53 protein-coding genes, 2 pseudogenes and 2 riboswitches (1 of these 57 running past the window's edge) are annotated in these 56,213 nt (G+C 68.4%); of the genes and pseudogenes, 21 read left to right on the forward strand and 34 right to left on the reverse strand.

The window, feature by feature from the left end:
• Positions 1 to 213: 213 nt before the first annotated feature.
• From ACTWQN_RS30180 to ACTWQN_RS30195, 4 genes are all read right to left on the reverse strand, one after another.
• A complete protein-coding gene (locus tag ACTWQN_RS30180; protein WP_443207005.1) occupies positions 214 to 930 on the reverse strand; it encodes a M50 family metallopeptidase in 717 nt (238 codons plus the stop codon).
• A 162-nt stretch (positions 931 to 1,092) separates the two neighbouring features.
• Positions 1,093 to 2,391 carry a M20 family metallopeptidase gene (locus ACTWQN_RS30185; RefSeq protein ID WP_443207006.1) on the reverse strand — a complete coding sequence of 433 codons (1,299 nt, stop codon included), beginning with the start codon at positions 2,389 to 2,391 and terminating at the stop codon, positions 1,093 to 1,095.
• A 114-nt stretch (positions 2,392 to 2,505) separates the two neighbouring features.
• On the reverse strand, positions 2,506 to 3,270 hold the full coding sequence (locus ACTWQN_RS30190; RefSeq protein WP_443207007.1) for an EI24 domain-containing protein: 765 nt from the start codon (positions 3,268 to 3,270) through the stop codon (positions 2,506 to 2,508).
• 80 nt (positions 3,271 to 3,350) lie between these two features.
• On the reverse strand, positions 3,351 to 3,569 hold the full coding sequence (locus ACTWQN_RS30195) for a hypothetical protein (protein WP_443207008.1): 219 nt from the start codon (positions 3,567 to 3,569) through the stop codon (positions 3,351 to 3,353).
• 161 nt (positions 3,570 to 3,730) lie between these two features.
• Between ACTWQN_RS30195 and ACTWQN_RS30200 the strand changes: the two genes are divergently transcribed.
• On the forward strand, positions 3,731 to 4,753 hold the full coding sequence (locus tag ACTWQN_RS30200; protein WP_443207009.1) for an iron-siderophore ABC transporter substrate-binding protein: 1,023 nt from the start codon (positions 3,731 to 3,733) through the stop codon (positions 4,751 to 4,753).
• Between the two features lie 43 nt (positions 4,754 to 4,796).
• Positions 4,797 to 5,297 carry an Lrp/AsnC family transcriptional regulator gene (locus tag ACTWQN_RS30205; protein WP_443207010.1) on the forward strand — a complete coding sequence of 167 codons (501 nt, stop codon included), beginning with the start codon at positions 4,797 to 4,799 and terminating at the stop codon, positions 5,295 to 5,297.
• A gap of 148 nt (positions 5,298 to 5,445) precedes the next feature.
• On the opposite strand, the gene ACTWQN_RS30210 is transcribed toward ACTWQN_RS30205, so the two are convergent.
• Entirely contained in the window at positions 5,446 to 6,864 is a 1,419-nt protein-coding gene (locus ACTWQN_RS30210; RefSeq protein WP_443207106.1) for a gamma-aminobutyraldehyde dehydrogenase, read from the reverse strand.
• 211 nt (positions 6,865 to 7,075) lie between these two features.
• Between ACTWQN_RS30210 and ACTWQN_RS30215 the strand changes: the two genes are divergently transcribed.
• Both ACTWQN_RS30215 and ACTWQN_RS30220 read left to right on the forward strand, forming a co-directional pair.
• The gene (locus ACTWQN_RS30215) at positions 7,076 to 8,452 is read left to right on the forward strand and encodes an APC family permease (RefSeq protein ID WP_443207011.1); all 1,377 of its coding nucleotides are present in this window, start codon (positions 7,076 to 7,078) and stop codon (positions 8,450 to 8,452) included.
• Positions 8,453 to 8,547: 95 nt separating this feature from the next.
• On the forward strand, positions 8,548 to 9,939 hold the full coding sequence (locus tag ACTWQN_RS30220; protein WP_443207012.1) for an aspartate aminotransferase family protein: 1,392 nt from the start codon (positions 8,548 to 8,550) through the stop codon (positions 9,937 to 9,939).
• Between the two features lie 281 nt (positions 9,940 to 10,220).
• Here the strand turns inward: ACTWQN_RS30220 and ACTWQN_RS30225 are convergent, their stop codons facing one another.
• The 4 genes from ACTWQN_RS30225 to lpdA form a co-directional block, all read right to left on the reverse strand.
• Positions 10,221 to 11,474, reverse strand: coding sequence for a dihydrolipoamide acetyltransferase family protein (locus tag ACTWQN_RS30225; protein ID WP_443207013.1), 1,254 nt, complete (start codon positions 11,472 to 11,474; stop codon positions 10,221 to 10,223).
• Positions 11,475 to 11,499: 25 nt separating this feature from the next.
• Positions 11,500 to 12,492, reverse strand: coding sequence for an alpha-ketoacid dehydrogenase subunit beta (locus tag ACTWQN_RS30230; protein WP_443207014.1), 993 nt, complete (start codon positions 12,490 to 12,492; stop codon positions 11,500 to 11,502).
• A gap of 115 nt (positions 12,493 to 12,607) precedes the next feature.
• A complete protein-coding gene (gene pdhA, locus ACTWQN_RS30235; RefSeq protein WP_443207015.1) occupies positions 12,608 to 13,711 on the reverse strand; it encodes a pyruvate dehydrogenase (acetyl-transferring) E1 component subunit alpha in 1,104 nt (367 codons plus the stop codon).
• Positions 13,712 to 13,739: 28 nt separating this feature from the next.
• Positions 13,740 to 15,200 carry a dihydrolipoyl dehydrogenase gene (gene lpdA, locus ACTWQN_RS30240; protein WP_443207016.1) on the reverse strand — a complete coding sequence of 487 codons (1,461 nt, stop codon included), beginning with the start codon at positions 15,198 to 15,200 and terminating at the stop codon, positions 13,740 to 13,742.
• Between the two features lie 629 nt (positions 15,201 to 15,829).
• Here lpdA and ACTWQN_RS30245 point away from each other — a divergent pair.
• Positions 15,830 to 16,712 (forward strand): annotated as a pseudogene (locus ACTWQN_RS30245) (NAD(P)-dependent oxidoreductase).
• A 5-nt stretch (positions 16,713 to 16,717) separates the two neighbouring features.
• Here the strand turns inward: ACTWQN_RS30245 and ACTWQN_RS30250 are convergent.
• Positions 16,718 to 17,926 (reverse strand): PucR family transcriptional regulator, encoded by a 1,209-nt coding sequence (locus ACTWQN_RS30250; protein ID WP_443207017.1) that lies wholly within the window; start codon positions 17,924 to 17,926, stop codon positions 16,718 to 16,720.
• A gap of 173 nt (positions 17,927 to 18,099) precedes the next feature.
• Entirely contained in the window at positions 18,100 to 18,948 is an 849-nt protein-coding gene (locus ACTWQN_RS30255) for an acyl-CoA thioesterase (protein ID WP_443207018.1), read from the reverse strand.
• A 107-nt stretch (positions 18,949 to 19,055) separates the two neighbouring features.
• Between ACTWQN_RS30255 and ACTWQN_RS30260 the strand changes: the two genes are divergently transcribed.
• On the forward strand, positions 19,056 to 19,775 hold the full coding sequence (locus ACTWQN_RS30260; protein ID WP_443207019.1) for a GntR family transcriptional regulator: 720 nt from the start codon (positions 19,056 to 19,058) through the stop codon (positions 19,773 to 19,775).
• A 338-nt stretch (positions 19,776 to 20,113) separates the two neighbouring features.
• Here ACTWQN_RS30260 and ligD read toward each other — a convergent pair whose 3' ends face one another.
• Complete coding sequence (gene ligD, locus ACTWQN_RS30265; RefSeq protein ID WP_443207020.1) at positions 20,114 to 21,109, reverse strand: non-homologous end-joining DNA ligase; 996 nt, start codon at positions 21,107 to 21,109, stop codon at positions 20,114 to 20,116.
• Positions 21,110 to 21,283: 174 nt separating this feature from the next.
• Between ligD and ACTWQN_RS30270 the strand changes: the two genes are divergently transcribed.
• Together ACTWQN_RS30270 and ACTWQN_RS30275 are read left to right on the forward strand one after the other, a co-directional pair.
• Positions 21,284 to 22,027, forward strand: coding sequence for a DsbA family protein (locus ACTWQN_RS30270; RefSeq protein WP_443207021.1), 744 nt, complete (start codon positions 21,284 to 21,286; stop codon positions 22,025 to 22,027).
• Positions 22,024 to 22,617 (forward strand): vitamin K epoxide reductase family protein, encoded by a 594-nt coding sequence (locus tag ACTWQN_RS30275; RefSeq protein WP_443207022.1) that lies wholly within the window; start codon positions 22,024 to 22,026, stop codon positions 22,615 to 22,617. The genes ACTWQN_RS30270 and ACTWQN_RS30275 overlap by 4 nt, the downstream gene beginning before the upstream one ends.
• A gap of 35 nt (positions 22,618 to 22,652) precedes the next feature.
• On the opposite strand, the gene ACTWQN_RS30280 is transcribed toward ACTWQN_RS30275, so the two are convergent.
• Both ACTWQN_RS30280 and ACTWQN_RS30285 read right to left on the reverse strand, forming a co-directional pair.
• Positions 22,653 to 23,018, reverse strand: coding sequence for a tyrosine-type recombinase/integrase (locus ACTWQN_RS30280; protein ID WP_443207023.1), 366 nt, complete (start codon positions 23,016 to 23,018; stop codon positions 22,653 to 22,655).
• 124 nt (positions 23,019 to 23,142) lie between these two features.
• Positions 23,143 to 24,420, reverse strand: a complete 1,278-nt coding sequence (locus ACTWQN_RS30285) for an NUDIX hydrolase (protein ID WP_443207024.1) — start codon at positions 24,418 to 24,420, stop codon at positions 23,143 to 23,145.
• 142 nt (positions 24,421 to 24,562) lie between these two features.
• On the opposite strand from ACTWQN_RS30285, the gene ACTWQN_RS30290 reads away from it, so the two are divergent.
• The 3 genes from ACTWQN_RS30290 to ACTWQN_RS30300 all read left to right on the forward strand — a co-directional run bounded on the left by ACTWQN_RS30290 (position 24,563) and on the right by ACTWQN_RS30300 (position 26,274).
• Positions 24,563 to 24,739 carry a hypothetical protein gene (locus ACTWQN_RS30290; protein ID WP_443207025.1) on the forward strand — a complete coding sequence of 59 codons (177 nt, stop codon included), beginning with the start codon at positions 24,563 to 24,565 and terminating at the stop codon, positions 24,737 to 24,739.
• 276 nt (positions 24,740 to 25,015) lie between these two features.
• Positions 25,016 to 25,456, forward strand: a complete 441-nt coding sequence (locus tag ACTWQN_RS30295; protein ID WP_443207026.1) for an ATP-binding protein — start codon at positions 25,016 to 25,018, stop codon at positions 25,454 to 25,456.
• Complete coding sequence (locus tag ACTWQN_RS30300) at positions 25,453 to 26,274, forward strand: SigB/SigF/SigG family RNA polymerase sigma factor (protein WP_443207027.1); 822 nt, start codon at positions 25,453 to 25,455, stop codon at positions 26,272 to 26,274. The genes ACTWQN_RS30295 and ACTWQN_RS30300 overlap by 4 nt, the downstream gene beginning before the upstream one ends.
• Positions 26,275 to 26,355: 81 nt before the next feature.
• Here ACTWQN_RS30300 and ACTWQN_RS30305 read toward each other — a convergent pair whose 3' ends face one another.
• Positions 26,356 to 27,108, reverse strand: coding sequence for a M23 family metallopeptidase (locus tag ACTWQN_RS30305; RefSeq protein WP_443207028.1), 753 nt, complete (start codon positions 27,106 to 27,108; stop codon positions 26,356 to 26,358).
• 761 nt (positions 27,109 to 27,869) lie between these two features.
• Between ACTWQN_RS30305 and ACTWQN_RS30310 the strand changes: the two genes are divergently transcribed.
• Positions 27,870 to 28,772: a sulfite exporter TauE/SafE family protein gene (locus ACTWQN_RS30310; protein WP_443207029.1), complete on the forward strand. Its 903-nt coding sequence runs from the start codon at positions 27,870 to 27,872 to the stop codon at positions 28,770 to 28,772.
• 534 nt (positions 28,773 to 29,306) lie between these two features.
• On the opposite strand, the gene ACTWQN_RS30315 is transcribed toward ACTWQN_RS30310, so the two are convergent.
• The gene (locus tag ACTWQN_RS30315; RefSeq protein WP_443207030.1) at positions 29,307 to 30,476 is read right to left on the reverse strand and encodes an NAD-dependent epimerase/dehydratase family protein; all 1,170 of its coding nucleotides are present in this window, start codon (positions 30,474 to 30,476) and stop codon (positions 29,307 to 29,309) included.
• Between the two features lie 234 nt (positions 30,477 to 30,710).
• Between ACTWQN_RS30315 and ACTWQN_RS30320 the strand changes: the two genes are divergently transcribed.
• Entirely contained in the window at positions 30,711 to 31,181 is a 471-nt protein-coding gene (locus ACTWQN_RS30320; protein WP_443207031.1) for a GtrA family protein, read from the forward strand.
• Here ACTWQN_RS30320 and ACTWQN_RS30325 read toward each other — a convergent pair.
• The 8 genes from ACTWQN_RS30325 to ACTWQN_RS30360 form a co-directional block, all read right to left on the reverse strand.
• Positions 31,150 to 33,438, reverse strand: a complete 2,289-nt coding sequence (locus ACTWQN_RS30325; RefSeq protein ID WP_443207032.1) for a glycosyltransferase family 2 protein — start codon at positions 33,436 to 33,438, stop codon at positions 31,150 to 31,152. The genes ACTWQN_RS30320 and ACTWQN_RS30325 overlap by 32 nt on opposite strands.
• Positions 33,435 to 34,334 carry an NAD-dependent epimerase/dehydratase family protein gene (locus ACTWQN_RS30330; protein WP_443207033.1) on the reverse strand — a complete coding sequence of 300 codons (900 nt, stop codon included), beginning with the start codon at positions 34,332 to 34,334 and terminating at the stop codon, positions 33,435 to 33,437. The genes ACTWQN_RS30325 and ACTWQN_RS30330 overlap by 4 nt, the downstream gene beginning before the upstream one ends.
• A gap of 123 nt (positions 34,335 to 34,457) precedes the next feature.
• Positions 34,458 to 34,895 (reverse strand): SRPBCC family protein, encoded by a 438-nt coding sequence (locus ACTWQN_RS30335; protein ID WP_443207034.1) that lies wholly within the window; start codon positions 34,893 to 34,895, stop codon positions 34,458 to 34,460.
• Between the two features lie 42 nt (positions 34,896 to 34,937).
• Entirely contained in the window at positions 34,938 to 35,768 is an 831-nt protein-coding gene (locus ACTWQN_RS30340) for a phosphoenolpyruvate hydrolase family protein (protein ID WP_443207035.1), read from the reverse strand.
• A complete protein-coding gene (locus ACTWQN_RS30345; protein WP_443207036.1) occupies positions 35,765 to 36,961 on the reverse strand; it encodes a Tm-1-like ATP-binding domain-containing protein in 1,197 nt (398 codons plus the stop codon). The genes ACTWQN_RS30340 and ACTWQN_RS30345 overlap by 4 nt, the downstream gene beginning before the upstream one ends.
• Positions 36,962 to 37,050: 89 nt before the next feature.
• Entirely contained in the window at positions 37,051 to 37,617 is a 567-nt protein-coding gene (locus ACTWQN_RS30350) for a hypothetical protein (RefSeq protein ID WP_443207037.1), read from the reverse strand.
• Positions 37,618 to 37,819: 202 nt separating this feature from the next.
• Positions 37,820 to 37,975, reverse strand: a complete 156-nt coding sequence (locus ACTWQN_RS30355) for a hypothetical protein (protein ID WP_242187607.1) — start codon at positions 37,973 to 37,975, stop codon at positions 37,820 to 37,822.
• Positions 37,976 to 38,225: 250 nt separating this feature from the next.
• Positions 38,226 to 39,395 carry an acyl-CoA dehydrogenase family protein gene (locus tag ACTWQN_RS30360; RefSeq protein WP_443207038.1) on the reverse strand — a complete coding sequence of 390 codons (1,170 nt, stop codon included), beginning with the start codon at positions 39,393 to 39,395 and terminating at the stop codon, positions 38,226 to 38,228.
• A 103-nt stretch (positions 39,396 to 39,498) separates the two neighbouring features.
• On the opposite strand from ACTWQN_RS30360, the gene ACTWQN_RS30365 reads away from it, so the two are divergent.
• From ACTWQN_RS30365 to bioB, 5 genes are all read left to right on the forward strand, one after another.
• Positions 39,499 to 40,224, forward strand: a complete 726-nt coding sequence (locus ACTWQN_RS30365) for a TetR/AcrR family transcriptional regulator (RefSeq protein WP_443207039.1) — start codon at positions 39,499 to 39,501, stop codon at positions 40,222 to 40,224.
• 155 nt (positions 40,225 to 40,379) lie between these two features.
• Positions 40,380 to 40,474: riboswitch (glycine riboswitch) on the forward strand.
• A riboswitch (glycine riboswitch) is annotated at positions 40,475 to 40,573 on the forward strand.
• A gap of 133 nt (positions 40,574 to 40,706) precedes the next feature.
• Positions 40,707 to 41,810, forward strand: a complete 1,104-nt coding sequence (gcvT, locus tag ACTWQN_RS30370) for a glycine cleavage system aminomethyltransferase GcvT (RefSeq protein ID WP_443207040.1) — start codon at positions 40,707 to 40,709, stop codon at positions 41,808 to 41,810.
• A 99-nt stretch (positions 41,811 to 41,909) separates the two neighbouring features.
• Positions 41,910 to 43,190 carry a serine hydroxymethyltransferase gene (gene glyA, locus ACTWQN_RS30375; RefSeq protein WP_443207041.1) on the forward strand — a complete coding sequence of 427 codons (1,281 nt, stop codon included), beginning with the start codon at positions 41,910 to 41,912 and terminating at the stop codon, positions 43,188 to 43,190.
• Positions 43,191 to 43,495: 305 nt separating this feature from the next.
• A complete protein-coding gene (locus ACTWQN_RS30380; RefSeq protein ID WP_443207042.1) occupies positions 43,496 to 44,878 on the forward strand; it encodes an amino acid permease in 1,383 nt (460 codons plus the stop codon).
• A 101-nt stretch (positions 44,879 to 44,979) separates the two neighbouring features.
• Positions 44,980 to 46,041, forward strand: coding sequence for a biotin synthase BioB (gene bioB / locus ACTWQN_RS30385; protein WP_443207043.1), 1,062 nt, complete (start codon positions 44,980 to 44,982; stop codon positions 46,039 to 46,041).
• 68 nt (positions 46,042 to 46,109) lie between these two features.
• On the opposite strand, the gene ACTWQN_RS30390 is transcribed toward bioB, so the two are convergent.
• Complete coding sequence (locus ACTWQN_RS30390) at positions 46,110 to 46,313, reverse strand: DUF397 domain-containing protein (RefSeq protein ID WP_443207044.1); 204 nt, start codon at positions 46,311 to 46,313, stop codon at positions 46,110 to 46,112.
• A complete protein-coding gene (locus tag ACTWQN_RS30395) occupies positions 46,313 to 47,164 on the reverse strand; it encodes a helix-turn-helix domain-containing protein (protein ID WP_443207045.1) in 852 nt (283 codons plus the stop codon). The genes ACTWQN_RS30390 and ACTWQN_RS30395 overlap by 1 nt, the downstream gene beginning before the upstream one ends.
• A gap of 108 nt (positions 47,165 to 47,272) precedes the next feature.
• Here ACTWQN_RS30395 and ACTWQN_RS30400 point away from each other — a divergent pair, with 108 nt between their 5' ends.
• Entirely contained in the window at positions 47,273 to 47,494 is a 222-nt protein-coding gene (locus ACTWQN_RS30400; protein ID WP_443207046.1) for an HC3 family zinc finger protein, read from the forward strand.
• Between the two features lie 390 nt (positions 47,495 to 47,884).
• Here ACTWQN_RS30400 and ACTWQN_RS30405 read toward each other — a convergent pair.
• Positions 47,885 to 48,070: pseudogene (locus ACTWQN_RS30405) on the reverse strand (response regulator transcription factor); the annotation flags it as partial.
• A 270-nt stretch (positions 48,071 to 48,340) separates the two neighbouring features.
• Here ACTWQN_RS30405 and ACTWQN_RS30410 point away from each other — a divergent pair.
• Positions 48,341 to 49,492, forward strand: a complete 1,152-nt coding sequence (locus ACTWQN_RS30410) for an NAD(P)/FAD-dependent oxidoreductase (RefSeq protein ID WP_443207047.1) — start codon at positions 48,341 to 48,343, stop codon at positions 49,490 to 49,492.
• 23 nt (positions 49,493 to 49,515) lie between these two features.
• Here the strand turns inward: ACTWQN_RS30410 and ACTWQN_RS30415 are convergent, their stop codons facing one another.
• Together ACTWQN_RS30415 and ACTWQN_RS30420 are read right to left on the reverse strand one after the other, a co-directional pair.
• Positions 49,516 to 49,947: a hypothetical protein gene (locus ACTWQN_RS30415; RefSeq protein ID WP_443207048.1), complete on the reverse strand. Its 432-nt coding sequence runs from the start codon at positions 49,945 to 49,947 to the stop codon at positions 49,516 to 49,518.
• A 180-nt stretch (positions 49,948 to 50,127) separates the two neighbouring features.
• Positions 50,128 to 50,529, reverse strand: coding sequence for a helix-turn-helix domain-containing protein (locus ACTWQN_RS30420; RefSeq protein ID WP_443207049.1), 402 nt, complete (start codon positions 50,527 to 50,529; stop codon positions 50,128 to 50,130).
• A 196-nt stretch (positions 50,530 to 50,725) separates the two neighbouring features.
• Here ACTWQN_RS30420 and ACTWQN_RS30425 point away from each other — a divergent pair, with 196 nt between their 5' ends.
• Positions 50,726 to 51,016, forward strand: coding sequence for a helix-turn-helix domain-containing protein (locus tag ACTWQN_RS30425; protein ID WP_443207050.1), 291 nt, complete (start codon positions 50,726 to 50,728; stop codon positions 51,014 to 51,016).
• 68 nt (positions 51,017 to 51,084) lie between these two features.
• On the opposite strand, the gene ACTWQN_RS30430 is transcribed toward ACTWQN_RS30425, so the two are convergent.
• The 5 genes from ACTWQN_RS30430 to pyk form a co-directional block, all read right to left on the reverse strand.
• Positions 51,085 to 51,753 carry a DedA family protein gene (locus tag ACTWQN_RS30430; RefSeq protein ID WP_443207051.1) on the reverse strand — a complete coding sequence of 223 codons (669 nt, stop codon included), beginning with the start codon at positions 51,751 to 51,753 and terminating at the stop codon, positions 51,085 to 51,087.
• Between the two features lie 221 nt (positions 51,754 to 51,974).
• Entirely contained in the window at positions 51,975 to 53,555 is a 1,581-nt protein-coding gene (dacB, locus tag ACTWQN_RS30435; RefSeq protein ID WP_443207052.1) for a D-alanyl-D-alanine carboxypeptidase/D-alanyl-D-alanine endopeptidase, read from the reverse strand.
• Positions 53,556 to 53,605: 50 nt separating this feature from the next.
• The gene (locus ACTWQN_RS30440) at positions 53,606 to 53,899 is read right to left on the reverse strand and encodes a LysE family transporter (RefSeq protein WP_443207053.1); all 294 of its coding nucleotides are present in this window, start codon (positions 53,897 to 53,899) and stop codon (positions 53,606 to 53,608) included.
• A gap of 139 nt (positions 53,900 to 54,038) precedes the next feature.
• The gene (tesB, locus tag ACTWQN_RS30445; protein WP_443207054.1) at positions 54,039 to 54,977 is read right to left on the reverse strand and encodes an acyl-CoA thioesterase II; all 939 of its coding nucleotides are present in this window, start codon (positions 54,975 to 54,977) and stop codon (positions 54,039 to 54,041) included.
• A 76-nt stretch (positions 54,978 to 55,053) separates the two neighbouring features.
• On the reverse strand, positions 55,054 to 56,213 hold the 3' portion of the coding sequence (gene pyk / locus ACTWQN_RS30450) for a pyruvate kinase (RefSeq protein ID WP_443207055.1). It continues 262 nt past the right edge of the window; 1,160 of the gene's 1,422 nt are visible here — the last part of the coding sequence; its start codon lies beyond the right edge, outside the window; it ends in the stop codon at positions 55,054 to 55,056.

The following is a 56,213-nucleotide window of genomic DNA, read 5'->3' on the forward strand; positions in this document are numbered from 1 at the left end:
AGGTGGCGATTTCGCGCTAAATCGCCACCCGCCCCGCGTGGGAGACAGCGATTTCGCGCGAAATCGCCCACCTCACCCGAGGCAGACGGCCCGACACGACCACTTCAAAAACAGGCACTCAGAGGCCTTCTCGTCTCCGCCGATCCCCGACTCATGTATGTCCGGCTACGCCCAATCCGCGCGAGCTCCAAGATCATGTTTTCGAGGCGGCGGTCACATCTGCGGCATCAGCAGCAGCCAGCGGGCCCCGACCACGAGTGCGGCCAGCCCGATGAGGAACCAGCACGCCAGCCAAGCCACGGCTGGCAGCCCGGTCAGCCGGGCGAGCTGGTCGGCGTCGGAGTTCGCCGCGCCGCCCCTGGCCCGCTTGCGGCCCAGCTCGGCGATCGGCCGCAGGCCGCCGAAGAGCAGGAACCAGCTGAACAGCGCGCAGCACAACGCCTGCCAGGCCGGAGTCGCGAACCAGGACACCGCGAAGATCACGCCGCCGGTCGCCAAGAGCGACAGCACGCCGTAGGCGTTGCGGATGGCCAGCAGCATGGCGACCAGCAGCGCGATGCACGCCCACAGCATCACGCGGGCCTGGTCGGCGGTGACCAGCCACGCCCCGCCGAGCCCGAGCAGCGACACCGCCGGATACCCGGCCACCAGGGTGAACACCATGCCCGGCCCGGTCGGCTTGCCGGTCGACACGGTCAGCCCGGAGGTGTCGGAGTGCAGGCGGATGCCGTTGAGCTTTCGGCCGCTGAGCAACGCGACCACCGCGTGCCCGCCCTCGTGCGCGATCGTCACCACGTTGCGCAGCAGCAGCCAGGTGTTGCGGCTGAGCACCAGCACCAACGAGAGCAGGCCCGCGATCAGCGCGGCGAGGTTGCCCGAATCGAGCAGCTGCGCGGTCCACTCCCGCACTAAATCGTCCACAGTAGACATCCGAAGCTCGGCGACAGAGCGCGGCCCAGCCTAGCCCAGGGAGCACGCGGGTCGGTTTGCGCGGCACCGTCGTCCGCAGGGGTCGGCGGTGCGTGATCGGTTGACGCGGCCGCGCCTACCCCGTGCGGGACCACTCGTGGGTGCGAAGACGGACCGCCTAGCTCACGAGGCGCCAGCGGCCTCGAACTCGGTCCGCGCGGCCGCCCGGATGTCGGCGTCCGCGAGGTAGTCCACTGTGGTCAGCGCGAGTCCGACCGCGCCGTCCAGGACGGCCCGGTCCCCGGCCGGAGAACCTGCCGCGGCGGCGAATTCCTCGGTGTGCAGCGACAGGTTCGGGTCGCCGAGGCCGATCATCGGGTGGATCGCCGGGAGCTGGTAGCTGAGGTTGCCGAGGTCCGTCGAGCCGGTCAGGTACTCCGGCACCACGCCGCGCGGCAGGGCCGTCCGGCCGCGCCGGGCCTGGTGCCGCGCCCAGCGGGCCGCCAGCACGTCGTTGTGCCGGATCGGCAGGTAAGCGGGGTTCTGGTCCCAGGTCAGCTCCACCCCGCAGCCGGTCATCGACGCCGCACCGTGCGCGATCGCCTCGATCCGGTTCGACAGGTCCTGCAACGAGCCCGGATCGGCGGCGCGGACGTAGAACAGCGCCGCGGCGCGATCCGGCACGACGTTGGGCCGCTTGCCGCCGTCGGTGATGATCCCGTGCACCCGGTCCGTCGACGGCATGTGCTGCCGCATCGCCGCCACGCCCTGGTAGGTCGCCACGACCGCGTCGAGCGCGTTGCGGCCCATGAACGGCTGCGCGGCGGCGTGCGCGGCCACGCCGTGGAAGACCACCTCGACCTGCCGCCGCCCCAGGAACGGGTGGGTGGCGATGTCGTGGGAGAACGGGTGCAGCATCACGACCGCGTCCACGTCGTCGAACAGCCCTGCCCTGGCGAGGTGCACCTTGCCGCCGCCGCCCTCTTCGGCCGGGGTGCCCACCAGGCTCACCCGCCCGCCGGTCGCGGTCACCGCGGTGGCCGCGGCGAGGAACCCACCGACCGCCGCCGAACAGATGATGTTGTGCCCGCAGCCGTGCCCGATGCCCGGCAGCGCGTCGTACTCCGCCAGCACCGCGACGTGCGGACCACCGCCGCCGAATCCGGCGCGCAACGCCGTGTCCAGCCCGCCGACACCGACCTCGACGTCATATCCGTGGCCGCGCAGCACCTCGGCCGCCCGCGCGGCGGATCGGTGCTCGGCGAACGCCTCCTCGGGATGCGCGTGCAGATCCCGGCTCAGCGCGAGGAGGTCCTCGGCGTGCCCGTCCACCCACCGCTCGACCTCGGCGCGCAACGCCTCGTCGGCGCCCGCGAAATCGGAGCGGATCGGTTCGGCGGCGGCCACCGCCCGCTCGGTCGCCGCGGACACGGCGCGCAGGTAGGAGGCGTCCGGCTGTACTGGTTCAACGTGCTGCGTCACACCCCGAACTCTAGAGCCTGTTGTTCAACCTCGTTTTGCTTCTGAGGTGCGACTTCGGGGGCCGTCCGCCGCGCCGCTTCGCGGACGGACACGAGAGCGTTACGCCGACGATCTTCAGGACGTAACACCGGGCTGGCGGGGAACCGGCCCCAGGACGCGGTGTGCCAGCAGCGTGCCGCCGACCACCGCCGACGGGATCACCACCAGCTGCGCGATCGGGATCAGGCACAGCAGGTAGGTCGGCAGCCCGAAACCGAGGACCGCCGCCCGGTGCCGCCGCAGCGTCCGGTGCCGGTCGCCGAGCTTCAGGCCGCGCCGCTGGAACACCAGACCGACCATCTCCAGGCTGATCACCCACGCCCCGAACAACGCGCCCAGCACCAGCGCCGCGATCTGCCCGACCACCGGGATGAGCCCGATGCCGAACAGCACGATCGCGCCGATCAGCACGATGCCCACCAGCTTCAGCGAATCCCGCACGCCGCGGCCGACCTGCCGCAGCAACCCGGCGCCGTCGTCGGAGGCGTCCAACCCCAGCTGCTGCTCGGCTTTTTCGGCGATGTGCTCGTAGAACGGGCCGCCGATGAGCAGCGTGATGGCGATGAACGACACCGAGCAAAGCAGCGCGGCCGCGCCGACCAGCGCCACACCCAGCAGGATGCGCAGCGCCTGGCGGCCGAAGTCGCCCCAGCCGTCGGCGAACGGCGTCAGCCAGGTGACCAGGTCACCGCTGAAGTAGATCAACGTGCCGAGACCGCCCATCAGCAGCACGACGCTGATCAGCGCGGGCAGGGCGCCGAGCAGCAGCAGCTTCGGGTTGCGCAGCATGATGCCGAAACCGGTGCCGAGGGTGCGGATTCCGGAGAGGAACGAACTCATCAGGGTTGGTCTCCCGTGCGGTGGTGATCAACGCGCCCACCGTATCGGTCGCCGAGTCCGTTTTGCGGGGAACCGGGGGATCAGCGCACGACGCGATGCCGGTTGCGGCGTGGGTGCCGCGTCGACCGGGGCAGCCGCCCGCCGAACGGGCTGGGACCCCGCCGGTCCGCGCAGCGATTGGCGTGCAATTCCAACAACAGCACGTCCGGGCTCTCCCCTGCGTTGCAGCGCCAGAGCATCCGCAACAGCTCGTCTTCGGCGAGCACCCAACGACGGCCGAACACATCATCGTCACTCATCGCGACTCCAACTCCCGCACGCGCAGCGCATGGTAGGTGTGCGATCGCTCCGGTTCACCATACCTCGGAGATCAGTCCGAGTGATCCGATTCACCAGGCGGGCCGATGTAGTTAGGTTAGCCTTGCTTGCGCATACGAACCGGATGACTAAGGACGCGGTGATGACTTCTCCCCCAGCAGCTGCCGCCCGCAGCAGGTTAGGCCGTCGGGGCTTCCTGATCGGTGCGACCGGTGTGCTCGCCGCCGGGCTGGCGGCCTGCGGGACCGGTGGCGGATCGGGCGCGACCGGCACCGTCCAGGGCGGCCCGGGGTTCCCGGCGAGCATCCCGAACCGGTATGGCACCGCGGAGCTCAAGGCAGCGCCGCAGCGCGTCGTCACCCTCGGCATCACCGACCACGACGTGCTGCTGCCACTGGGCGTGATCCCGGTCGGGCTGACCCAGTGGGGTCCGTGGGACAGCGGCGTCGGACCGTGGGTCGAGCCGATGTTGGGCGGTCAGCGGCCCGAGGTGTTCGGCAGCGAAGTCGACGTGGAGGGCGTCATCGCGCTGGCCCCGGACGTCATGATCGCGTTGCAGAGCGCGCTGACCGTGGACCAGTACAACCGGCTCAGCGGCTTCAACCCGGTGGTGGCCCAGCCGCCGAACTCCATCGACTACGGAGTCAACTGGCGGGTGCAGGCCGAGACCATCGGTCAGGCGCTGGGCAAGCAGGCCGAGGTCGCGAAGCTGCTCGCGGACACCCAGGCGCGCATCGACCAGACCCGCCAGGCCAACCCGGCCTTCGAGGGCAAGACGCACGTCACGGTCCGCACCGACTCGGCGGGCACCTACGCCGCCTACACCAAGCAGGACGCCCGGACCGCGCTGCTGGAGCAACTCGGGCTGCGGCTGTCACCCGCCATCGAAAACCTGGACAGCGGCGGGAAGTTCAACGTCAAGGTCAGCAAGGAGCAGGTGGCGCTGCTGGATGCCGACGTGGTGATCGTCACCACCGCGAAACCCACCGATGTGGACGCGGTCCGCGGCGATCCGCTGCTGAACAACCTCCCGGCGGCCAAACGCGGTTCGCTGGTGCTGCTCGACGACTACGACCTGACCATGGCGTTGGGCTCGGCCACCGTCTCCAGCATCCCGTTCGCCCTGGACCGGCTGACCCCGAAGCTGGCCGATGCGTTGACCTGAGCCAGCTTGCAACCGCGACGTCCAGCGGCAACGATACGTCGCTGTGACGCGCAAGCCCCATGAGCAGGACACCCCGATCGGTGCGGCGAAACCGCCCGCGGCCGTGGACGAACTGTCCAAGCGGATCATCGAGCAGTTGCAGCAGGACGGGCGGCGCTCCTACGCCGCGATCGGCAAGGCCGTCGGGCTGTCCGAGGCCGCGGTGCGGCAGCGCGTGCAGCGGCTGTTGGATTCCGGGATGGTGCAGATCGTCGCGGTAACCGATCCGCTGCAGCTCGGCTTCCTGCGCCAGGCGATGATCGGCATCAAGGTCGCGGGCGATGTGCAGCGGGTCGCCGACCAGCTCGCGGAGCTCTCCGAGATCGAGTACGTGGTGATCACCGCGGGCTCGTTCGACCTGATCGTCGAGGTGGTGTGCCGCGACGACGAACAACTGCTGGAGGTCATCAACCAGCGCATCCGCAGCCTCGACGCGGTCACCGCCACCGAAACCTTCGTCTACCTCAAACTCCGCAAGCAAACCTACGCCTGGGGCACCCGCTAGCGGACCGTTCCGAGGCTCCTGTTGCGCAGCGGTGCGGGTGGCCCGACACGCGCCGGTGTGTTGGGAGGAGTGGACATGAGTGAGGGGCACCCGTGACCAAGTAACTGGGTCACGGGTGCCCCTCACCTGCATCGGATCCGCTCAGTTCTCAGCTGAGGGTGGTCATGACGTGTTTGATTCGGGTGTAGTCCTCCAGGCCGTACATGGACAGGTCCTTGCCGTAGCCGGAGTGCTTGAAGCCGCCGTGCGGCATTTCCGCGACCAGTGGGATGTGGGTGTTGATCCAGACCGTGCCGAAGTCCAGTTCGGTGCTCGCGCGCATGGCCCGGCCGTGGTCCGCGGTCCACACCGATGAGGCCAGGCCGTAGCTGACGTCGTTGGCCTTGGCGTAGGCGTCGTCCTCGTCGGTGAAGCGCTGCACCGTGATCACCGGCCCGAACACCTCCTGCTGCACGATCTCATCGTCCTGCCGCAGCCCGGAAACGACCGTGGGGGCGTAGAAGTAGCCAACCTCCCCGACCCGCGATCCACCACAGTGGACAGTTGCGTGATCGGGCAGCCGGTCGATGAAACCGGCCACCTTGGCCAGTTGTGCGGCGCTGTTCAGCGGCCCGTAGAGGACGTCGGGGTCGCTGGGCGGGCCGGTCCGGGTGCCGCGCGCCTGTTCGGTCAGCGCCGCCACGAACTCGTCGTGCAGCCCCTCCTGCACCAGCACGCGGGTGGCCGCCGTGCAGTCCTGCCCGGCGTTGAAGAAGCCCGCGGTGGCGATGCCCTCGGCCGCCGACGCCGGGTCGGCGTCGGCGAAGACCACGACCGGGGCCTTGCCGCCGAGTTCCAGGTGCACCCGCTTGAGGTCGCGCGCGGCCGATCCGGCGACCTCGACACCGGCGCGCACCGACCCGGTGATCGAAGCCATCCGCGGAACCGGGTGCTCGACGAGCAGGCGACCGGTGTCCCGATCGCCGGTCACCACGTTGAACACCCCGGCGGGCAGGTGCTCGGCGGCGATCTCGGCCAGCAGCAGGGTGCTCGCGGGCGTGGTCTCGGAGGGTTTGAGCACCACGGCGTTGCCCGCCGCGAGCGCGGGCGCGATCTTCCAGATCGCCATCAGCAGCGGGTAGTTCCACGGCGTCACCTGGGCGCAGACGCCGAGCGGCTCGCGGCGGATGAACGAGGTGTGCCCGGCCAGGTACTCGGCGGCGGCGCGACCCTCCAGCACGCGGGCCGCACCGGCGAAGAACCGCAGGTGGTCCAGCACCATCGTCATCTCTTCGGCGTGCGTCAGCGCGATCGGCTTGCCGGTGTTCTCGCACTCCACGCGCACCACCTCGTCGGCACGCGCCTCGACGGCATCGGCGATGCGCAGCAGCGCGGTCTGCCGCTGCGCCGGGGTGCTCCGCCGCCAGTCCCGGAAGGCCTTGCCCGCAGCCGACATCGCATTGTCCACATCGGACTTGCCGGACAGCGCCTGGGCGGCGTAGACCGCACCGGTCGTCGGATCGACGACCTCCAGCGTCCGGCCGTCGACAGCCGGTACCCGGCGTCCGTCGATGAAGTTGTCGAACACTCGCCCGGTCACGCGACACCTCTTCCACTGATCGCGACAACAGATTTCGTTGCAAACATGCTGACGGTCAACGCTTTCAATTGCAAGCGAGCTTGTTAAATGCACTTTTCGTCGCCGAGATGTCTTGACGGACCGCGGTGCGCTGCTTTCAATGGGACGCCACGCGCCACGGCGTGCCACACCGAATCCCTCTCCCCCAACGAGGCCCCTCATGTCCCGGACAAACGAGGCCGCGTCGCCTCCTGCCGCCAGAACCGAACCCGAGCGCCTGCCCCGAGTGCTGACGATCTTCGGCGGCGTGCTGCTGACCCTCTCGTGCGTGACCCCGGCATCCTCGCTGTTCATCGTGGTGCCGCCGCTGGTGCAGACCCAGGGCACCGGCGTGGTGCTGACCCTCACGCTGGCCGCCCTGGTGTCGCTCGGCGTCGCCTTCTGCTACAGCGAACTCGGCACCCGATTCCCGCACGCCGGGGGTGAGTACTCGATCGTCGCCCGCGTGCTCGGCCGCGGCGCCGGTTGGGTCACCTTCGTGATGAGCCTGGCGATGATCGTGGTGGTACCGCCGGTCATCGCGCTGGGCACCGCCGACTACCTGAGTTCACTGGTGGAGCTCAACACCCCGGCCACCGGCGCCGTCGTGATGCTGCTGGCCACCGTCACGGCGGTGCTGGACGTGCGCTCCAACGCGCTGGTGACCGGCATCTTCCTCGGCATCGAGATCCTGGCCGCCGCACTGGTGGCGGTGTTCGGTTTCGCCCACGTCAACCGCCCGCTGAGCACCCTGGTCGTGCCGACGATCCCGGACGGCGCCGGGGGTTCCGCGCCGTTCACGCTGGCCGTGCTGCTGACCGGACTGGCCGTCGGGATCTTCACCTTCCAGGGCTTCGGCAGCGCGGTGTACCTCTCGGAGGAGTTGCGCGATCCTCGGCGCAACGTCGCCCGCACGGTGTTGTGGTCGCTGCTGGCAGCGGTGGTGATCATCGTGCTGCCGACGGTGGCGATCGTGCTCGGCGCGCCGAGCAGCGCCGACCTGGCCGCCGCCGATTTCCCGGCGATCGTCGAATCCTGGGGCGGACCGGCGCTGTCGACGTTCGTCAGCCTGGCGGTCGCCGCCGCGATCCTCAACGCGGTGATCGTCATGGTCCTGCAGAACGCCCGGGTGATCTACGCGTCGGCCCGCGACCAGGCCTGGCCCGCCCCGGTGAACCGGGCGCTGGCCCGGCTGCACCCGCGCTGGAAGTCGCCGTGGGTGTCGACGCTGGTGGTGGGTGTTCCCGGTGCCGCGCTGGCCGGACTGGTCGACATCGAGTCGCTGATCGGCCTGACCGGCGTGGTCGTCGCGGTGCTGTACCTGCTGATCGCGATCGCCGCGCTGCGCGTCCGCCGATCGACCGGGCCGACGGCCTGGCGGATGCCGCTGTGGCCGGTGCCCGCGCTGGTGACCGCGGCGGCGATCGTCCTGGCGCTGGCGAACCAGAGCCTGGCGGACCTCCTGCTCACCGCGGCGGTGGCGGTGCTCGCCGCGGCGTACTACGCGGTGCACCTGCGCAGGCGCCGGGACACGCACTGGGTCATGACAGACAACTAGATCAATCGTCTCACTGGACATTTTCAACTGTTTCCGTTGTAGTAGATCTAATTTACAATGGATTCGGCACACAACCGATTGACGCGAGGTTGATCATGACCGCGACGGACAAGCCCGCCGCAAGCCACGCCCGCACGCTCGGCGACCGGGCCCGCGACCACCTCTGGCTGCACTTCGCCGAGCACGGCGGCTACGCCGACAGCGAGATCCCGGTGATCGTGCGCGGCGACGGCCCGTACGTCTACGACGAGCACGGCAAGCGCTACTTCGACGGCCTGGCCGGGCTGTTCGCCGTCCAGGTCGGACACGGCCGCGACGAACTCGCCGCCGCGGCGGCGCGCCAGACCAAGCAGCTCGGCTACTTCCCGCTGTGGTCGCACGCCCACCCCAGCGCCGTCGAACTCGCCGAGCGGATCGCCGCCCAAGCCCCCGGCGACCTCAACCGGGTGTTCTTCACCGGCGGCGGCGGCGAAGCCGTCGAAACCGCCTGGAAACTCGCCAAGCAGTACTTCAAGAAGACCGGAAAACCCAACAAGCACAAGGTGATCAGCCGCTCGCTGGCCTACCACGGCACCTCCCAGGGAGCGCTGTCCATCACCGGGATCCCGGGCGCCAAGCAGGACTTCGAACCGCTGGTGCCCAGCGCGATCAAGGTGCCCAACACCAACTTCTACCGAGCGCCGGTCTTCGCCGACGACTACGAGGCGTTCGGCGCCTGGGCGGCCGACGAGATCGCCCGCGCGATCGAACGGGAGGGCCCGGACACCGTGGCCGCGGTGTTCCTGGAGCCGTTGCAGAACACCGGCGGATGCTTCCCACCACCGCCCGGCTACTGGCAGCGGGTCCGGGAGATCTGCACCGCGCACGACGTGCTGCTGGTCTCCGATGAGGTGATCTGCGCCTTCGGTCGGCTCGGCCACGACTTCGGCGCCAACCGGTACGGCTACCAGCCCGACATCATCACCGTCGCGAAGGGACTGACCTCGGGTTATGCCCCGTTGGGCGCGATGATCGCCGACGAGCGGTTGATGCAGCCGTTCCTGGTCGACGGCAGCAGCTTCACGCACGGCTCGACCTACGGCGGGCATCCGGTGGCCTGCGCGGTCGCGATGGCCAACCTGGATCTGGTCGAGTCCGAGGACCTCTACGGCCAGGTCCGCGCCAACGAGGCGAACTTCCGGGCCACGCTGGAGAAACTGCTCGACCTGCCGATCGTCGGGGACGTCCGGGGGGCCGGGTACTTCTACGGGATCGAACTGGTCAAGGACAAGGCGACCAAGCAGACCTTCACCGCGGCCGACGCGGAACGGGTGCTGCGCGGGTACGTCTCGCCCGCCCTGTTCGAGGCCGGGCTGTACTGCCGGGCCGACGACCGCGCCGAACCGGTGATCCAACTGGCCCCGCCGCTGATCTGCACCCAAGAGCACTTCGACGAGGTCGAGCAGATCCTCCGCGCAGTCCTGACCGAAGCCTGGACGAAGCTCTAAAGTCTGGCCTTGAGGCGGCGACGCGGCGATTTCGCGGCGAAATCGCCAACTCCCGCGCGGTGGCTGCGCCCTCGGCGCTGTGGCTGGCCACCCCCAGCAGGCCAGCCACAGCGCCGAAGTCCGGTGGTGGCTCGAAAACTCCCACCTCACAGGTAGGACGTTGAGCGAGCCGGATTCGCTCCCACTTCCGCGATCTCTTCGCAGCCGCACACGCCCCGGCGTGAAAAAGGCCCCTCCCGCGAGAGTCGAGGTCGTCGCGGAAGGGGCCAAGCCGCTGTGCATCAGGCGATGATGCGGATCGGATCCTCCAAGAATCCGGTCAGCTGCTGCAGGAACGCCGCGCCGACCGCGCCGTCCACTGCCCGGTGATCCGCCGACAGCGTCACCCGCAGGATCTTGCGGGCCACGAACTCGCCGTCGCGCACCTGCACCTCGTCGCGGGCCGCACCGACGGCCAGGATCGCCGCCTCCGGCGGGTTGATCACCGCGCTGAACTGCTCGATGCCGAACATGCCGAGGTTCGAGATCGAGAAGGTGCCGCCGGACATCTCGTCCAGCTTGAGCTTGCCCTCGCGGGCCCGCCCGGCCTTCTCCCGGCTCTCGACGGCGATCTCCGAGACGCTCTTGCGGTCGGCGTCCTTGATCACCGGGACCACCAGGCCGTTGTCGATCGCCACCGCCACGCCGAGGTTGATGCGCTTGTGCTGCAACAGCTTGTCCCCGCCGAAGGAGACGTTGACGCTCGGGTTCGCCCGCAGCGCCGTGGCCACCGCCTTCACGACCAAGTCGTTGATGCTGACCTTGGGACCGCCCGCGGCCTGCAGGCGCTCGTTGAGGTTCGCCCGGAACGCCATCAGGTCCGTGACGTCGATGGCGCTGGTCAGGTAGAAGTGCGGGGCCTGCTGCTTGCTCTCCGTCAGGCGCTTCGCGGTCACCTTGCGGATGTTGCTGAGCGGGATCTCCTCGACATCCGCGTCGGCCACCACCGCCGGGGCCGCAGCGGGAGCCGGGGCCGCGGGCTGCGTGGCCGGAGCGCTCGGGGTGGCCGCGGCGGCGGCCTCGATGTCGGCGCGGATGATCCGGCCGCCGGGCCCGGTGCCCCGCACCGTCGCCAGGTCCACGCCCTTCTCCTTGGCAACCGCCTTCGCCAGCGGCGACGCCTTCGGCTTCGCACCCGGCTCGGCAGTCGCGACAGGAGCCGGAGCAGCAGCAGGTGCAGGAGCAGGTGCAGCAGCGGGAGCCGGTGCGGGAGCCGGAGCAGGCGCGGCCGGTGCTGGGGCGGACTGCGCCGCAGCGCCGGAACCGTCGCCGAGGATCGCGATCGGCGTGCCGATCGCCACCGTCGCACCCTCCTCGACGAGGATCTTCTCCAGCACCCCGTCGTCGTAGGCCTCCAACTCCATGAGGGCCTTGTCGGTCTCGATCTCGGCCAGCACATCACCGCGGCTGACCTGGTCGCCGACCTTCTTCTGCCACGTCGAGATGACGCCCTCCTCCATGGTGTCGGAGAGCCTCGGCATCTGAATCTCAGTCATCGTCTTCCTAGGGTGAGCGCAGGCCTCAGCGGCGGCGGCCGACCGCTTCCAACGTTTGTTGAACGGCAGTGGTCAGGGATTCGGCGGAGGGCAGCGCGGCGCGCTCCAGCGGTTTCGCGTAGGGCAGTGGCACCTCGGCGGCGGCGACCCGGCGCACCGGGGCGTCCAGGTAGTCGAACGCGCCGTCGGAGATCGACGCGGCGATCTCGGCGCCGATCCCGTAGGTCAGCCAGTCGTCCTCGGCGACCACGGCGCAACCGGTCTTGCGCACGGAGTCCACAATGGTCTGCCGGTCCAGCGGCCGCAAGCTGCGCAGGTCGATGACCTCGGCGTTGATGCCCTCGTCGGCCAGCTGCTCGGCGACCTGCTGGGCGACCACCGCCATCCGCGAGTAGCCGATGATGGTGATGTCGGTGCCCGGCCTGGTCACCTTCGCCTTGCCGATCTCGGCCGGTTCGACGACGTCGGGTACCTCGCCCTTGGTGTTGTACAGCGCGAGGTTCTCCAGGAACAGCACCGGGTCGTTGTCCCGGATGGACGCCAGCAGCAGGGCCTTGGCCTCGGCCGGGGTGCTCGGCGCGACGACCTTCAGCCCCGGCACGAACGCGTAGTACAGCTCGATGTTCTGGGAGTGGGTGGCCCCGAGCTGCTGCCCGCCGCCGCCCGGGGTGCGCATGACCATCGGCACGCTGGTCTGGCCGCCGAACATGCCGTAGATCTTGGCCGCGTGGTTGACGATCTGGTCCAGCGCGATCAGCGAGAAGTTGATCGTCATGAGTTCCACGACCGGCCGCAGCCCCAGCATGGCCGCACCGACCGCGGCGCCGACGAAGCCCTCTTCGGCGATCGGGGTGTCGCGCACCCGCTTCTCGCCGAACTCCTTCAGCAAGCCAGCGGTGATCTTGTAGGAGCCTTCGAAGACTCCGATCTCCTCGCCGATGAGGAAGACGTCCTCATCGCGCAGCATTTCCTCGCGAAGCGTGTCGTGCAACGCCTGGCGATAGGTGATGACGGCCAAGAGTGTTTCTCCTGCACAAAAGGCATTGGTGACCGGGCGCCCGGCCGGGTGCGATGGCGGCCCGGCGGACGCGCGGTTCAGGTGGCGGGGTGTCGCGGAAATCGCAGCGGGTGCCTCAGAAGACCGGGTCGGCGGGCAGCCGCCGCGAGTCGTTGGCAACCGGGGTGGCGTAGGTGTAGTCGAACAGCGTCGCGGGGTCGGGGTGCGGGCTGTCGTCGGCGAACGCCACGGCCGCGTCGGCCTCGGCCTGCGCCTTGTGCTCGATCTCGGTCGCGGTGTCCTCGTCGAGGATGCCCGCCTCGATCAGCTCGGCCCGGAAGTTCGCCACCGGGTCGGCCTGCTTGGCCTTCTCCACCGACTCCTCGCTGCGGTACTTCGCCGGGTCGACCACCGAGTGGCCCTTCAGCCGCTCGCTGACCGCCTCCAGCAGCGCCGGGCCACCGCCGGAGCGGGCCTGCGCGACCAGTCGGGTCGCCGCGTCGCGGACGGCCAGCACGTCGTTGCCGTCCACCCGCTCGCCGTGCATCCGGTAGGCCGCCGCGCGCTTGTACAGCTCCGACTCGGCGGAGGACTTGTCGACCGTGGTGCCCATCCCGAGCTGGTTGTTGACCACCACGAACACCACCGGCAGGTTCCACAGCGCGGCGATGTTCAGCGCCTCGTGGAACGCGCCGATGTTGGTGGTGCCATCGCCCATCTGGCACATCACCACCTGGTCGCCGCCGCGGTAATCGATGGCCAGCGCGGCACCGGTGGCCAGCGGGACCTGGCCGCCGACGATGCCGTAGCCGCCGAGCAGCCCGGCCGTCACGTCGAACATGTGCATCGAGCCGCCCCAGCCCTTGGAGGTGCCGGTGGTGCGGCCGTAGAGCTCGGCCATCACGCGGCCGGGCTCGATGCCCTTGGCGATCGCGTAGCCGTGCTCGCGGTAGTTGGTGTACAGCAGGTCGCTGGTGCGCAGCGACCGCATCAGACCGACGACGGTGGCTTCCTCACCGAGGTTGAGGTGGCAGTAGCCGCCGATCTTGGCCTGCGTGTAGCCCTGCGCCGCGCGCTCCTCGAAGCGGCGGATCAGGGTCATCTCGTGGAAGTAGTCCTGCAGGAGCTCCGGCGACTCACCGGCGAACCGTACGCCGCCGGAGCCGCGTACCGAACCACTCCGTCGCGACTTGGTTCCGCCGCGGCTGGCCGGTTTGCTGCGGGTAGCAGTCTGTGCCATCACAGATCCCCTTTCGGAAAAGCTCGGCTTAGCGCTTCTTCGGCGGTGCGATGTGGATCGGCAGACCCAGTGCGGCCATCGCCGCTTCCATGCCGACCTCACCCAGGGTCGGGTGCGCGTGGATGGTCTCGGCGAGCTCGTCGAGGGTGGCTTCCAGCGCCATGGCCAGCGCGCCCTCGGTGATCAGATCGCTGGCGGACGGGCCGATGATGTGCACGCCGAGCACCTCGCCGTACTTCTTGCCCGCGACGATCTTCAAGAAGCCCTCGGTGTCGCCGTAGCTCTGCGCCCGGCCGAGCGCGGCGAACGGGAACTTCGCGGTCACCACCTCGTGGCCCGCGTCGACCGCCTTGGCCTCGGTGAGTCCGACGCTGGCGATCTCCGGGTGCGTGAAGGTGGCGGCCGGGATCACGTTGTAGTCGATCGCGGCGTGGTGCCCGGCGATCGTCTCGGCGGCGACCACGCCCTGGTGCGATGCGACGTGCGCGAGCAGCGCCTTGCCGGTGACGTCGCCGATCGCGTAGACGTGCTCGACGTTGGTGCGCAGCTTGTCGTCCACGCCGATGAAGCCGCGCTCGTTGGTGGCCACCCCGGCCTTGTCCAGGTCGAGGTTGGCGGTGTTGGGCTTGCGGCCGACGCCGACGAGCACCACGTCTGTGTCGATCTGCTGCGGCTTGGCGCCGTCCACGCTGACCTGCAGGCCGTCGGCCGCCTGGTCGATCCGGGACACGGTCGCGGCGGTGAGCACCTTGATGCCGCGCTTGGTGAACGAACGTCCCAGCGCCTTGCCGACCTCGACGTCCTCGGCGGGCACCAGGGTCTGCTGCATCTCGATGATGCTGACCTCGCTGCCGAGGGTGGCGAACAGGGTCGCCCACTCCGCGCCGACCGCGCTGCCGCCGATGATCGCGATGCGCCCGGGGACCTCGGTGAGCCCGAAGGCACCGTCGGAGGTGATCACGCCGGGCAGCTCCGCACCGGGCAGCGGCAGCTGCACCGGGACCGAGCCGGTGGCGATGATGACGTCGCGGCCGGAGACCTGCTCGATCGGCTGCGCACCGGCCGGTTCGGCGGCGTAGCGCGGGCCGTCGGCGCCCAGCGGCGAGTCACCGGTGGCGTAGACGTCCACAGTGGTCGGTCCGGTGAACCGGGCGTGGCCGTTCACCACGGTGACGCCGTTGGTCTTCAGCAGACCCGCCACGCCGTCGGTGAGGCCCTTGACGACGCTGTTCTTGCGGCGGGTGATCGCGTCGTAGTCGAGGGTGACGTTCTCCACGTTCACCCCGAAGTCTGCCGCGTGCAGCACGGTTTCATACACGTCAGCGGAACGCAGCATCGCCTTGGTCGGGATGCAGCCCCAGTTCAGGCAGACCCCGCCGGGCCGCTCCTTCTCCACCAAGCCGACCGAAAGACCACGCTGTGCGGCGCGGATCGCGGCGACGTATCCGCCGGGACCGCCGCCCACCACGAGAACGTCGAACTCCTGCACTTCGCTGTGCTCCTTTGACTGCACGCGCCGGTAACCGAAAGCCCGGATCGAGCGGGCAATTCTCACTCTGAGTTTCGTGAGCGCGACCACTCCCGCGCTATGCCCACTCGCCCAGACTTCATTCAGCGCAAATGTGCAGACCGCACATTCCCAAGCGTGACGCACACAACATGTAACGCGACCATCACCCACCGTGCCCGAGACAGCCGTCACACACCGCCAACCAACGCCACGCCCAAAAACCGAGCAAAACCGCCTACCCCACCCCGCCGCCACCCCTGGCGGCCCGAAAAGCCTTATTCGCCCAACTGTCGCCACTGCACAGTCAACACCCGTTCAGGAACCCGCGCCCCGACAGTGCGACGGATTGGCCGACGGCCCGCCCAGCACGGCTTGGGGCTGGATCGACGCGGGTCGTGGTCGCAGCACCACGACCACCACGAAAGCCTTCAAAGATCCGCAGCCCGGCGTCCCTGACAGCGGGGTGTGGGCTATTTCGGTGTCGCCCGAGCGCTGCCGCGGCTGCCTGATCGGTTCTTGACTTCGAGTTAGCTGGAATTCCTAGCGTTGCCACGACCGCGATCCGGACGAACCGGATCACCGCGGCTCCCAAGAGGTGTGGAGGACTGATGACCGAAACAACTGGACGCGTTCCCGATCGCTCGGCTGTGACCGTGATCGGATTGGGGGAGATGGGGTCGGCGCTGGCGAAGGCATTCCTGCTCGGCGGGCACCCGACCACGGTGTGGAACCGGACCCGGCGGAAGGCCGACGGGCTGGTCGCCGAGGGGGCGCACCGGGCCGGGACCGTCCGGGACGCCGTGCTCGCCAGTCCGCTCGTGGTCGTCAACGTCAGGGGCAACGCCGCTGCCCGCGACGTCCTGGCATCGGCGGGTGACGCGCTCGCCGGGCGAGCCGTGGTCAACCTGACGGACGGCACGTCCGCGGAGGCGAGATCGATGGCGGAGTGGACCGCGAACCACGGCGCGGAGTACCTGCACGGGCAGATCATGACGATCGCCCCGGGCGTCGGGCACCCGGAGGCGGTGGTCTTCTTCGGTGGCGCCGAAGCCGTGTACGACCGGTACCGCTCGGCGCTCCAACTCCTGGGCGGCCGGGGAAACCTGATCGCGACCGATCCCGGTGTACCAGCGCTGTACGGGATGGCCGTGCACGGCACGATGTGGGGGACGCTCAACGGGTTCCTGCACGCGGCTGCGCTGCTGTCGAGCAGCGGCATCGAGGTGAAGCGGTTCTTGGACCATGCCGCTGCATCCGTTTCCGCACTGCTCTCGTTCTTGCCGTCGATCGCCGATCAGGTCGACCGGGGTGCGCACGCGGTGGAGTACGGGGCGCTCAAGCACCACCTGCCTTCGATCGAGGACCTCGTGCGAGCGAGGTATCGATGCCGGATTCCCCGGCTACACGCTGGGCTTGGTGACCAAGGCCATCGCCGAGGGGCACGCCGACGACGACTACTCGCGCCTGGTCGAGCATTTCAGGAAGCCGTGACGACCTCAGTCCCGCAGGCCGTCGCGCAGGCGCAGGGCGGACAGCGCCAGGGACAGCGAGACGTAGGCCGTGCGGCCGTAGAGGGGTTGGCCGATCAGGGATGTGATGCGGTGCAGGCGGTTGAGCACCGTGTTGCGGTGGCAGTGCAGGCGGACCGCCGCGTTGGCCGTGGAGCAGTTCTCCTCCAGCCAGGCCGTCAGCGTGTCCAGCAGCATGTCGCGTTCCCGGACCGGCAGCTCCAGCACCGGGCCCAGCTGGGTTTCCAGCAGCCGCTGCGCCAGATCCGGGGACTGCACCAGCAGCGCTTCCGGGTACCGCTCCTCCAAGGTCACCAGTTCCGCCGCCCCGTGCGAAGAAGTGCCCAGGGTGGTCAGCGCGAGCTGGTGGGCAAGCGCGATCTCGGCCAGGCCGCGCACCGTCGGTGACACGGCCACCCGACCCCGCGCCAGCGGTCGCAGCGCGTCGAGCGCGAGGTTCTTGTTCCGCTGTTCCAGCGCCACCAAGCCGACCAGGGAATCGGCGCGCACCTGCCACACGGACCGGAAGTGCAGCGCGCTCAAGGCGTCCTGATGGCCGCGCAGGGCGAACCCGCCGTCGCTGGTCATCTCGGCGACGATCACCAGGTAGAACCCGCCGGTGGGCAGGTCGAGCTCCTTCGCGGTGCGCTGCGCGAAGGCGATGTCCCGGGCGCGACCGGCGAGCAGGTCCTCCACCAGGGCGTGGCGCCGCTGGTCGTCGCGGCGCAGCCGCTCCAGTTCGGTGTTGCGGTAGGACGTCGACAGCGTGGAGGACAGGCCGTCGATGACCGTCCAGATCGACGTCGCGACACCCAGCACCGAGTCGGGATCGGCACCGTCCTGGTGCGCCTGGTCGACCAGCGCCTCCCAGGCGATTCGGCCGCCCAGCCGGAAGGTCCGCAGCATCACCTCCAGCGGCACGCCCTGCTCGGCGCGGCGGCGGCCGATGGCGGCGGCCACGTCGTCGCCGTCCGCTCCGGCCGCCGCGCCGCTGAGGATCTGCAGGATGCGTTCGAGGTACTGCCGACAGCCCTCCCAGAGATCTTCCTTGGGCACCGGGCTGTAGTCGGTCCACTCCGGGTTGTCGGTGAAGATGGCGGCCATCAGCCGCTCGGTGAGGGCCGGTACGTCGTCGAGCCTGGCTCTGGCCAGCGCATGCGTGACTTCGGCCGCGGAATCGGCAGGATCAGCTACCACGCTGAAACGATACCGCTGCAAGCAGCAACCGAGTCCGCTCCGCACTCGCTTTCGACAGCGAGGTGAAGGGCACCTTTCGCCAAGTAAGTTGGTGAAAGGTGCCCTTCACCCCTCACCCGGTCGGCGAACGCGAGGGTTGCTCGCGGCGCGGTGCGGGTCCGCTGCGGGGGGCCTCAGCGTTCGAGGCGCAGGAGGGCCTCCTGGGTGACGGTGGCGACCTGGCGGCCGGAACGATCGAAGACGCTGCCACGTCCAAGCACCCGGCCGCCCGCCGCCGCTGGGCAGTCCTGGTCGTAGAGCAGCCACTCGTCGGCGCGGAGGTCGCTGTGGAACCACATCGCGTGATCCAAGCTGGCCAGTTGCACGCCCTTGGCATGCCGGTCGACGCCGTGCAGCAGGAACACCGGTTCCAGCAAGGTCATGTCCGAGGCGTAGGCCAGGGCGCACGCGTGCAGCAGCGGATCGTCCGGCAGCTTCTCCGGTGCCCGCATCCACACCAGGTGGCGGGAGGCGTCGCGGCGCTGCACCGGTGGCGGGTACGGCGGGTCGTCGACGTGGCGGAGTTCGATCGCGCGGGGCTTGCGCCACCAGTCCGGGATCGGCACGTCGGAATCGGCGAAGCGCTCGTGCAGCGGTCGCAGGTCCTCCGGTGCGGTGGCGGGCGGGAACTCCGCCTGGTGCCGCAGGCCGTCGCGGGTGCGCTGGAAGGACAGCAGCGCGGTGAACACCTCCACCCCGCCCTGGCTGGCGATCACCCGACGCGCCGAGGTGGCCCCGCCGTCCCGAATTCGGTCCACTGTGTACTCCACGGCCTCGGCCGGGTCGGCGGCGCGCACGAACAGGGCGTGCATCGAGTGCACCGGCCGGTCCGCGGGCACCGTGCGTCCGGCGGCGGCGATCGACTGGGCGAGCAGCAGACCACCGAACAGCCGGTGCCGCGGCACCGGCTGGGTGCGGCCCAGGAACCGGTTCGGACTCGGCTCGGCGAGGTCGAGCAGATCCGACAGGCGAGGAACGTCCATGACCAGAACCAACTACTCACCTCAGGTGGTATCAAGTTGCACGTGACCGGTTACACAATCGGTGGATTACCAAAACGCGGGGTGGCCGAGAGGTGATCGACGCGGCGATGCGCGCACGCTCCCCCCGGCTTCCCGATGAACTGGCCGATCGGCTGCGGGAACGGATCATGACCGGCCGCCTGCGGCAGGGCGATCACCTGCACCTGGAGCGCCTCGCCGAGCAACTCGGCGTCAGCGTCACCCCGGTGCGCGAGGCATTGCTGGCGCTGCGCGGCGAGGGCTTCGTGGACCTCGAACCGCGCCGCGGGTTCACCGTGGCGCCGTTGAGCCGCCACGACTTCGAGGACGCCCACCGGCTGCAGGCCACCCTCGCCGGTGAGCTCGCCGCCCGCGCGGCGCGCAAGATCGACGCCGACCGGTTGGCCGAACTCACCAGGCTGCACGAGGAAATGCGACTGGCCGGTCAGTTCGTGCTGCTGGACATGGGCGATTTGGTGACCCGGTTCCGCGCCGCGGTGTGCCAGGTCTCGGAATCGCCCAAGCTGTCGTGGTTCCTCGGCATCGCGGTGCGCTACGCGCCGCAGAGCATCACCGTCGACGTACCGGGCTGGCGCGAGATGGCGGTGACCGACCACCACGCCCTGCTGACCGCGCTGCGCCAGCGGGACCCGGTCAGCGCCCGCGCCGCGATGCACAAGCACGTCACCCATACCGGAGAGTTACTGATCCATCACCTTCAGCAATTGGGACTGTGGTCCGAGGTGCCCGAAAACCCATCCTCACCAGGGAGTTCCGCGTCACATCAGGAACAGGACAAACGCCGCTAACGTTGTTCCCTGGAGTGGCGACATCCAGGTGGGACGCCTGACCGGGCGCGCCGCGAGCCATCCCTACTCCAGAAATTCGGGGGCATCTGCCATGCATTGCAACAGCCGCACGATCGTGTCGGTTGTCGGAACGGTAATGATGGTCGTGACGACCGTCGTGCTCGCGGCATGGAGTCACCCGAATACCGAAGCCCCGGTGCTGCCCGCCGCCAGCAACGCCCCGATCGTCATCGGCCGCTAGTAGGTTTTTGAACTCCTCGGCGGTGCCTGAAGCGGGAATGGGCCAACCTGCTTTCCCGCTTCAAAAACAAGGACGAGAGCCTTTCTCCGCGCGAACGCTAGGCCTCGCGAACCACGTCCTGCGGGTGTTTGTCGTTGCGCAGTCCCGAGAAGCGTGGATGGCGCAGCTTGCCGTCGTCGGTCCACTCGGTGAATCCGATCTGCGCGACCAGTTCCGGCGCCACCCAGTGCGCGCCGTGCTCGGTCACCGGGTCGGCGAACGGCGAGCTGTCGCGCGCCAGTTCGCCCAGTTTGCCGCGCAGCTCGTGCAGGGTCCGCTCGTCGTACCCGGTGCCGACCTTGCCCGCGTAGCGCAGCTCGCCCTGCTGGTAGTAGCCGACCAGCAGGGCTCCGAAACCGAACCGGGATCCCTTGGGGTCGGTGTAGCCGCCGATGACGAATTCCTGGTCGGATACGCATTTGAACTTCAGCCAGTCGCGGCTTCGCCCACCGCGATAGGGCCGGTCGGCTCGTTTGGCGATCAGCCCTTCCCAACCGCGTCGGCACGCTTCGCGGAAGAATTCCTCGCCGGTGCCGGCGCGGTGCTCGCTGAACCGCAGCGGATCGGTGAATTCGAAGAACTCCCGCAGCAACCGTTTGCGGGTGCGCAGCGCCAATCTCGTCAAATCCACGCCGCCGAAGGCGATCAGGTCGAAAACGTAGTAGTAGACCGGCACACCGGTGCGGCGGGCGGCGCGCGGATCGGTCAGGTGGATGCGCTTCTGCAAACGCGCGAAGCTCGTCTGGTCACCTTCGAATGCGACCATTTCGCCGTCGATGACGAACCGCCGCGTGCCCTGCGCGGTGAGCGCGTCGACGATCTCCGGGTAGGCCGCGTCGACCCGCTTCTCGTTGCGGGACCACAGCACCGGGCTGTTCGCGTCGCAGCCCGCGATCACCCGAACCCCGTCCAGTTTGCGCTCGAAGATCCAGCCCGGGTCGGAGAACCGCTGATGGGTCAGCGTCGCCAGGGCGGGCTCGTGCCACGTTCCACCTGGCCAGGACCGCAGCTCGGCTCGTTCGCCGGCGTCGAGCAACCGCATCGGATCGTTCATCGATCGCTGACTACCCGCGGATTTCGGCGCCGCAAACCAGCCAGGCTGAGAACCAGCTGTGAACGGCCTGTGAGTTCCACCCCGCGATGAAGCCCAATCGGGTTAATGCGAGAAACTGGATAGGTCGTCCTCCTGCCGCGCGAGCGGACCGACCGCCGAAGGTGAAAGCACGCGATGCCGAAGAGCAAGAACCCGCTCACCAAGAAAAGCGGGCTGTCCACCAACGTCATTCTCACCATTGTGGTGGTCGTCGTCGCCGTCCTGGTGATCGGCGGCGTGTTGCTGTTCAACCGCGGCGGAGCCGACAACAACACCGGTGGCCAGACCGTGGCGGCCGACGTGCTGCGCAAACCCGACAGCAACGTGCTGACCGAATCGGCCGACAACAAGGTGACCGTGGTCGAATTCCTCGACTACCAGTGCCCGGCCTGCCACCAGTACTACGACGCGCTGACCAAGCGGGTCGAGGCCGACTACGCAGGCAAGATCACCTTCGTCACCCGCAACTTCCCGCTGAGCATGCACCCGCTGGCCCGCCCGGCCGCGCAGGCCGCCGAAGCCGCCGCTTTACAGGGCAAGTACAAGGAGATGTACCACGCCCTCTACGACAACTACTCGGCTTGGGCGGTCGCACCCGACGGCCAGACCCTCAGCACCGACGAGGCCAAAGCCCGCGGGCTGTTCGACCAGTACGCCCAGCAGATCGGCCTCGATCTGCCGAGGTTCCAGCAGGACATGAACTCCCCGCAGGTCAACGCCAAGATCGACGCCGACGTCGCGGACGGCAACCGGGCCGCGGTGCAGGCGACGCCGACGATCTTCATCAACGGCAAGCAGTTCGACCCCGGCGACGTCGAGACCTTCCAGGAGCTCGACGAAGCGTTCCGCAAGCAGCTCGACGAGGAGCTCGCGCGGTGACCACCTCCCGCGCCGTCGAACCGCGCGGCCCGGGCTGGTTGTACGTCGTGGGCGGTTTGGTCGGGCTGGCGGCCTCGTTCGCGCTGATCGTGGAGAAGCTGCAGAAGCTGGTCAACCCCGCTTACGTGCCGACCTGCAGCATCAACCCGGTCATCTCGTGCGGTTCGGTGATGGACAGCGCCCAGGCCGCCGCGTTCGGCTTCCCCAACCCGCTGATCGGGGTGGCGGCCTTCCCGGTGGTGGTCACCGCCGGGGCCGTGGTGCTGGCCGGGTTCGCGCCGCCGCGCTGGTTCTGGCTGGGGATGCAGGTCGGCACCACGCTCGCGGTCGTCTTCATCCACTGGCTGGTGGTGCAGAGCCTCTACGAGATCCACGCGCTGTGCCCGTACTGCATGGTCGTGTGGATCGTGACCATCCCGCTGTTCTGGTACACGACGCTGCACAACCTCACCGCTGGCAACTTCGGCGGCGGGCAGGCCGTCGGCGCGGCGCTCGCCCGGTTCCACAGCCTGGTGCTGGTGGTGTGGTATTTGGTGATCGTGGTCCTGGTGCTGCAGGCCTTCTGGGACTACTGGAGCTCGCTGCTGTAAAACGCCCGATGACCTGCGGTTTCACTTTTGCAAGATCAGGCCAGTCCGCGTTCAGTCCGTGCGCCGCAGTAGCCCGAGAGCCCCTCGGCGATGGCCGCGCGGGTGGTGTCGTCGGCGTCCGGCCACAGGTGGCCGTAGGCGTTGAGCGTGGTGGTGGCCTTGGCGTGACCGAGGCGGTGCTGGACGGTCTTCACGCTCTCGCCGTGCCGGATCAGCAGCGAGGCGTAGAGGTGCCGCAGCAGGTGCAGCACCTCCGACGGCTTCAGCCCCGCCACGTCGGCCGCCGGGCGGAACACACGCGTCCACTGCCAGGACTGCATCAGCCCGCCGCTTTCGTTGGTGAACATCATCTGCGCGCGGCACTGCCGGGGCTTGCGCGGGTTCGTGCGGTCCCAGACCACCGATCTTCGGGTAGACGAACTTCTCCAGCCGGTAGCCGATCCCCAACGGCAACCGCCGCTGAAAATCCCACTGCACCTGCGGGAGTGGGAGTACCGCGAGAGCTGACGATGCAGGCGCGCCTCGTCAGGCCGCCGGGGACTCGCGCAGTTGGCATAGGGCAGCGGCCCGGATGGCGAAGATCAACGGTAGGGAGCCGACGTCGCGGATGACTGCGGGGAGGCTCGGCGCGTCGAGAACATCGGTTCCGCCGTGAAGTTCGCTGCTGAGCGCATTGAAGTCGATGTCAAGGGTGGTGACGTCGGAGCTGTAAAGGCGTTCGGCGCCGCGAGCGCGCGTGTTGCGAATGTCGTTGCTGGAAACCGACAGTGTGGTGATGCCGAAAAATTCGGGTTTGGCGCCGCGCTCCATCCAGCGCGCGAACCCGGTCAACTTCGTGCCGGACACGAAGCGCGGCGACAGGCCGGTCTCCTCGCACAGCTCCCGTTCCATGCCGGTGCCTACGGCCTCGGCTAGCGTCGTGCGCGGTTTGCCGTCGGGCCGGGTGAGGTCGCGGGGTTCCAGGGAGCCGCTGCCGGAGGGGGCGAGCAACAGTGGGCTGGCGGCGTTGCGATCGGACTGGCTGACCAGCAGCAGTTGCCCGTCGGTGGTGATCGCGAGGGTGGAAACGCCAATGACGTCGGAGAGATCACTGGCGGCCAGGGTGCGAATGTGTCCGGAGGCGTCGGTGAGCAGCCGACGGCGGGGGTCGAAGTCGTTGCCTGTCTCGTGGTTGGTGATGCGCATCGTGCACAACTCGTTGGAACACTGGAAGTCGAAGTACCGGGCGCTGTGCAGGCGGATCTCGGCGTCACCGGTGCCGGGCAACGGGTCGGAGCGCATGCCCACAACGGGGCCGTTGAACAACAGCCGACCCCGTGCCCGCAGGGGAAGCACGTGTGGGGCGGTGGCGCGCAGTATGGAAGGAAGCTGATAGGGATCGTCGTCTACCCGGACGGTGAAGGTTCTTTCCCGGACCGCACGGTCGATGTCGTCACTGAGCAACACCGTCCCGAGATTGGGCAGGTAGCGGTAGATCGCGTTCGGGTACGCCATCGGAGCGGGCAACTCCTGGGGGAATGGCGCGGCGATCACCGCGAAGTCGTAGGCCGACCACCGTTTCCGCAGGCTGCGGAAGTCTCGGATGAAGCTGATGGTGCCGAGCGCTAACGCGATCAAAGACAGCACGATGCCGACCGCGCTAGGCAGGACGGTCATCGCACCGAGTACGACGCCAAGGGCCGAGACCATCACCGGCCATTCGCGGACGGCCATGAACCACACGTAGTCGGCCTTGGAACGCGCCCGACGCGTCAGCTTGCGCACCCCAGCGCCCCCGACGTTCGGTTGCCAGAACTTGATCACGGTACGGCAGCCACATCCCTCGAAGCATGGTTCAAACGGCGCCATCCTAGTGCCGGACGGCTGCTCCGAATCGGCGCGTACCGTGGCTACTCTGACGAAAAACGCCCCACCCGAGCGCAACGGCGTCACCACACGCCTGACCATGAGCGGCTTGCTCGTCCTCGCCGGGGTGGCCTGGACGGTGCACGTGGTCGTCGTCGTCCGGGACCAAATCATCAGCAGGATCGACTATATGGAGAACTCGCTGACGCACTCCCTGGAGGCACACTCGCTCCAAGGCAACGTGTCGCAGATCCGACGCGCCAAGGGCGACGACTGATCGCAAGTGATCGAACTTGCTAAGATCAGTCCGTATTCAGTCCGCATGAGGGCCCAAAACGTTCGGTCAAACTAGGGCTTGCTTGGCTGCTATTTTCGCAGCTCAGCGGCATGATAACCGAGTTTCCGCAGGTAGCCGAGTGTTAGCGGTGTACTTCTGGGACTACTGGAGCTCGCTGCTGTAGTCGGCAGCGGCCGTTTGTGCGGTGCAGGCCTCGGGTACCAGGTGACTGTGAGTGAGGTGTGCGCCGCACCGACCGAGACGAGGTGGCCCGGGATGAGCGTGGAACGCGAGATCACGCACGTCGAGCCGGAGACGTCCGCGGCGAACCTGGTCGAGGTCCGCATCGCTGCGGAGCCCGCTCAGCTCGCGGTGATGCGGGCCGTCGTCGGTGACCTCGCCATGCGCGCCGACTACGACGTCGACTCGATCGCGGACCTGCGGCTGGCCGTCGATGAGGCGTGCTCGTCGCTGGTCCGGTTGGCAGCACCGGAGGCGACGCTGGTCTGCCGGTTCCGCACCAGCGATGACCAGCTGTCGGTCACCGCCGAGGTGCTCAGCGATGATGCGTTCGGACCCCGCAAGGACACCTTCAGCTGGCGCGTGCTCAGCGCATTGGCCGACCTTGTGTCAACCTCGGTCGAGTCGGACCCTGCTGCCAACGGCAGCCATCTGGTGCGAATCGAGTTGACCAAGGGACGGACGGCACACGTGTGAAACGAGCGGATTCCAAGCCGACAGGACATTCGCGCAACGAGCGCTACGACCGGCTGGCGCCGCTGTTCGGCGAGCTTGCGAAGCTGAGCAAGCAGGATCCCCGCTATGGCCAACTCCGCGACACGCTGGTCACCGAGCATCTGCCGGTGGCGGAGCACATCGCTCGCCGCTTCAGCCACCGCGGCGAGTCGCAGGAGGACCTCACCCAGGTCGCGACGCTGGGGTTGATAAACGCGGTGGATCGCTTCGATCCTGGCCGCGGAGTGGATTTCCTGTCCTACGCGGTGCCGACGATCATGGGCGAGGTGCGGCGGCACTTCCGCGACACCGGCTGGGCGGTGCGGATGCCACGTCGGTTGCAGGAACTGCACCTGTCGGTGTCGGGGGCGATCGCGCGGTTGTCGCAGGAACTGGGGCGCGCGCCGACCCCGAGCGAGCTGGCCAGGCACCTGGACATCAGCACCGACGACGTCTACCGCGGTTTGGAGGCGGGCAACGCCTACCGCAGCGCCTCGCTGGACGAACTGCTCACCGACACCGACGAGATCCCGCTCGGGGACGCCATCGGCTCCGATGACGCCGAGCTGATCGAGGTGGAGAACCGCGAGATGGTTCGTCCGCTGCTGCGAGAACTGCCGGAGCGGGAACGCCGGATCCTGGTGATGCGGTTCTTCCGGGGCATGACCCAGACGCAAATCGCCGAGCAGATCGGCATCTCCCAGATGCACGTCTCCCGGCTGCTGGCCCGCACCCTCGGCTGGTTGCGGCAACGGCTGGAGGCGGACCGGCCAGCCGCCGAAACCATCAGCGAGAAATGAGCGCCTGTGCCTGGTCCTGGGTAGAAAACCGCCCGGAACCCGTCGGGGGATTTCGGGTCCCGGGCGGCGGCTCTGGGGTTGCTACAACGAGATGCCGCGCTCGTTCAGCCACGGCAGCGGGTTGATCTTGGTGCCGTTCTTGATCACCTCGAAGTGCAGGTGCGGGCCGGTGGACTGGCCGCGATTGCCCATCGTGGCGATCTGCTCGCCAGCCCCGACCTGCTGGCCGACGCTGACGTCGATGGTGTTGATGTGGCCGTAGACGGTGATCGTGCCGTCGTTGTGCTGCACCCGGATCCACTGGCCGAAGCCGCTGGCCGGACCGGCGTCGATGACCTTCCCGGCGGCCACCGAGTAGATCGGGGTGCCGATGCTGTTGGCGATGTCGACACCCCGGTGGCTGGTGCCCCAACGGGCGCCGAAACCGGAGGTGAAGGTGCCCTCGGCCGGTTTGACGAAGCTGCTGGCCCACTTGGCCCGCTCCTCGGCCGCCTGCTTGGCCTCGGCCGCGGCGCGCTCGGCGTCCGCCCGGGCCTGCTCGATCGCCTTGCTCTTGTCGATCTTCTGCGATTCGGCCAGCGCGTTCTCGGCGGGCTCGGCCGCGAGCAGCTGGACCGCCGCCGGGCTCCTGGTGGTGCCGGTGACCGCCAGGCTCAAGTTCTTCGTACCGGCCAGCGGTTGCCCGGTCTCGTTCGGCAGCGTCGCCGCGCTGGCGGTCAACGGCTGGCCGACTGCCACGAACGCGCCACCGGCCACCGCCGCGGCGATGACCTTCTTGCGAACCGGGAGGGCGACCGTCGGGGGATGGCCGCCCTCCTTCCGGTGCTTGCCCATCTTCACCTTCCGCGTCGGGGAGGTCCGGTCACTTCCCGCCGGGGGATTGCGGGAACGCCTCTCGGGGTTGAGGCATTGCCGTGACCGAACCGTGACTCACGAACGGCGAACGTAGCTGAGGGTTACTGATACATGCAACAGCTACTCCAATCGACCGACAAACAGCGGCGGATCAGTCACTCTTAGTGCTCGAAATGGATGACCGATCGATAACGGCGAATTCCACCGCCACCGGTCCGGCCAGCGCCGCGAGCAACGCATCGAGGTCGTCGCGGAAACGATCAAGACACCTGTCGTTCACGCAGGTCCAGCGCGAAACGATCAAGCAGCCCAGGCGTGCGGCCGTCCCGTGCGACGCCGGTTTCGAAGCTCCTGGAGTCCACATGCGACATCGTCGTAGCACGGGCGGTGAACCACGTCGATCACTCGCCGACCGGCTCGGCTACCGCCGAAAGTGGCCTTGCGCACAACGCTCGCGCGAACCGACCCGGCACCTTCCCGCACTTTGGGAGTCGGTGTAACTCGGAGGCGGGATCTGTTTCACTGATGCGCATGACGCCTGGTGATCAGTGGCGGCTGCTGGTGCAGCGCCTCCACGTCGACCTGCGCCGCGTCACCTCCGCAGGGTGTCGGTGCGCGCGGTAGGCCCCGCTCCCACCTGACTTCTTCGCCTCGTTCGGCTCACCCCATCCGGCTGCGCAACGCCGCGCCGCGTTTCGCCGCGCGCCGGAACCGGCACCCCACGCATCTACGGAGACAACGTGCAAGCATTCCTGATCTTCGCGATCGGTGGTTTCCTCGCGCAGCTGGTCGACGGCTCACTCGGCATGGCCTACGGGGTGACCTCGACGACGATCCTGCTCGCCGCGGGTCTGAGCCCGGCCTTGGCCTCGGCGTCGGTGCACCTCGCCGAAATCGGCACTTCGATCGCCTCTGGGCTGTCCCACTGGAAGTTCGGCAACGTGGACTGGAAGATGGTGCTCGTCCTCGGCGTGCCGGGTGCCGTCGGCGCGTTCTTCGGCGCCACCGTGCTGAGCAATCTCTCCACCGAGGCCGCCGAGCCGTGGATGTCGGCCATCCTGCTCGCCCTCGGGATCTACGTGCTGCTGCGGTTCGCCATCCGCCCGCTGCGCCGCCGCCAGCTCACCGGCGTCAGCCCGAAGCTGCTCGCCCCGCTGGGCCTGGTCGCCGGGTTCGTGGACGCCACCGGTGGCGGCGGCTGGGGCCCGGTGGCCACCCCGACGCTGCTGAGCACCGGCAAGGTCGAGCCGCGCAAGGTCGTCGGATCGGTGGACACCAGCGAGTTCCTCATCGCCGCCGCGGCGAGCCTGGGCTTCCTGACCTCGCTGTCGCACCAGCAGCTGTCCTGGCTCACGGTGGGTGCGTTGCTGCTGGGTGGTGTGGTCGCCGCGCCGCTGGCCGCCTACCTGGTGCGCATCGTGCCGATGCGGCTGATCGGGGTCGGTGCCGGTGGACTGATCGTGCTGACCAACGCCCGGACGCTGATCAACAACTTCGACCTGCCCGCCCCGTCGCCGACCGTGATCTACGTGGCGATCATCGTCGCGTGGCTGGCCGCGCTGGGCTACACGATCCGCGTGGTCCTCTCGGAGCGCCGCGAGCTGGCAGAGGTGGAAGAGGCCGCCGCACCGACCCGGAGTTGAACGCCTGGGGCTGAGCACCGCGCGCGAGGAAGAGCTCCGAACGCCGTCTCGCTGCCGGATCCCGAGGTCACGGACGAGGGGAATATTTACCCACGTGCCGTATCGCCGAGATCAACCGAACGAGTTACTGTTCGGTAGACCGTGTGGAAGCCCCCCGACACACGGTAGGCGCCCCGGGAGGCGGAGTTCACGCTCCGCGCCCGGGGCACCGCTCCCCGTACCACGGTCGATCGATGCGACCGCAGCGTTCGAAACCAAGTGTGCCCGGCCCTGTTGGTATATTCCAGCCGCCACGCGGCCCAGTCGTGGACACAGTTGCAGCACGCCCCGGCATCACCGACGTGATACCCGGCCGGTAGGAGTCCACGCGGATCGGGAACGCCGGGCGTTATTTCAGCATCCGGCGAGCGGCGAAGCCGCCACCACCAAGCACGGTGATCCTCCGCGGATACGCGAACGTCGTCCCGGCGAACGGTCCCGGACATGATGTCGGGAATCCCGCAGCCAGGACGACGCCCGATGTGCCAAGTTCGCTCAGCGGTCCGCGCGCAGTGGGCTCGCGGCGTGCCGCCAGTTGACGGTCGGCCGCATCGCGGCGACGTCGACCCGGTCCTGGTACTTGTCCGCCACCCGGAACAGCGACTCGATGAGCGTGTTCGACAGCAGGTGCGGCTGCAGACCCAGGTCGATCAGACCGGTGTGCTTGACGTTGTAGTAGTGCTCGCCCTGCTCGACCCGCGGGTTGTCCAGGTACTCGATCTCCACCGGGCCGTCGTAGCTGTTGGACACGATCTTGGCGATCTCGCCCACCGAGTACTTCTCGGTCATCTGGTTGAACACCCGGAACTCACCCCGGTCGGCCGGGTTCTCCGCGGCCAGCCGAATGCACTCGACGGTGTCCCGGATGTCGATCAGGCCGCGGGTCTGGCCGCCGGTGCCGTACACCGTCAACGGGTGGCCGAGCACCGCCTGGATGACGAAGCGGTTGAGCACCGTGCCGAAGATCGCGTCGTAGTCGAACCGGGTCGCCAACCGCTCGTCGCGCACGGTCTGCGGCGTTTCCTGCCCGTAGACGACGCCCTGGTTGAGGTCGGTGGCGCGCAGCCCCCAGATCCGGCAGGCGAACTCGATGTTGTGGCTGTCGTGCACCTTGCTCAGGTGGTAGAACGAGCCGGGCTTCTTCGGGTACAGCATCCGGTCGGTCCGGCCGTTGTGGGTGACTTCCAGCCAGCCTTCCTCGATGTCGATGTTCGGCGTCCCGTACTCGCCCATCGTGCCCAGCTTGACCAGGTGGATCTCCGGGTCCACCTGCTGGATCGCGAACAGCACGTTGAGGTTGCCGATCACGTTGTTCTGCTGGGTGTACACCGCGTGCTTGCGGTCGATCATCGAGTACGGCGCGGCCCGCTGCTCGGCGAAGTGCACGATCGCATCGGGCCGGAAGTCGGCGATCATCTCGACCGTGAAATCGCCGTCGACCAGATCGCCGTAGTAGCACTTGATGGACTTGCCCGAGACCTCCCGCCAGGCGTCGAGGCGGACCTGCATGGGCTCGATCGGAACGAGGCTGTCCACTCCCATCTCGTGGTCGTAGCCCCGGCGGGCGTAGTTGTCGGCAACCGCGACCTCGTGGCCGCAATCGGACAAGTGCAGAGCGGTCGGCCAACCGAGGTAGCCGTCCCCCCCGAGGACGAGGATTCGCACGCCTTCACTCCCCTATTCGAACTTCGGCGCCGTCGCGTACGCCGCGCGGCAAGGACAACAGGGCGCACCGCCTGCGACGGCGTCACCCGTTGGATACAACACGGGGCATGGTCTCATCTCTTGACCATGTCACGAAGCGCTCCCCATTTCGTTGCTCCTGACTGGGAATTAGCTGGGAATCCGGACTGGGTATGGTTCGACCGGAGCAACCCGAACGGCTGGAACGGAGACGGCATGGTGCAGCGAACTGCGGAAAGCACCGGTGCTGGCCGCGGCCGATATTGGCGGTTGCTCAGCCGATTCGCGGCCGCATCGGTGGTCGCCACCGCAATAAGCCAACTCGTTTTTTTGTTGTCTTACTCACTCGGTGCCTCGGCGGTGTTGGCCACCGTGTTGGCCTGGTTGGCCGGTGCGATCCCGAACTTCGTGCTCAACCGGCGAACCTGGGGCGGCGGTGGCCGGGCCGCGCTGCGCGGCGAGGCCCTGCGCTACGGCGTGATCTCGGTGGGCACCGCGCTGCTGGCCGCGCTGGCCACGCACCACGCCGAAACCCTGGCGCACGCGCTGTTCCCGGACGCCCGGACCGGACAGGTAGCCGTCGTCTGGGGCTCGTTCGTCGGCACCTACGCGGTGATGTTCGTGGTCAAGTTCTTCCTGATCGACCGGCTGGTGTTCACCGCTCGCCCACCGCAGCGGGCTCGTTGATCGGCTCGCACTGCGGCGCGCTCACCCGGCGTTCCCGCCACCAGGTGCCGAGCACGACCCGCGAGTAGCGGTAGCCGTACAGCAGGTTGTTGCCCTTCTTGCTCACCCCGGCGGTGCGCGCCAGCATCCGCATCGGCTGCTCCTGCACCCGGTAGCCGTGGCTGAGCACGCCGACCAGCAGCTCGGAGGACTGGTACTGCGGCTGTTCCAGGGTCACCGAGTTCGGCACCTCGGCCCGCATGCCGCGGAACCCGAAGGAGGTGTCGGTGATGCGCTGCCCGGTCAGCGCGCTGACCAGCCAGGCGAACACGTAGGTGCCGATGCGGCGGATCAGCGCCGGTCGCTCGTTGCTGCCGAGCCGCCGGGATCCGGTCACGAAGTCCGCCCGGCCGTCGATCAGCGGCCGCAGCAGCTTGGGGAGTTCGGCGATGTCGTACTGGCCGTCCGCGTCGGTGGTGACGATGTAGCGCGCCCCGCGTTCGGCCGCCAGGCGGTAGCCCAACCGCAGCGCGGCGCCCTGCCCCCGGTTGGTGGGTGCGACGCAGGTCTGCGCGCCGTGCTTCAGCGCGATCTCGGCGGTGCGGTCGGTCGCTCCGTCGACCACCACCAGCGTGTCGACGTCCAGATCGCAGCTGCGAGCGGGAATGCCGTCGAGCACGTCACCGAGCGACTCCTCCTCGTTGTAGGCGGCGATCAGCACGACCACGGGAGCGAACCGCTGGTCGCCGTAGCGGGCGGAGTAGTCGTCCAATGCGGCCCGGTCCACCTCTGCTGGGCAGGTCGTGGGCATCTCACTCTCCTTCGGGGGTGTTGGTCGCGAGTGACCGCGGTCGTTGCCACGACCACTAACGACGCTGCGTCGGCTGGTCAGCGCGGTCGCGCCCAAGGCGCCGGCCAGCGGTATCAGCACCAGACCGGGCAACTGGTAGCGCCAAGAGAATTCCATCGCCGCGGCGGTGGCCAGCACGGTGGTCGCCATACCGGCGCACAGCAGGCTGGCCGCGCGCAGCCCGGAGCCCCAGGCCCGGCCGACACCGAGCACGGCCAACGCGGCGATCGCGAGCGCACCGCCGAGCACGATGCCCGGGGTGTAGCCGCCGCCGAGCTGGTAGGCGCGCAGGAATCCGGCCAGCTGCGGGTCGACCGACAAGGTGCCGTTGTCGTAGAGCTCACTCCACTCCACGACGTACCAGTCGTCGGCGTACATCGGGTAGGTCTGCTGGAACTGCCAGCGGTCCAGCGGCACGTCGCCGGTGGTTTGGGTGCGGGTTGGGGCGAAGCCCTTGAAGAAGTCCTCGACCACTCCGCCGACCACGTCCAGCGGTTGGTGCAGCAGCACCTTGCGGGTCAACGAGCTCTGCGCGGCGGCGACGTCCATGTCCTCCGGCAGGAACTTCGCGACGTTCTCCGGCACGTTCCAGAAGTGGATGTAGAAGTCGATGCCGTTGCGGGCCCGCTGGTCGAGCGGTTCGGCCGGGCAGACCCGCCGTTCCTGCGACGTCAGGTCGAGCTGCTCGCAGTGCGCGACGACCGCGGCGCGGCCGTAGAGGGCACCGCCGCCGGATCCGCCCACGCCGAACGAACCGGTCCACGCCAGGTGGTACAGCGAATAACCGAACACGCCCGCGGCGAACCCGCCGACCAGCGCGGCGCTGGCGATCAGGCGCCGCCGCCAGCCGTCCTTGGGCCGCCAACCGGTGGCCAGCAGCACGAACACCGCGGCCGGAACCACCAGCGTGAGTCCGACGACGCGCACCGTCACCGCCGCGGCCAGCACGATCCCGGCCACCGCGGCGAGTTTCGGACCCGGCGCGCCCCACCAGGTCAGCACGTAGATCACGGCCAGCAGCAGCACCTGGAACAGCAGGTCCGACATGATGTTCTGCTCGATCTGCAGCTGGTAGGCGTCCAGCAGCACCGGCGCCGCGGCCACCGCCGCGAGCCACGGCCGGACGCGGAATCGCCGCAGCAGCACGTAGATCCCGACGCCGAGGCCGAGACCGAGCAGGTGCTGCACCACCACCACGAACGTCAGGCTGCCGACGGCGAGCAGCGGCCACAGGAACACCTCGTAGCCGACCGGGTTGATGCCACCCGGGAAGAACGCGCCGACGTCGTCGAGGTAGCGGAACGAGTCGATGTAGAGCAGTGCGGGCCGGTACGCCAGCTGCACGACGATCCGCAGCGCCAGCCCGGCGAGCACGAACAGCGCCAGCAGCCAGTGCCGACGGAGGATGCGCGTGAGCGCGGCGCTCATCGCCGCTCGCGGCGGAAGTCCGCCCAGACGGTGCGCAATCCATCGGTGAGCTCGACGTTCGGGGTGTAGCCGAGTTCGCGCGCCGCCTTGGCAACGTCCACGATCACCGCGGGCATCTCGCCGTTCTTGGCGGGCACGTGGGTGACGGGCACTTCTTCGCCGGTGGCCGCGCGGACCGCGTCGATGAGCTCAAGCACCGAAATCGAGTGCCCGGAGCCGATGACCGCGGTGCCGGTGTACTGCTTGTCCCATGCCGCCAGCATGCCCTGCACGACGTCGTCGACGTGCACGAAGTCGCGGCGCTGCGCGCCGTCGCCGTAGACCTGGACGCCGCTGCCGGCCAGCGCCGCACGCATCAGCCGGGGGATGAAGCTGTCCTTGTGCCCCATGCCGGGGCCGTAGATGTTGGTGAACCGCAGCGCGCAGGTGGCCATGCCGTACGCCCCGGCGTAGCCGGAGAGCAGCATCTCGCACGCCGCCTTGGTGGCGCCGTAGGGCGTCAGCGGACGCAGCGGCTGCGCTTCGGAGATCGTGCCGTGACCAATGTCACCGGTCACCGCGTTGGTGGAGGCCAGCATGAACTGGCCGACCTCGCGGCGGCGGGCGAGCTCCAGCAGTTCCTGGGTGACCGCCACGTTGTTGGCGTAGGTCTCGTCCGGCTGGTCCACCGAACGCAGCACCGAGGTGATCGCGGCCAGGTGGATGATCCCGGCGCCACCCGCCGCAACCGCGGCCTCCCGCACCGCGGCGTCCCGCAGGTCGCCTTCCAGGTAGGTCACCAGGTCGCTGCGCAGCTCGGCGGGCGGGGCCTGCAGGTCGACGATGGTGACCGGGGTTCGGCGCGCCAGGAAGGCGCGCACCACTGCCCTGCCCACGAAGCCGGAACCACCGGTCACGACAACACGATCGGCCTGGGCAGTGTCTGCTGCGGGAGGAATTACGCTGCTTGGCACGCGCCAGACTCTAACCGCCGCCGCAGGCCCTCCGGTCCACACCTGTCCCGAACCGCGACACCCGCGTTATCGACCGAGATGTTCCCTAAGTCCGTTCAGACCGGTTCGATACACCCCTTGGGCGAAGGTCTGGTCCATCCGCTGCTCGTCCGCGGCGTCGGCGTCGAAATTCGCGAACCACTCGACGAAGCTGTGCCCGGTGTCGGTGATCGGCGCGACGCGGATGGTGGCGCGGTAGCTGCGCACCGGGAAGGGGCTCGTCACGAACTCGTAGGTGTAGCTGCGGTCGACGTCGTCCAGCGCGATCAGCCGCTCCCGGACCGCTGCGCCATCGCCCAGGGTCAGGTGCCGGACGCAGCCCACCGCGTCCGCCGGGCCGCCGCCCTCGATCTCGCTCGCTCGGATGCCCGGATGCCAGACCACCAGACCGTTGAAGTCGCGCACCGCCTGCCACACCTGCTCGGCCGACGCCTCGATCACCGCGCTCGCATAGGACTTCGCCACCGCTTCCTCCTCTTCTCCACCAAACGATTCCAACGGGAGGCCTCAGAACCGGAGGTTCGTGAAGGCCTTCGTCTGCTCGGTCAGCGCTTGCTCGGTGGGCAGTCGCTCCATGCTGCTCGCGCCGTAGAAACCGTGGCAGCGCTTGGTGCGCGACAGCACGTACGCGGCGTCTTCGGGCATCGAGATCGGCCCGCCGTGGCAGAGCACCAGCACGTCGTCGCGCACCTCGCTGGCAGCCTGCGCCCATTCGTCGATCAGCGCCACGCAGTCGTCCAGCGATTTGGCGGTCTCGGCGCCGATGGCACCGCCGGTGGTCAATCCGAGGTGGCACACGATGATGTCCGCACCGGCCTCGGTCATCGCCCGAGCATCGGTGCTGGAGAACACGTACGGCGTGGTGAGCAGGTCGGCGTCGCGCGCGGCGGCGACGAGTTCGACCTCCAAGCCGTAACCCATGCCGGTTTCCTCCAGGTTCGCCCGGAAGGTGCCGTCGATGAGCCCGACGGTCGGGAAGTTCTGGATCCCGGCGAACCCGAGGTCGCGCAGCTCGGCCAGGAAGCGATCCCGCAGCATGAACGGGTCGGTGCCGTTCACCCCGGCCAGCACCGGGGTGCGCCGCACCACCGGCAGCACCTCGCGGGCCATCTCCACCACGATGTCGTTGGCGTTGCCGTAAGCCAGCAGTCCGGCCAGCGAACCCCGCCCCGCCATCCGGTAGCGGCCGGAGTTGTAGATGACGATCAGGTCGATGCCGCCGGATTCCTCGCACTTGGCGGAGAGCCCTGTGCCCGCGCCGCCGCCGACGATCGGTTCGCCGCGCTCGACCTTGGCGCGCAACCCGCGCAGCACTTCGGCGCGCTCGAATCGACTCATCGTGCCTCCTGACGAGCAACATCGCGGAACGCCGCGATCAGCGCGGCGGCGAACTCCGGATCGTTGACGTTGTGCGGTACTCGCTGGACCTGCCGGTCGGCGGTCTGCTTCAACTGGCCCTCCAGGGTGTCGAAGAGCACCGCATCCGCCTCGGGATCGTAGAAGGGCTGACCCGGTGCGTCCAACATGGACACTCCGCCGGTCGGGAGCAGCAACCGCACCGGCCCTCGACAGGCGTTGAGCTTGGCGGCGATGAACTCGGCGATCAGCCGACATTCGGCAGCGGTCGTGCGCATCAGCGTGACCTGCGGATTGTGCACGTACAGGTGGCGATCCCGGTACTGCGGCGGAACCGTTTCCAGCGCACCGAAGTTCACCATGTCCAGGGCGCCGCACGAGCCGACGTAGGGCACCTCGGTCCGCGCGATGGCGTCCAGGCGCTGCTGCCCCGCGCTCATCACACCACCGGCGATCAGGTCGCAGACCTCCGTGGTGGTGATGTCCAAAACCGCGCGGACCAAGCCGTCGTCGACGAGCTTTTCCATGGCACGACCGCCGGTTCCGGTCGCGTGGAACACCAGCGGGTCGTAATCGGCGGCCAGTTGTTCGGCCACCGCGGTCACGCACGGCGTGGTGACGCCGAACATCGACAGCGCCACGGCCGGTTTGTCCTCGGCGGGCGGCACCGGACGGGTCGCGGCGCCGAGCAGTGCGTGCGCGGCGTTTCCCAGCACCTGGCGGGAAATCCGGTTCAACCCGGCGACATCGGTGACCGACGGGAACATCGCGATGTCGGTCGCGTCCACATAGGGCGAAACGTCCCCGGAGGCCACGGTGGACACCATCACCTTGGGCACGCCGACCGGTAATGCGCGCATCGCGGGCGTGATCAGCGCGGTGCCGCCCGATCCGCCGAGCCCGATGATCCCGTCGACGTCCCGATCGGACAGGAACCGCTCGAACGCGGTGGCCATCGCGACGACGGCGGAGCCGCGATCGCCGGTGAACACCGCGGCGGCGCCGTCCGGGTGGTGCGCGGCGACCGCGGCGGCCGACACATCGGCATCGGAGGTCCCACCGCTGGTGGACAGGTCCACGGTGACCACCGGATGCCCGCGGGCGACGAGCCCGGCGACGTAGTGCAGCTCCGCGCCTTTGGTGTCGAATGTTCCGACAACGTACGCGCTGCCCATCGCGACCTCCGCTGCTCGGCATCGAAGCAACCCCGCGAGACTCTACTGTTGATCTCGCCGCAGCACAGCCCGTTGCCCAGGCGATTTCGTCAGCGGCGCCGCTGCTTGGGGACGTGGCCGAGCCGACGGGAGTGCGCGTGGGTCGCCTGCACCCACTGCGCAACCGCCGGGCGCGTGATCAGGACCATCAGCGTGATCACGACGGCCGCGAGCACGATCCACACCAGCAACGTGGCGAAGTCCGCGCCGTCCTCGCCCAGCCCGCGCACCGAGCGGAACGCACCGAACGCGACGACCGCCATCGTGGTCCAACCGGCCAACGCCATTCGCGCGGCACTGGGAAACCTCGGGTGCAGCAGCCCCACCACGCCGAGGGCGTGCATCGCACCGACCCCACCGACGATGAGCGTGAGCAGCACCACGACGATCTCACCGCCACCGCTGGCCCCGCTCAACCCGACGACCAGGGTGTAGACGGCGACCCCGAGGATGATCAGCGCGACGAGCCCGCCGAGGACGGCGGCCGCGAGCACCACCCCTGGCCGCGGCGGAGCTTGCGGCCCGTACTGGGGCTGCTGGGGTTGGGGTGGTGGCACCGGACCACCCGGCCCGTGACCCTGCGGATACCTGTTCCCCTGCCAAGGCGGTTGGGACATGGCCACACTCCTGCTCAAGTGCTCGGGTGCTCAAGTGCTCGGGCGCCGCTGATCCACCGCAGATCCTAACGAATCAGGCCACCCGAGAAGACCAGATCGGCCAAGGAGAAGCACGTTGCCTCGGCGGGACAACGATTCCCGACAACGGGTCCGCACGACGAACGACCCCCGGCGCGGTGCCGGGGGTCGTTGTCGGCTCGGGTCAGTGGCTCTTGCCGCCCTTGCCGAAGAACTTGTTCTTGACCTGGTCGATCTTCTCCTTGTTCTTCGGGTCGGAGGCGTACTTCTTGGCCTGGTCGATCACCTTGCGCCCCTGCGGGCTGCTGGCGAACTCGGTGACCTTCTTGAACAGCGACATCTTTGCTCCTGGCGGGTCGGACTCGTGGGCGGTTCGGAGTACCGGCTCCTCCCAGGCTACCGACAAAACGGGCGCGCTTCAGCCGAGCGCCGACCACCGAGTCGGACGAAATCAACCGGGCACCGGCATCGGCGTCCAAGACACCTGTCCCAGACGTTCGTGCTGCGTGCCGGTTCGTGGCGATTTCGCGCGAAAATCGCCACGCTCCAGGCCAAGTACCACGCTCCAGGCCGGAGGCAGGCGCCGAGGTTCAGCCGAGCACGCCGCTGATCGAGGCGTGGCCCTTCAGCAGGTTGCGGGCCACCGTGCGGCGCTGGATCTCGTCGGTGCCTTCGAAGATGCGCAGCAGTCGCAGGTCGCGGTACCAGCGCTCGACCGGCAGTTCCTTCGTGTAGCCCATGCCACCGTGCATCTGCAGCACCCGGTCCACGATCTCGCCCGCGCGGGTGGCCCCGAACAGCTTGGCGATCGACTGCGCGTGCCGCGAGTCCAGACCCTGGTCGACCTGCCAGGCCGCCTGCAGCACCAGCCAGCGCAGCGCCTCGATCTCCACCGCGGAGTCGGCGATCATCCACTGGATGGCCTGGCGCTCGGCGATCGGCTTGCCGAAGGTCTCGCGGGTCTTGGCGTAGTCCATTCCCATCTCGACCAGCCGTTCGCAGGCCCCGAGCGCGTGCGCGGGCAGCAGGTAGCGGCCGCGGCCGATCCACTGCATGGCCAGCGCGAAGCCCTTGCCGACCTCGCCGAGCACGTTGCTCGCGGGCACCCGAACGTTGTCGAACACCAGCGCGGCGGGTTGGCGCTCCAACGGGCCCATGATGTCGATCGGCTCGGACTTCCAGCCCATGTCCCGGTCGGCGAGGAAGCAGGTGACCCCGCCGTTGGCCCGATCGGTGACGGCGAAGACCATCGCGAAGTCGGCGTCGATGCCGCCGGTGATGAACGTCTTCTCACCGTTGATCACCCACTCGTCGCCGTCTTGGACGGCGGTGGTGCGCAGGTTCCTGGCATCCGATCCGGCACCCGGCTCGGTGATCGCGAAGCACGACTTGCGGGTGCCCTCGATGGTCGGCAGCAGGTAGCGCTGCTTCTGCTCCTCGTTGGCGTAGTACAGGATGTTGTCGGCGTAGCCGCCGAACCGGAACGGCACGAAGGTGCGGCCGAGCTCGATCTCGATCAGCGCGGTCAGCACCGCCGACAGGCCCATCCCGCCGTACTCCTCGGGCGTCTGCACGCCCCAGAACCCGGACTGCTTCGCCTTGTCCTGCAGTTCGCGCAGCTCGTCCCTGGTCAGGCCGCGTTGCCCGGCCCGCTCGCGACGCAGCACCTCGGGTTCCAGCGGCACCAGCTCGCGCTGGACGAAGTTGCGCACCCAGTCGCGGATGTCGCGTTCGGTGTCGGACAGCGAGAAGTCGACCATCGCCGGATTCCTTTCAGTGCAGCCGCATAACTAACGACGTTAGTTTTATGGCAGCCTAAGACCGTCCCGGCGAGCGCCGCAAGGGACCCGACGAGGAGAGAACGTGCCCAGACCAGCCACTCCCCGGCTGTCGCCGGAGCGCATCCAGCGGATCGGGCTGGAGATCATCGACACTGACGGCCTCGACGCGCTGTCCATGCGCCGCCTGGCCGAGCGACTCGGCGTGCGCGCCGCATCGCTCTACAACCACGTGTCGACCAAGGAAGACCTGCTGCACGAGATCGCCGACGGCGTGATGGCCGCGGTGGACGTCTCCGGCTTCGACGCGGACTGGACGACCGGCCTGCGCACCTGGGCCCGCTCCTACCGGGCGGCCCTGATCTCGCACCCGAACCTGGTCCCGTTCCTGGCCTACGGCCCGGCCCGCCGGGAGATCGCGCTGCGCGCCGCGGACGCGGTGCACGGCGGCCTGACCAGCGCGGGCTGGCCGCAGCGCTACGCCACGATGATCGGTGCCTCGACGAAGTACCTGGTGGTCGGCTCCGCGATGGGCTCGTTCAGCGGCGGCTTCCCAGACGACGCGGCGGTCTACGACGACCGCTTCCCACACCTCAACCGAGCCCACCTGCTCCGCGAACACGCGGCGGAAATAGACGCGGACAGCTTCGAACTAGCCCTATCCGCCCTGATAGACGGCCTGCAGAAGCAGTACCGCGAACTGAGCGACGAGCGGATGCGCCGCGAGCCCCAGGCGTCGCTGGAAGACCCGGCCGATGTCGCAGAACTGAACGCAGCCCGCGACGACATGGGATCCGGCGACGCCTGGTGACGCGAACGGACAACTCACTCAGTCCACTTCGGGTAACCCCTTTCGGAGGAGACACAAGTCGCGGTCAAGCCAGTCCGAGATCACTCACTCGTCCGGTTGACTTGGGTCGTGTTCGGTTCGTAGCGTCCTGGGCGCACAACCGAATACCGCGCCGATGACGTCGTGCGGGAGAGACTCCGCCCGCGAGGTGGAGCGCCGAAGGAGCAACACTCCCCAGCAAACTCTCAGGCACCGGCACCGCACGACACCAGGCGAACACGGAGAAAAGCAGAAGCGCAGGCTTCTCGCCCACGGTGCAAGCCACCCCTGGGGGTGGCGAAACTCTCAGGCCAATGACTCCGGGGAGACCCGCCCGACCAGCGCAAGCCCGTGCAGGTCCCAAGCCCGTGCAGGTCGGAGTCGAGGTGCCCCCGATAAGGTTGGGCGCAGTGAGCTGACCGGCCCTCGACTGCCGACCGGTGCCCACCAGGAGGAGTCTCACCATGTCGTCGCCTCGGCGAACGCCCCTGCACCACGTGCACGAAGCCCTCGGTGCGACCTTCACCGAATTCGCGGGCTGGCAGATGCCGGTGCGCTACTCCGGCGACATCGCCGAGCACAACGCGGTCCGGGGCAGCGCCGGACTGTTCGACCTGACCCACATGGGTGAGATTCGCATCAGCGGGCCGCAGGCCGCCGAAGCGCTGGACCACGCGCTGGTCGGGGCCGCGTCGGCGATCAAGCCCGGCCGCGCCCGCTACACGATGATCTGCAACGACTCCGGTGGCGTGCTCGACGACCTGATCGTCTACCGGCTCGACGAGCAGGAGTTCCTGGTGGTGGCCAACGCCGCCAACGCGGCCCTGGTGTCCGCCGAGTTGGCCGACCGGGTCGGCGGGTTCGACGCCGAGCACCGGGACGTCTCCGACGACTACGCGCTGATCGCCGTGCAGGGCCCCAACGCCGTCGCGATCCTCGCGCCGTTGACCGACACCGACCTCGACGAGGTCAAGTACTACGCGGGCTACCGCAGCCAGGTGGCGGGCCAGGACGTGCTGCTGGCGCGCACCGGCTACACCGGCGAGGACGGCTTCGAGCTGTTCACCGCGCCCGGCGACGCCGAAGCGGTCTGGCAGGCGCTGACCGAGTCCGGCGCGCGGCACGGCCTGCTGCCGACCGGGCTGTCCTGCCGCGACACGCTGCGCCTGGAAGCGGGCATGCCGCTGTACGGCAACGAGCTGTCCGCCGACCTCACGCCCTACCACGCCAACCTCGGCCGGGTGGTCAAGCTCGACAAGCCCGGCGACTTCGTCGGCAAGGCCGCGCTGGCCGCCACCGCCGAGAAGCCCACCGAGCGCACCCTGGTCGGGCTGAGCACCGAGCAGCGCCGCGCGCCCCGGCACGGCTACCGCGTGCTGGCCGCCGACGGCGCCGAGGTCGGCGTCGTCACCAGCGGCGCCCCGTCCCCGACCCTGGGCCACCCGATCGGGATGGCCTACGTGGATCGCGACCACAGCGAACCCGGCACCCAGTTGCAGGTCGACATCCGCGGTAGGAACGTCGCGGTGCAGGTCGTCGAGCTGCCGTTCTACCGCCGCGAAGCCTGACGAGATCGAACATCTGGAGGACACTTGCGAGACATTCGTCATCCCCTCGCACGGGTCCGACCGGGTGCGGGTGTCCCGCAATACACAGGAGGCAACATCATGTCGACACCGGACCTGTTCAACGACCAGCTGGCCGCGGTGGATCCGGAGGTGGCGGTGGCGGTGGGCGCTGAGTTGCACCGCCAGCAGTCCACGCTGGAGATGATCGCGTCGGAGAACTTCGCCCCGCAGGCGGTGTTGGAGGCGCAGGGTTCGGTGCTGACCAACAAGTACGCCGAGGGCTATCCGGGCCGCCGCTACTACGGCGGCTGCGAGCACGTCGACGTCATCGAGCAGCTGGCCATCGACCGGGTCAAGGAGCTCTTCGGGGCCGCGTTCGCCAACGTGCAGCCGCATTCCGGCGCGCAGGCCAACGCGGCGGCGATGTTCGCGCTGCTCAAGCCGGGCGACACCATCATGGGCCTGGACCTGGCCCACGGCGGGCACCTCACCCACGGGATGCGGATCAACTTCTCCGGCAAGCTCTACAACGTGGTGCCGTACCACGTCAGCGCCGAGGACCACCGCGTCGACATGGACGAAGTCGCCCAGCTGGCCCGCGAGCACCAGCCCCAACTGATCATCGCCGGATGGTCGGCCTACCCGCGCCAGCTGGACTTCAAGCGGTTCCGGGAGATCGCCGACGAGGTCGGCGCCTACCTGATGGTCGACATGGCGCACTTCGCCGGACTGGTCGCCGCCGGGTTGCACCCCAGCCCGGTGCCGCACGCCCACGTGGTGACCACCACCACCCACAAGACCCTCGGCGGGCCGCGCGGTGGCGTGATCCTGTCCTCGGATCCGGAGTTCACCAAGAAGTTCAACTCCGCCGTGTTCCCCGGTCAGCAGGGCGGGCCGTTGGAGCACGTGATCGCCGGGAAAGCGGTGGCGTTCAAGATCGCCGCGACGCCGGAGTTCAACGACCGGCAGCGGCGCACCGTGGAGGGCGCGCAGATCCTGGCCGGGCGCCTGCTGGCCGACGACGCCGCCCAGGCCGGGGTGCGGCTGGTCTCCGGCGGCACCGACGTCCACCTGGTGCTGGTGGACCTGCGGGATTCCGAACTGGACGGCAAGCAGGCCGAGGACCGGCTGCACGAGATCGGCATCACCGTCAACCGCAACGCCGTGCCCAACGACCCCCGTCCGCCGATGGTGACCTCGGGGCTGCGCATCGGTACCCCGGCGCTGGCCACCCGGGGCTTCGGCAAGGAGGAGTTCACCGAGGTCGCCGACATCATCGCCGAGGCCCTGAAACCGGGCTTCGACGACACGACGAGCGCGAAGCTGCGCTCCCGCGTCGAAGCGCTCGCCGCCAAGCACCCGCTGTACCCGAACCTGTAAGAACCTGTCTTCGAACTCATCTTGCGCAGCGGTGCGGGTGGCGGGACTCAGACGCCGTCTCGGGCTAAGCGGCTGGCGCCGCTTCAAAAGATCAAAGACAGTTGCCAAGTGTGACGCACGACGCCACATTCCGGCCCGCAATGTCCGGAATGTGGCGTTGTGCTAACGGGTCCGAAGTGGACTTGTGCTCGATCGGGCAAACGCTCGATGTCAAGTGGTCCCAACCTCTTGCCAGCATCCACCGAATGTCGCAGTATCTGCGCAGTTTCAGCGAAATACGCTGGCAGTTTAAGGAGTCCACTTCGATGAGCCAACCAGTGGCCGAGGAGTACCGGAAGGATCTGAGTACCCGGCACATCAACATGATCGCGATCGGTGGGGCGATCGGGGTCGGGCTGTTCCTCGGTTCCGGCAAGGCGCTCCACCAGGTCGGCCCGGGCTTGATCCTGATCTACGCGATCGCCGGTGTGATGATCTTCTTCGTGATGCGGGCGCTCGGCGAGTTGCTGATGTACCGCCCGGTCAGCGGATCTTTCGCGGAGTACGCGGGCGAGTTCGTCGGGCCGTGGGCGAAGTTCGCGGTCGGCTGGGGGTACTGGCTGGTCTGGATCGTCACCGGCATGGCCGAGATCACGGCGGTCGGCGAGTACTTCCAGTTCTGGTTCCCCAACGTTCCACAGTGGATCCCCGCGCTCGGGGCGCTGATCGTGCTCAGCGGGGTGAACCTGATCGCGGTGAAGCTGTTCGGCGAATTCGAGTTCTGGTTCGCCCTGATCAAGGTGCTGGCCATCATCGGCCTGATCGTGCTGGCCGCGCTGATCCTGGTGTTCGGCTTCAGCGATGTGGGCGACACGGCGGCGGTCAGCAACATCTGGTCCAACGGTGGGCTGTTCCCGAACGGGGCGACCTCGTCGCTGCTGGCGTTCCAGATCGTCATGTTCGCCTTCGTCGGCGTCGAGATGGTTGGCCAGACCGCCAGCGAGAGCTCCAACCCGCAGAAGGTGCTGCCGCGGGCGATCAATTCGGTGATGTGGCGGATCCTGATCTTCTACGTGGGCGCGCTGATCGCGTTGACCGCGTTGGTCCCGTGGACCCAGTTCCCCGCCGACGGCAGCCCGTTCGTGCACGCCTTCACGCTGATCGGCATTCCGGCCGCGGCCGGGGTGGTGAACTTCGTGGTGACCACGGCGGCGCTTTCGTCCTGCAACAGCGGCATCTACTCCACCGCGCGGATGGTGCGCACACTCTCCGAGGACGGCCAGGCGCCGCGCTCGGTGGGGCGGCTGAGCTCGCGGGCGGTGCCCGCGCGGGCCATCGCGGTGACCTTCTGCGCGATGCTGATCGGTGTGGTGCTCAACTACTTCGTCCCGGAGCAGGCGTTCACCTACATCACCAGCGCCAGCACGGTGGGCGCCATCTTCACCTGGGGCATGATCGTGATCGCGCACCTGGGCTACCGCCGCAAGATCGCTCGCGGCGAGATCCAGGCGGGACCGTTCCGGATGCCGCTCGCCCCGTACTCGAACTACGTGGTGCTGGCGTTCCTGGTGTTCGTCGTGGTGCTGCTGGCCTTCGACGCGGAGACGCGAATCGCCTTGTACATCACGCCGGTGCTGGCCGTCGCCGTCGTGATCGGCTACCTCGCGGTGCGCAACCGGCGGCCGGAGCGCGAACTCATCCGCAGGTGAACGTCGTCAACCACTTGAGGATTCGTCCCGACAAAGCACCGGTGCGGATCTTGTAGGGCGGGCACGTTGTTGCCCCATCGCGGGTCGGCGAGGCTCTAGCCATGACGATCTCGCTGGATGCGCTGGTCACGAAGTCCCTCGACCGGCGTCCGCCGACCCGCGATGAGGCGCTCGCACTGCTCACCGACGAACTCGACGTGCTGGATGTGGTGGCAGCCGCCGGTAGGGTCCGCCGGTGCTTCTTCGGCCGCCGGGTCAAGCTCAACACGATCATCAATCTCAAGAGCGGACTGTGCCCGGAGGACTGCAACTACTGCTCGCAGCGGCTGGGGTCCACTTCGGACATCCTGAAGTACTCGTGGGTCGCGCCCGCTGAGGCCGCCGAAGCCGCCGACCGGGCGGCGCGGGCCGGTGCGAAGCGGATCTGCCTGGTGACCAGCGGGCGCGGTCCGGGGCAGCGGGACATCGGCCGGGTCGCCGAGACCGTCGAGGCGATCAAGGCCCAGCAGCCGGATGTGGAGATCTGCGCGTGCCTGGGGCTGCTCGGGGAGGGGCAGGCCGACCGGTTGCGCGACGCCGGGGTGCACGCCTACAGCCACAACCTCAACACCAACGAGTCCCGCTACGCCGAGATCTGCTCCACGCACACCTTCACCGACCGGGTCGACACCGTCCGGCAAGCGACCAGCGCGGGCCTTTCGCCCTGTTCCGGGGCGATCTTCGGGATGGGCGAGTCGGATGCGGACATCGTGGACATGGCCTTCGAACTGCGCGAACTGGATCCGGACTCGGTGCCGATCAACTTCCTGATCCCGATCGAGGGCACCCCGCTGGGCGCCGACTGGCACCTGACCCCGATCCGCTGCCTGCGCATCCTCGCGCTGTTCCGGTTCTGCTTCCCGGACGTCGAGGTGCGCCTGGCCGGTGGCCGCGAAATCCACCTGCGCAGCATGCAACCGCTGGCGTTGCAGGTCGCCAACTCGATCTTCCTCGGCGACTACCTGACCACCGAGGGCCAGTCCGGTGTGGACGATCGCCAGATGATCGCGGACGCCGGATTCACCATCGAAGGCACCGACGAGCGAACCCTCCCCGAAGCCCGCCACGACCTAGTGACGATCCGCCGCCGAGGAGTAGGCACAACCCAACCCACCAACACCTGATCAGGTGAGAGGTGAAGGGCACCTTTGACCGACATAGCCGGTCAAAGGTGCCCTTCACTCCGAAAAAATCACCCTGCGAAGCGGTCGGCCTTCAGGGCGGCGATGAACTTCTTCCACTGGTGGCGGTTGGTGACGAAGTGCCCCGCTGCGCGGTCCTTGGTATCGCGCACCGCAGCTCCGTCGGCGAACCGGCCGACTTCGACGCAGGAGTCGTTTGGATTGGATTTGCTTGATTTTCTCCAGCCGGTGGGTAACGCCGAGGGGGTTGTCATTACCTTCCGCTCCTCTCCAGTTGCTCGGCCACCTCGGTCATGAGCTTGATCGACTCGTCTGAAGACATGACCAACTCGTCGAGCATCGTTAGTGCTTTCCGGTACGCCTCAACATCTTTTTGGTCATAGAGAAAAGCAGGTCCGCGATAGTGCTCAAGGTGGATGATCGGTGCGGCCTTGGCGAACTCGAACAGCACAAAAGATCCGTTGTGCGCCAGGGTCCACTGCTGCAGACGCTTTGGCAGAACGCGCACGATCACACCGCCTGCCTTGGCCGCAGCGACTATGTGTCGCAACTGTTCGGCCATCACCACGGGCCCACCGATGTCGTCGCCCAGCACACGCTCGGAGATGATCGCTTCCAGATTCCCCGAGGATAGGACAGCGCTGCTGCGAGCCATGCGGAGCTCGACGCGGACTTCTCGTTCTTCGCCGCTGAGGCTGGACATGATGTGGCTGGCAAACTCACGAGTTTGCAGTGGCCCTGGGATGACCAGCGGCGCGACATGCACGATGCGTTCGGCCGTTCGCTCGAACTCGGCCAAGTTGAGCAGGTGCTTGTGCAGTCCGGAACGGCTGTTGCCGATGAGATTCGGCTCTGACGACCGCCTCGCCAGCTCCAAGAGCTCCTCGTAGCGCACGACCGAGGCGCCAAGTGCGGTGAGCAGACGGGCGAGCGTGTCCGGAGACGGCGAACGGACACCTGTCTCGTAGCGGGAGACAGCAGCGTGACCGAGACCGATCTTCGATGCCAACTCGCGGACGGTCAACCCAGCTTCTTTCCGCAGTTCGCGGAGCTCTCCACCGAGAATCCGAGCTTGCGGCGAGTGATGCTCGACGTCTCCGGCCATGCAACAAGCATAGGGCGCTGGACCGAATCCGTGATCACTCGACCAGGGAATTGATCAATTGTCTCCGGATGCAAGAGAATGTTCCGGAGACAAGAAAGGACTCGCGCGATGCAGATTTCCTCGGTGGACTGGTCCTGGCGGCCGGTGGGGGTTGGGCGGCACGCCTTCGACGTGGCGAGCAAGAGCCTTGCGCCGGATTCGGCGGTCGTGTCGTTCTGCGGCATCGAGGTCGAGGCTTGGCAGGTGCAGCGCCGTCCACCGGAGTTGGAGTGGATAGCCGAGGACACCTGCATGAAGTGCTGGCGCCTCATCGCCGCCCGCTTCGACTAGTCCCCCAGACGGCCTCGCCGCGTCGGCTTCCCCCGGCCCGCAGCGGCGAGGCTAGCCCGGCCGGAGCGGATCGCGAACCCCCTCCCCGCCCCAGCTCCGGCCAGGCCCCCAACCCGATTCCCCGTGGAAGGACTGCAATGACCGCTCTGCTCGGATCCTTCTTCGTCGTGATCTGCACCGTCGCCGCAGCATTCGTCTGGGTCAGGCGCGGCTCGGGTCAGCGCGCCAGGGCAGGACAAGATGCCACCGGTGTGTGGCAGCTGTGCACGCGGGTCGCGACCGAACGACAACGGGATTTCGAATCAGCGCACTACGGACGACATGCGCTGCGAAGCAAGGCTCGTGAGTGGTAATCGCGGAAAAGAGCCGGAATTTCCGGTCACGACATTGTCATGGGTCCAGGTAGCGGAGTACTGCGAGGACTCGGCGGCTGTAGCCGGTGAGGTGGGCCAGGTCGAGTTTGTCGAAGATGGCGTTCGCGTGCTTTTCGACCGCGCTCTGGGAGATGTGCAGGTTCGCCGCGATTCCGGCGTTCGTGCGGCCCTGGGCCATCTGGTCGAGCACGTCCCTTTCCCGGCGCCGGTTCGACCGGCAGCCGGGGTGTTCCAACATGCGGGCATGTGTCGCGGAACATCAAAAAGAACCGCCGACCCCCTTGACGCGCCCACGACCGGAGCCGCACATTGTTGCGCATCGCACTCCGTGTTCTGGATAGCACAACGGAGGTCCCACGATGTTCCAATCCCGCCCGACGACCGAGCCGATCGCGGTGTTCAACCGCTGCGCCATCGACGACACCCGCACGCACCAGGATGCCTCGCTGCCGGAGAGCCAGGTGGCAGCCGCATGAGGACGATCACGATCGTCGGCGCCTCGCTGGCGGGCTGGCGATCGGCCCAGGAGCTGCGCGAACAGGGCTTCGACGGCCGGATCGAGCTGATCGGCGCGGAAGTCCACCGCCCCTACGACCGGCCGCCGCTGTCGAAGGACTTCCTGTCCGGCGTGGTCGACGCGCCCGACCTCGCGCTGGCCGATGACAACGACCTCGCCGCCGTGCAGGCGACGTGGCGGCTGGGACGGCGCGCGGTCGCACTGGCCTCCGGCGACGGCGCGATCGAACTCGACGACGGCTCCCGATGCCCGGCGGACGCGGTGGTGATCGCAACCGGCGCCAGCCCGAAGACGCTGCCGGGCCCACCGGGTGTGCACGCGCTGCGCACCGTGGACGATGCGATCGCGTTGCGCGCGGACCTGCGGCCGGGAGCGCGGGTGGTGATCATCGGCGCCGGATTCGTGGGCGCCGAGGTCGCGTCGACCTGCCGGGACCTGGGCCTCGACGTCACCGTGGTGGAGGCGCTGGACGTTCCGCTGGCGCACGTGGTCGGCGGTGAACTCGGCGCGGTGTGCGCGGCACTGCACTCCGATCACGGCGTCCGGCTGCTGTGCGGCACCGGAGTCCAGCGGCTGCACGGCGAGCAGCGGGTCACGGCGGTGGAGCTGACGAGCGGCGCGGTCCTGCCCGCCGATGTGGTGGTGGTCGGCATCGGCGCCCGCCCGAACACCGACTGGCTGCGCGGCTCGGGCCTGACGATTTCCAACGGCGTGCAGTGCGACGCCGGAGGTGTCACCGACCTGCGCAACGTCGTGGCGGTGGGCGACGTGGCCCGCTACGGCACCAGCCGGTTCGAGCACTGGACAACGGCGCTGGAACAACCGGCCACCGCGGTCGGCAACCTCCTCGCCGGACGCACGGCGGCGCACTTCTCCGCGGTGCCGTACTTCTGGTCGCAGCAGTACGGGGTACGAATCCAGTTCGCCGGGCGGGTGGACCGGACCGATCAGGTGGCGATCGTCGACGGCGCGCCAGCGGACCGCCGCTTCGTCGCGACCTTCCACCGGCACGGCGAAACCACCGGAGTGCTGGCGATGAACAACCCCAAGGTCTTCACCAAGATCCGCAAGCAGCTCGCGACGAAATCCACCGCGCCGGTCAGCTGACCGCGGCTGACCCGGCGCCGCGATCACGACCCGCTGCGTTGCTCCGCAACGTCCGCCAGGTCGCGGAAGGCCCGCGCGACGAGACGCACTTCCTCCGGGCCGAACTCGGACGGCTCGTAGTGGCCGTCGCGGTAGTCGTTGCCGAGGTGGGCGATCAGGTAGCTCTCGTCGCCCTCGCCCTCCATGGCCAGGGTCAGCTGATCGCCAGTGCGGGGAATGCAAATCTCCACCGGCCCCGTCTTGGAACGCTGGAGGTCGAGCATGGCCTGAGCCACGTGGCGAGCCTCGTCCGGGTCGAACTCGCACGGTTCGCACTTGACGTCGCGATTGCTCGCAAGACAGGAGATCACGTAGCTCTCCGCGTCCGAGTCCTCCACCGCCACCACGAGCTGATCACCGGTTTGCAGACGAATCTCCACCGACTCCGCCTTCGCGTGCGTGGTCCGTGCGCTCACGGCGTCAGTGTGGTGCACGTCTTCCCCGCTCATCCGATGGTCCGATGAGAGTCCGCAGCCAGCCCACCGGGTTCGGCACACCGCGATCGCATTTTGTCCGAAGCCTAGTCGAGGCCGCGTGCCGGACCGCGCCGACCACGGGTATCGCATTTCCTCCGGTGATCATCTGATCATTCGCTGTCACTGCGGCTCCTGGGCTTTCCCCTTCGGTTTTGTATTCACGCATTCGGTCCGCTCAAGACGAGCGGCACGGGTCGCCGCCTCGCTCAGGAGGACCGAGAGCGGCACTTCGCCGAGCTCTGGCGCGATTCGGACGTCGGCGTTCGCCTCATCCGGCGTCAGTCGACCCGCCTTCACGAGCACTTCGAGCAGGGGCACCCCCAGCGCCTTCGCCATGATCCGCGAATTGCCGATGTCCGGCCGATATCCCTTGCGCCACCGAAAGACGACACTGGGTTTCAGCCCGCTGTGCTCGCAGAAGTCGTAGACCGTCCAACCGCGCTCCACCAGGTGTCGTTCGAGGTACGCGACGAAATCGCTCCCGCCTTCGGCAGCGTTACCAGAATCGCCCGAAGGTGCCATGCATTCGAGTCTAGTCGCGCGCATGCGACTCGAAGCAGGCCGCCGACCAGTTCGCCTGGTACTACTGCAAATGGCTCAATCGACCCGAGAGGTCGTATCAAGATTGCAACTGACTGGATTCAGCGCAGTACAACGAATTAGAGTTCAGTGGCACGAACAGGACTCGCTGGCATACGACCCGCCGAGGAGGAAAACCATGCCATACCTCGTCCACCTGCGCCCGGAAAAGCTCCGGGAGTACTGCAACGCGCGCGGGTGGGATGTCGACGATTTCGCCGAGGCGGCGCAGCGCAGCCGTTCCACGGTGTACCGCGCCCTCAGCGGCGATCAGCCGGGACCCGAGCTCATCGCCGCGTGCGTGGTGCTCTTCGGTGAAGCGGCGCTACCGGAATTGTTCCGCTTCTCGCACTCCCACGAGGAGTTCAGGCCAACGCGCCAGCCGTGCAGGCCGCTGGCGTCCCACCTGGGTCGACGCAACACCAGATGAGCACTTCCAGAGTCCACTGTGGATAGAGTGCGGGATTGACGGCACAACACTCGATCCCGCAACGAAAATCAGGCCGCCGACTCGACGTCACCGGGGACCTCGTCGGTGTCGGCCTCCACGACAGCCGCGCGGCGATCCCGCCGCCGCCAGAACCAGATCCCCACTCCGACGAGCACCAGGAGAACCACCAGGATCCAACTGGCCTGACCCAACATCTCCTCGATGTACTTCGCCGACGCCCCAGCGGCCCACCCGATGCTCACGTGCGTCGCCGACCACGCAACCGCCCCCACCAGCGAGGAGAAGAAGAACCGGCCGTAGGCCATCCCGCTGGCTCCGGCGGCGGCAGGCATCAGGGTCCGCACCACCGGCAGGAACCGGGCCAGCAGAACGGCACCGATTCCCCACTTGCACAACAGCCGCCCGGCGCGGTCCCAGTGGTGCTGGCCGAGTTTCCGCACCACCTTGGTTTCCCGCATCTTCAACCGGTAGCGGCGCCCCAGCCAGAACCCGATGTTGTCCCCCACCGCAGCGCACACCGCGACAACACCGGCCAGCACGAAGAAGAACCCGGCGTCGGTGACCGCCGCCGAAGCGACCAGCAGCCCGCTCTCGCCAGGCACCAGGAAACCGAGCCCGATGGTGCATTCACCGAGCACCAAAGCACCGGTCACCAGCACCAACAGCGGCTTCGGCAAGCCTCCGACGACTGCCAGGATGTCGCTGATGAAGGTCACAGAACTGCTCCTCGGCATGCGTGCGGCTCGGACTGGCGTCACACTACCGGCGTAATCATGCCCCAGTCTCCGGAATGTCCCCCACCCATCCCTGAGGTGCTGTCCTTGTCCCGTTCTCGACGCGGCGCAGCCGCGATTTCGCGCGAAATCGCCTCCCACTCCGCACGGGATGCGCCGATTTCGCGCGAAATCGCCAAGACTCAGACCGGGTGTCCCGTCCGTCAGCAGGCCTTGACCCAGGAGCATTCCAAGGCGCTTTCGTCGACCCGCGTGCTCGGGTCGTCGAGCGACGTCCGCGACTGCGTCACCTGCGGTCGGCCTCGGGGCTGGTCCTGGGCACCGTTGTACTCGGCCAGCCGGATCGCGATCGCGTCCTCCAGATCCTTCGGCGAGCTCGTCAGGAAGTCGTTGAACAGCACCGAGAAAACCAGCTGCCGACCGTTGGCGGCGGTGACGTAGCCGGACAGCGCGGTGACACCGGTCAGCGAGCCGGTCTTGGCGTGCACGTTGTTCGCCGCCGCGGTCCCGGCCATCCGGCCGCTCAGCGTGCCGCCGACCATGTGGTCCGCCACCCCGGCCACCGGCAGCGCGTCGTACCAGGCCTGGAACCACGGGCGCTGGCGCACGTTGTCCAGCAGCACGGTGAGCTGATCCGGCGTGACGTTGTCCATAGTGGACAGACCGGATCCGTCCACCAGGCGCAGCACCTGCGGGTCCACCCCCAGACCGGTCAGCTTCTCGTTCAGCACTTCGAGCCCGGCCGCCCAACTGCCCTCGCCCCGGGCCTCTCGACCCATCGCCTTCACCAGCACTTCGGCATGCCCGTTGTTGCTCAGCTTCAGAAACGGCACGAGCAACTCGCGCAGCGGGATCGACTGCCGCTGCGCCAGCGTCCGCGCACCACCCGGCACCCCGCCCTCCCCGGTCCCCTCGACGGTCACGCCGTGCGCGGCGAGCGCGCGGGCGAAGACGTCGGCGGCGTACGCGGACGGGTCGGGCACGCTGGTGAAGTCCTCGAAGGGCTGCGCACCGGCCGCAACGGTGCCGCTCACCACCACCCGGGAGCCGCCGTGGTCGCGCTGCACGGTCACGTCGGGCTCGCCCCCGGCAGTGGATGTGGTGGTCTGGTTGTCGATCCGCACGGCCTCGGTGGCCGGGTCGAGCTGCACCACGGCCGGTTGCCCCTCGGTGGTCGGGCTGACCCGCACGATCGCGGTTCCGGCGTCGAAATCGGTGTTGGGCGCCACCGTCAGCGCGGACACCGGGGCGGCGTAGTAGTACGGCTCGTCGTCCCAGGCCCATCCGGTGCCCAGCGGCACGTCGTCGAACCAGCTGTCGTCGGTGCGCAGATTCCCCTGCACGACCCGGATCCCGGACTCGGCCACCTGCGCCGCGAGCCGGTCGTAGTCGGCCGCGAGCAGCGTCGGATCGCCGGTGCCGCGCAGGTAGAGGTCACCGAGCAGCACCGAGCCCTGCTGCGCCGCGCTGGTCAGCACATCGGTGCGGAACCGGTAGTCCGGCCCCAGGGTTTCCACCGCAGCGGCGGAGGTGAGCAGCTTCGCGTTCGACGCCGGGGTCGCCCGGTCCGTCGCCTGCCTGCTGTAGAGCACCTCGTCGGTGTCCGGGTCGCGCACCACGACTCCGGCGTGCGAGCCGTTCAACCGCTGGTCCGCGAGGATGTCGTCGAGGTCTACCCGCAACGCGTCCGGCCCGCTGGGCGCGGCCCCGGACGGGGCCACGAAGGCGAACGGAACACCCAGCGCCACCGCCAATCCGAACGCCAATCCCCATCGTCGACGCATCACGCAGCTCCCTCGGCTAGCCAAACAGATCATGCAGCGTAAACCGCCCATCACAGCCGGTCAACGAGGCTCGGAGCTTGTTTCGATCTTGTTTTTCGAAGCGTCGTAACCGCTTGGCCGACTCTCGCCACTCGCAGCGCCGCGGGCGCGGTCGCCACCAGCGCGGAGAGCCCGAGGGTCGCCGCCGTCGCGTGCACCAGCAGCCCGCAGGTCACCCCGGCCGCCGCGAGCCAGCCCCAGCGCGCACCGTTCGCGGCGCTGCGCGTGACGAGCACGAAATCCGGCCCCGGCACCAGGACGATCACCAGCAGCGCCAGCAGGAACGACCCCCAGGCGATGTGCACGACTGCTCCTTCGAACCAGACGGACGGCAAGGCCCTGACCGCGCCCCGGCACCTGCGCCCCAAACGCCGCCGATCGCGGTGAGACCTGCGCGCGAAATCGCCAACTCCGCCACGCGAACCGGCCCGCAGGAGTGCGCGATCAATCGCTGACGCGTAGCAGCCCTTCTTGGACGACTGTCGCCACCAGGCGGCCGTCTCGGGAGAAGAAGCGACCGGTGGCCAGGCCGCGGGCGCCGGAGGCGCTGGGCGAGGCGCAGTCGTAGAGCAGCCACTCGTCGGCGCGGAAGCGGCGGTGGAACCACATCGCGTGGTCCAGGCTCGCGCCGCTGACGTTGTCCAGCCCCCAGTAGACGCCGTGCCGCGCCAGCACCGCGTCGAGCAGCGTCATGTCGGAGGCGAACGCCGCGATGCACACGTGCAGCAGGTCGTCGTCGGGCAGCACGCCGTCGGCGCGCATCCACACCTGGCTGCGGGCTTCCCGCGGCCCGCGCTCGCGGCTGACCCACGGCGGTTCGGTCACGTAGCGCACGTCGATCGGTCGTGGCTGGGCCCTGCCCAGCTTCTCGATCAGCGGGCCGATCTGTTCGCCGAAGGTCGGCAGCGTCTCCGGGTCCGGCACCTCGGGCATCGGCTCGGCGTGGTCGATGCCCTCCTCCTGGAGTTGGAAGGACGCCGACAGGGCGAAGATCGCCTTGCCGCGCTGCACCGCGACGACGCGGCGGGTGGTGAACGAGCGACCGTCGCGGGTGCGGTCGACCTCGTAGACGATCGGGATGCTCGGGTCGCCAGGCCGGATGAAGTAGGCGTGCAGCGAATGCACCTGCCGCTCCGGCGGCACCGTGCGACCGGCGGCGACCAGCGCCTGCCCGGCGACCTGACCGCCGAAGACGCGCACCGGCGAGGAAGCCGGGCTGACACCGCGGAAGATGTTCTCCTCGATGCGCTCCAGGTCGAGCAGGGCCACCAGGCTGTCCAGCACCGGCTGGCCGTGCGGCATGCCGTTGACGTCCAGCGGAACGTCGTCCCGCAGCCGAGTGCCGGTCGGGTCCGCAGCCGCGGCTCGGGCCGCTTCGGTCACTGCGCGCTCCTAGTGCTCTTGCGTCCGCCCGGTCAGCGGACGGGAGCGCCGGGTGGCTCCCGTCCGAACACGCGGATCAGACGTGGTCTTCCTCGCCCAGTCGATGCACGCGGATGAGGTTGGTCGAACCGACCGTGCCGGGCGGCGAACCCGCGACGACGACCACCATGTCGCCGCGCTGCGAGCGGCCCAGGGACAGCATCGCCTGGTCCACCTGCCGCACCATTTGGTCGGTTGTGTCGACTTTAGGCACCAAGAACGTCTCCGTCCCCCAAGTGAGAGACAGCTGACTCCGGACGGATTCCTCCGGGGTGAACGCCAACAGCGGCAGCCTGGTGTGCAACCGGGCCAGTCGGCGCACGGTGTCGCCGGACTGCGTGAAGGCGACCAGTGCCTTGGCGTTGAGCCGTTCGCCGATGTCACGCGCCGCGTACGAGATGACGCCGCGCTTGGTGCGCGGGACGTGGCTCAGCGGCGGTGGTGCCGTCGAACCGGCCTCGACCGCTTCGACGATGCGCGCCATCGTCTGCACGGTTTCGATCGGGTAGCGGCCGACGCTGGTCTCGCCGGAGAGCATCACGGCGTCGGTGCCGTCCAGCACCGCGTTGGCGACGTCGGAGGTCTCGGCGCGCGTCGGACGGGAGTTGTTGATCATGGAATCGAGCATCTGGGTGGCGACGATGACCGGCTTCGCGTTCTCCCGCGCGATCCGGATCGCCTTCTTCTGAACCAGCGGCACGTGTTCCAACGGCAACTCGACGCCGAGGTCACCGCGGGCGACCATGACGCCGTCGAAGGCCAGCACGATGGCCTCCAGGTTGTCGACCGCCTCCGGCTTCTCCAGCTTGGCGATCACCGGGACGCGGCGGCCGACCTTGTCCATCACCTGGTGCACCAGGTCGATGTCGGCCGGGCTGCGCACGAAGGACAGCGCGATGAAGTCCACGCCGAGCTCCAGCGCGAACTCCAGGTCCTCGATGTCCTTCTCGGACATCGCGGGCACCGAAACGTCCATGCCCGGCAGGGAAATCCCCTTGTGGTCCGAAACCGGACCGCCCTCGGTCACCTCGCACACGACGTCGTTGTCCTCGACGCCTGTGACGGTCAGCCCCACCTTGCCGTCGTCGACCAGCAGTCGGTCGCCGACCTTGGCGTCGTTGGCGAGGCCCTCGTAGGTGGTAGACACCCGATCATGGGTGCCCTGGATGTCGTCGACCGTGATGCGCACGGTGTCAC

Origin of the sequence: Saccharopolyspora antiqui (assembly GCF_052246905.1) — a bacterium.
GTDB lineage: Bacteria > Actinomycetota > Actinomycetes > Mycobacteriales > Pseudonocardiaceae > Saccharopolyspora.

Bases quoted from the DNA above. Each gene is read 5' to 3' on its own strand.
- ACTWQN_RS30180 (WP_443207005.1), bottom strand. From the start codon at position 930: ATGTCTACTGTGGACGATTTAGTGCGGGAGTGGACCGCGCAGCTGCTC.
- ACTWQN_RS30190 (WP_443207007.1), bottom strand. From the start codon at position 3,270: ATGAGTTCGTTCCTCTCCGGAATCCGCACCCTCGGCACCGGTTTCGGC.
- ACTWQN_RS30195 (WP_443207008.1), bottom strand. From the start codon at position 3,569: ATGAGTGACGATGATGTGTTCGGCCGTCGTTGGGTGCTCGCCGAAGAC.
- ACTWQN_RS30200 (WP_443207009.1), top strand. From the start codon at position 3,731: ATGACTTCTCCCCCAGCAGCTGCCGCCCGCAGCAGGTTAGGCCGTCGG.
- ACTWQN_RS30215 (WP_443207011.1), top strand. From the start codon at position 7,076: ATGTCCCGGACAAACGAGGCCGCGTCGCCTCCTGCCGCCAGAACCGAA.
- ACTWQN_RS30220 (WP_443207012.1), top strand. From the start codon at position 8,548: ATGACCGCGACGGACAAGCCCGCCGCAAGCCACGCCCGCACGCTCGGC.
- ACTWQN_RS30225 (WP_443207013.1), bottom strand. From the start codon at position 11,474: ATGACTGAGATTCAGATGCCGAGGCTCTCCGACACCATGGAGGAGGGC.
- pdhA (WP_443207015.1), bottom strand. From the start codon at position 13,711: ATGGCACAGACTGCTACCCGCAGCAAACCGGCCAGCCGCGGCGGAACC.
- ACTWQN_RS30255 (WP_443207018.1), bottom strand. From the start codon at position 18,948: ATGGACGTTCCTCGCCTGTCGGATCTGCTCGACCTCGCCGAGCCGAGT.
- ACTWQN_RS30260 (WP_443207019.1), top strand. From the start codon at position 19,056: ATGCGCGCACGCTCCCCCCGGCTTCCCGATGAACTGGCCGATCGGCTG.
- ligD (WP_443207020.1), bottom strand. From the start codon at position 21,109: ATGAACGATCCGATGCGGTTGCTCGACGCCGGCGAACGAGCCGAGCTG.
- ACTWQN_RS30270 (WP_443207021.1), top strand. From the start codon at position 21,284: ATGCCGAAGAGCAAGAACCCGCTCACCAAGAAAAGCGGGCTGTCCACC.
- ACTWQN_RS30290 (WP_443207025.1), top strand. From the start codon at position 24,563: ATGAGCGGCTTGCTCGTCCTCGCCGGGGTGGCCTGGACGGTGCACGTG.
- ACTWQN_RS30295 (WP_443207026.1), top strand. From the start codon at position 25,016: ATGAGCGTGGAACGCGAGATCACGCACGTCGAGCCGGAGACGTCCGCG.
- ACTWQN_RS30305 (WP_443207028.1), bottom strand. From the start codon at position 27,108: ATGGGCAAGCACCGGAAGGAGGGCGGCCATCCCCCGACGGTCGCCCTC.
- ACTWQN_RS30320 (WP_443207031.1), top strand. From the start codon at position 30,711: ATGGTGCAGCGAACTGCGGAAAGCACCGGTGCTGGCCGCGGCCGATAT.
- ACTWQN_RS30325 (WP_443207032.1), bottom strand. From the start codon at position 33,438: ATGAGCGCCGCGCTCACGCGCATCCTCCGTCGGCACTGGCTGCTGGCG.
- ACTWQN_RS30340 (WP_443207035.1), bottom strand. From the start codon at position 35,768: ATGAGTCGATTCGAGCGCGCCGAAGTGCTGCGCGGGTTGCGCGCCAAG.
- ACTWQN_RS30345 (WP_443207036.1), bottom strand. From the start codon at position 36,961: ATGGGCAGCGCGTACGTTGTCGGAACATTCGACACCAAAGGCGCGGAG.
- ACTWQN_RS30350 (WP_443207037.1), bottom strand. From the start codon at position 37,617: ATGTCCCAACCGCCTTGGCAGGGGAACAGGTATCCGCAGGGTCACGGG.
- ACTWQN_RS30355 (WP_242187607.1), bottom strand. From the start codon at position 37,975: ATGTCGCTGTTCAAGAAGGTCACCGAGTTCGCCAGCAGCCCGCAGGGG.
- ACTWQN_RS30360 (WP_443207038.1), bottom strand. From the start codon at position 39,395: ATGGTCGACTTCTCGCTGTCCGACACCGAACGCGACATCCGCGACTGG.
- gcvT (WP_443207040.1), top strand. From the start codon at position 40,707: ATGTCGTCGCCTCGGCGAACGCCCCTGCACCACGTGCACGAAGCCCTC.
- glyA (WP_443207041.1), top strand. From the start codon at position 41,910: ATGTCGACACCGGACCTGTTCAACGACCAGCTGGCCGCGGTGGATCCG.
- ACTWQN_RS30380 (WP_443207042.1), top strand. From the start codon at position 43,496: ATGAGCCAACCAGTGGCCGAGGAGTACCGGAAGGATCTGAGTACCCGG.
- bioB (WP_443207043.1), top strand. From the start codon at position 44,980: ATGACGATCTCGCTGGATGCGCTGGTCACGAAGTCCCTCGACCGGCGT.
- ACTWQN_RS30390 (WP_443207044.1), bottom strand. From the start codon at position 46,313: ATGACAACCCCCTCGGCGTTACCCACCGGCTGGAGAAAATCAAGCAAA.
- ACTWQN_RS30395 (WP_443207045.1), bottom strand. From the start codon at position 47,164: ATGGCCGGAGACGTCGAGCATCACTCGCCGCAAGCTCGGATTCTCGGT.
- ACTWQN_RS30400 (WP_443207046.1), top strand. From the start codon at position 47,273: ATGCAGATTTCCTCGGTGGACTGGTCCTGGCGGCCGGTGGGGGTTGGG.
- ACTWQN_RS30410 (WP_443207047.1), top strand. From the start codon at position 48,341: ATGAGGACGATCACGATCGTCGGCGCCTCGCTGGCGGGCTGGCGATCG.
- ACTWQN_RS30420 (WP_443207049.1), bottom strand. From the start codon at position 50,529: ATGGCACCTTCGGGCGATTCTGGTAACGCTGCCGAAGGCGGGAGCGAT.
- ACTWQN_RS30425 (WP_443207050.1), top strand. From the start codon at position 50,726: ATGCCATACCTCGTCCACCTGCGCCCGGAAAAGCTCCGGGAGTACTGC.
- dacB (WP_443207052.1), bottom strand. From the start codon at position 53,555: ATGCGTCGACGATGGGGATTGGCGTTCGGATTGGCGGTGGCGCTGGGT.